The sequence below is a fragment of the Pauljensenia sp. 20925_1_25 genome, from assembly GCF_041433955.1.
Classification (GTDB): Bacteria; Actinomycetota; Actinomycetes; order Actinomycetales; family Actinomycetaceae; genus Pauljensenia.
This window is the reverse complement of sequence record NZ_JAPWCL010000014.1, coordinates 1-57671: the sequence shown is the minus strand read 5'-3', so window position 1 is coordinate 57671 and position 57671 is coordinate 1. Positions and strand designations below refer to the sequence as shown.

At 66.2% G+C, this 57671-nt stretch carries 39 protein-coding genes and 1 rRNA gene (1 of these 40 running past the window's edge); 20 read left to right on the top strand and 20 right to left on the bottom strand.

The window, feature by feature from the left end; all coding sequences use genetic code 11:
- The 6 genes from sucD to O3932_RS07295 form a co-directional block, all read right to left on the bottom strand.
- Positions 1-325, bottom strand: partial view of a succinate--CoA ligase subunit alpha gene (gene sucD, locus O3932_RS07320; RefSeq protein ID WP_291448730.1) — the 5' portion only. 596 nt of this gene lie to the left of the window's left edge; the window shows 325 of its 921 coding nt (coding positions 1-325); its start codon is at positions 323-325; its stop codon lies off the left edge, out of view.
- A 27-nt stretch (positions 326-352) separates the two neighbouring features.
- Positions 353-1540, bottom strand: a complete 1188-nt coding sequence (gene sucC, locus O3932_RS07315) for an ADP-forming succinate--CoA ligase subunit beta (protein ID WP_314568992.1) — start codon at positions 1538-1540, stop codon at positions 353-355.
- A 762-nt stretch (positions 1541-2302) separates the two neighbouring features.
- Entirely contained in the window at positions 2303-5230 is a 2928-nt protein-coding gene (locus O3932_RS07310) for a UvrD-helicase domain-containing protein (RefSeq protein WP_371537373.1), read from the bottom strand.
- 169 nt (positions 5231-5399) lie between these two features.
- Complete coding sequence (locus O3932_RS07305; RefSeq protein WP_371537370.1) at positions 5400-6890, bottom strand: DUF1846 domain-containing protein; 1491 nt, start codon at positions 6888-6890, stop codon at positions 5400-5402.
- A gap of 133 nt (positions 6891-7023) precedes the next feature.
- A complete protein-coding gene (locus O3932_RS07300; RefSeq protein ID WP_009648003.1) occupies positions 7024-7674 on the bottom strand; it encodes a response regulator transcription factor in 651 nt (216 codons plus the stop codon).
- Positions 7671-8861 (bottom strand): PspC domain-containing protein, encoded by a 1191-nt coding sequence (locus O3932_RS07295; protein ID WP_371537392.1) that lies wholly within the window; start codon positions 8859-8861, stop codon positions 7671-7673. The genes O3932_RS07300 and O3932_RS07295 overlap by 4 nt, the downstream gene beginning before the upstream one ends.
- A 260-nt stretch (positions 8862-9121) precedes the next feature.
- Here O3932_RS07295 and O3932_RS07290 point away from each other — a divergent pair, with 260 nt between their 5' ends.
- Together O3932_RS07290 and O3932_RS07285 are read left to right on the top strand one after the other, a co-directional pair.
- Positions 9122-10744, top strand: a complete 1623-nt coding sequence (locus tag O3932_RS07290) for a PspC domain-containing protein (RefSeq protein WP_371537368.1) — start codon at positions 9122-9124, stop codon at positions 10742-10744.
- Positions 10745-10758: 14 nt separating this feature from the next.
- Entirely contained in the window at positions 10759-11388 is a 630-nt protein-coding gene (locus tag O3932_RS07285) for a hypothetical protein (protein WP_371537366.1), read from the top strand.
- A gap of 93 nt (positions 11389-11481) precedes the next feature.
- On the opposite strand, the gene ptsP is transcribed toward O3932_RS07285, so the two are convergent.
- A complete protein-coding gene (gene ptsP / locus O3932_RS07280) occupies positions 11482-13164 on the bottom strand; it encodes a phosphoenolpyruvate--protein phosphotransferase (RefSeq protein WP_371537364.1) in 1683 nt (560 codons plus the stop codon).
- A gap of 4 nt (positions 13165-13168) precedes the next feature.
- Complete coding sequence (locus O3932_RS07275; protein WP_291448706.1) at positions 13169-13435, bottom strand: HPr family phosphocarrier protein; 267 nt, start codon at positions 13433-13435, stop codon at positions 13169-13171.
- A 280-nt stretch (positions 13436-13715) separates the two neighbouring features.
- On the opposite strand from O3932_RS07275, the gene O3932_RS07270 reads away from it, so the two are divergent.
- Positions 13716-14738: a LacI family DNA-binding transcriptional regulator gene (locus O3932_RS07270; protein WP_371537360.1), complete on the top strand. Its 1023-nt coding sequence runs from the start codon at positions 13716-13718 to the stop codon at positions 14736-14738.
- 367 nt (positions 14739-15105) lie between these two features.
- Here O3932_RS07270 and O3932_RS07265 read toward each other — a convergent pair whose 3' ends face one another.
- From O3932_RS07265 to metG, 3 genes are all read right to left on the bottom strand, one after another.
- Positions 15106-17133, bottom strand: coding sequence for a sucrose-specific PTS transporter subunit IIBC (locus O3932_RS07265; RefSeq protein ID WP_371537358.1), 2028 nt, complete (start codon positions 17131-17133; stop codon positions 15106-15108).
- A 209-nt stretch (positions 17134-17342) separates the two neighbouring features.
- The gene (locus O3932_RS07260) at positions 17343-18809 is read right to left on the bottom strand and encodes a glycoside hydrolase family 32 protein (RefSeq protein ID WP_371537355.1); all 1467 of its coding nucleotides are present in this window, start codon (positions 18807-18809) and stop codon (positions 17343-17345) included.
- A gap of 121 nt (positions 18810-18930) precedes the next feature.
- Positions 18931-20772 (bottom strand): methionine--tRNA ligase, encoded by a 1842-nt coding sequence (gene metG, locus O3932_RS07255; RefSeq protein WP_314569571.1) that lies wholly within the window; start codon positions 20770-20772, stop codon positions 18931-18933.
- A gap of 127 nt (positions 20773-20899) precedes the next feature.
- Here metG and O3932_RS07250 point away from each other — a divergent pair, with 127 nt between their 5' ends.
- Positions 20900-21457 carry an isochorismatase family protein gene (locus tag O3932_RS07250; RefSeq protein WP_296503428.1) on the top strand — a complete coding sequence of 186 codons (558 nt, stop codon included), beginning with the start codon at positions 20900-20902 and terminating at the stop codon, positions 21455-21457.
- A gap of 181 nt (positions 21458-21638) precedes the next feature.
- Here the strand turns inward: O3932_RS07250 and rsmI are convergent, their stop codons facing one another.
- A complete protein-coding gene (gene rsmI / locus O3932_RS07245; protein WP_371537352.1) occupies positions 21639-22556 on the bottom strand; it encodes a 16S rRNA (cytidine(1402)-2'-O)-methyltransferase in 918 nt (305 codons plus the stop codon).
- Between the two features lie 160 nt (positions 22557-22716).
- Here rsmI and O3932_RS07240 point away from each other — a divergent pair, with 160 nt between their 5' ends.
- The 15 genes from O3932_RS07240 (at position 22717) to O3932_RS07170 (ending at position 47596) form a co-directional block, all read left to right on the top strand.
- Positions 22717-28752 (top strand): Ig-like domain-containing protein, encoded by a 6036-nt coding sequence (locus O3932_RS07240; RefSeq protein ID WP_371537350.1) that lies wholly within the window; start codon positions 22717-22719, stop codon positions 28750-28752.
- A gap of 45 nt (positions 28753-28797) precedes the next feature.
- The gene (locus tag O3932_RS07235; RefSeq protein ID WP_371537347.1) at positions 28798-29763 is read left to right on the top strand and encodes an AAA family ATPase; all 966 of its coding nucleotides are present in this window, start codon (positions 28798-28800) and stop codon (positions 29761-29763) included.
- 5 nt (positions 29764-29768) lie between these two features.
- A complete protein-coding gene (locus O3932_RS07230; protein WP_371537344.1) occupies positions 29769-31082 on the top strand; it encodes a DUF58 domain-containing protein in 1314 nt (437 codons plus the stop codon).
- On the top strand, positions 31079-33499 hold the full coding sequence (locus tag O3932_RS07225; protein WP_371537342.1) for a transglutaminaseTgpA domain-containing protein: 2421 nt from the start codon (positions 31079-31081) through the stop codon (positions 33497-33499). The genes O3932_RS07230 and O3932_RS07225 overlap by 4 nt, the downstream gene beginning before the upstream one ends.
- Positions 33492-34721, top strand: coding sequence for an FHA domain-containing protein (locus O3932_RS07220; protein ID WP_371537339.1), 1230 nt, complete (start codon positions 33492-33494; stop codon positions 34719-34721). Before O3932_RS07225 ends, O3932_RS07220 begins: the two co-directional genes overlap by 8 nt.
- Positions 34714-35622 (top strand): PP2C family serine/threonine-protein phosphatase, encoded by a 909-nt coding sequence (locus O3932_RS07215; protein ID WP_371537336.1) that lies wholly within the window; start codon positions 34714-34716, stop codon positions 35620-35622. Before O3932_RS07220 ends, O3932_RS07215 begins: the two co-directional genes overlap by 8 nt.
- Positions 35615-37459: an FHA domain-containing protein gene (locus O3932_RS07210; protein WP_371537333.1), complete on the top strand. Its 1845-nt coding sequence runs from the start codon at positions 35615-35617 to the stop codon at positions 37457-37459. The genes O3932_RS07215 and O3932_RS07210 overlap by 8 nt, the downstream gene beginning before the upstream one ends.
- Positions 37459-38991: a serine/threonine-protein kinase gene (locus O3932_RS07205; protein WP_371537330.1), complete on the top strand. Its 1533-nt coding sequence runs from the start codon at positions 37459-37461 to the stop codon at positions 38989-38991. Before O3932_RS07210 ends, O3932_RS07205 begins: the two co-directional genes overlap by 1 nt.
- Positions 38988-39758: a hypothetical protein gene (locus O3932_RS07200; RefSeq protein WP_371537327.1), complete on the top strand. Its 771-nt coding sequence runs from the start codon at positions 38988-38990 to the stop codon at positions 39756-39758. Before O3932_RS07205 ends, O3932_RS07200 begins: the two co-directional genes overlap by 4 nt.
- Positions 39755-44200: an FtsK/SpoIIIE domain-containing protein gene (locus tag O3932_RS07195; protein ID WP_371537325.1), complete on the top strand. Its 4446-nt coding sequence runs from the start codon at positions 39755-39757 to the stop codon at positions 44198-44200. Before O3932_RS07200 ends, O3932_RS07195 begins: the two co-directional genes overlap by 4 nt.
- A 119-nt stretch (positions 44201-44319) precedes the next feature.
- A complete protein-coding gene (locus tag O3932_RS07190) occupies positions 44320-44586 on the top strand; it encodes a WXG100 family type VII secretion target (RefSeq protein WP_347715871.1) in 267 nt (88 codons plus the stop codon).
- Positions 44587-44693: 107 nt separating this feature from the next.
- Positions 44694-45557, top strand: a complete 864-nt coding sequence (locus O3932_RS07185) for a WXG100 family type VII secretion target (protein ID WP_371537322.1) — start codon at positions 44694-44696, stop codon at positions 45555-45557.
- A 1-nt stretch (position 45558) separates the two neighbouring features.
- On the top strand, positions 45559-46152 hold the full coding sequence (locus O3932_RS07180; RefSeq protein WP_371537319.1) for a hypothetical protein: 594 nt from the start codon (positions 45559-45561) through the stop codon (positions 46150-46152).
- An 11-nt stretch (positions 46153-46163) separates the two neighbouring features.
- Positions 46164-46688, top strand: coding sequence for a hypothetical protein (locus tag O3932_RS07175; RefSeq protein WP_371537316.1), 525 nt, complete (start codon positions 46164-46166; stop codon positions 46686-46688).
- Positions 46685-47596, top strand: a complete 912-nt coding sequence (locus tag O3932_RS07170) for a hypothetical protein (protein WP_371537312.1) — start codon at positions 46685-46687, stop codon at positions 47594-47596. The genes O3932_RS07175 and O3932_RS07170 overlap by 4 nt, the downstream gene beginning before the upstream one ends.
- A 63-nt stretch (positions 47597-47659) precedes the next feature.
- Here O3932_RS07170 and O3932_RS07165 read toward each other — a convergent pair whose 3' ends face one another.
- The 6 genes from O3932_RS07165 to O3932_RS07140 form a co-directional block, all read right to left on the bottom strand.
- Complete coding sequence (locus tag O3932_RS07165) at positions 47660-50032, bottom strand: sensor histidine kinase (protein WP_371537309.1); 2373 nt, start codon at positions 50030-50032, stop codon at positions 47660-47662.
- Positions 50032-50670, bottom strand: coding sequence for a DNA-binding response regulator (locus tag O3932_RS07160; RefSeq protein ID WP_371537306.1), 639 nt, complete (start codon positions 50668-50670; stop codon positions 50032-50034). The genes O3932_RS07165 and O3932_RS07160 overlap by 1 nt, the downstream gene beginning before the upstream one ends.
- A 328-nt stretch (positions 50671-50998) precedes the next feature.
- A complete protein-coding gene (locus tag O3932_RS07155) occupies positions 50999-51859 on the bottom strand; it encodes a metal ABC transporter permease (RefSeq protein ID WP_371537303.1) in 861 nt (286 codons plus the stop codon).
- A complete protein-coding gene (locus tag O3932_RS07150; RefSeq protein ID WP_371537301.1) occupies positions 51856-52812 on the bottom strand; it encodes a metal ABC transporter permease in 957 nt (318 codons plus the stop codon). Before O3932_RS07150 ends, O3932_RS07155 begins: the two co-directional genes overlap by 4 nt.
- Positions 52809-53525: a metal ABC transporter ATP-binding protein gene (locus O3932_RS07145; protein WP_371537299.1), complete on the bottom strand. Its 717-nt coding sequence runs from the start codon at positions 53523-53525 to the stop codon at positions 52809-52811. The genes O3932_RS07150 and O3932_RS07145 overlap by 4 nt, the downstream gene beginning before the upstream one ends.
- Complete coding sequence (locus O3932_RS07140; RefSeq protein WP_371537297.1) at positions 53525-54664, bottom strand: metal ABC transporter substrate-binding protein; 1140 nt, start codon at positions 54662-54664, stop codon at positions 53525-53527. The genes O3932_RS07145 and O3932_RS07140 overlap by 1 nt, the downstream gene beginning before the upstream one ends.
- A 151-nt stretch (positions 54665-54815) precedes the next feature.
- Between O3932_RS07140 and O3932_RS07135 the strand changes: the two genes are divergently transcribed.
- Positions 54816-56585, top strand: a complete 1770-nt coding sequence (locus O3932_RS07135; protein ID WP_371537294.1) for a dolichyl-phosphate-mannose--protein mannosyltransferase — start codon at positions 54816-54818, stop codon at positions 56583-56585.
- 174 nt (positions 56586-56759) lie between these two features.
- On the opposite strand, the gene O3932_RS07130 is transcribed toward O3932_RS07135, so the two are convergent.
- Positions 56760-57284 (bottom strand): NADPH-dependent FMN reductase, encoded by a 525-nt coding sequence (locus O3932_RS07130; protein WP_299240109.1) that lies wholly within the window; start codon positions 57282-57284, stop codon positions 56760-56762.
- A 213-nt stretch (positions 57285-57497) separates the two neighbouring features.
- Positions 57498-57614: ribosomal RNA gene (gene rrf, locus O3932_RS07125) — 5S ribosomal RNA — on the bottom strand.
- Positions 57615-57671: the final 57 nt, after the last annotated feature.

Genomic DNA, 57671 nt, shown 5'->3' with positions numbered 1-57671 from the left:
CAATACCCGCCTCGATGGCCTCCAGGGCAGCGCCCTTCGCGAAGGCCGGGGGGACGAAGATGACGGAGGCGTTCGCGCCAGTGGCCTCGCGGGCCTCGGCGACCGTGCCGAAGACGGGGATCTCGACCTGGCCGTCGGTAACCTTGTCCGCGCCCGGGCCGTAGCCCTGCACGTCGAAAGTAACAGTCGTGCCGGCCTTGCGCGGGTTCGTACCGCCCACGATGGCCGTGCCGGCGCTGAGCATACGCTGGGTGTGCTTGCGGCCCTCGGCGCCGGTCATGCCCTGGACGATGACCCGGGTGTCAGAGTTGACGAAAATAGTCATGGGTGTTCTCCTGCGGTTCTCGGGTCGTTACTTCGACGGCTCCTGGGCTGCGAGCTCGGCTGCGCGCCGGGCCGCCCCATCCATCGTTTCTTCCATGTGGACGAGCGGGTGCGCAGCCTGCTCGAGGATCGCGCGGCCCTCCTCGACCTTGTTGCCATCAAGGCGCACGACCAACGGCTTGGAGGCCGCATCCCCCAACGTCTCGAGCGCGCCGATGATGCCGCGAGCGACCTGGTCGCAGGCGGTGATGCCGCCGAAAACGTTGACGAACACGGAACGAACCTGCTCATCGCCGAGGATGATATCCAGGCCCTTAGCCATGACCTCAGCCGAGGCACCGCCGCCGATGTCCAGGAAGTTCGCGGGCTTCATGCCACCAAACTCCTCGCCGGCCATCGCGACCACGTCGAGCGTCGACATGACGAGGCCCGCGCCGTTACCGATCACACCAACTTGGCCTTCCAGGCGCACGTAGTTGAGTCCCGCTGCCTTCGCGGCGGCCTCGCGCGGATCCTGCGTCGCCACGTCCACCAGCTCGGCGTGGCCAGGGTGGCGGAAGCGCGCGTTGTCGTCAAGGGTCACCTTGCCGTCGACAGCCCACACGGAGCCGTCGGGGCTGGAGACCAGCGGGTTGACCTCAACCAGGGTCGCGTCCTCATCGCGGTAGACGGTCCACAGGGTCTCGAGGACCGGGGCGATGGCCTGCGCCGTGGCCTCGTCGAAACCCGCTTCCGTGGCGATACGGCGGGCGACCTCGGCGTCGATGCCGACGACCGGGTCGAGAGGCACGCGAGCCAGGGCCTCGGGGCGTTCCTTCGCGAGGGTCTCGATGTCCATGCCGCCCTCACGCGAGCACATCGCCAGGTGGCGGCGGTTCGAACGGTCCAGCAGGATCGAGAAGTAGTATTCGGCGGCGATGTCCGCGCCAACCGCAATCATGACCTTCTTAACGATGTGGCCCTTAATGTCGAGGCCGAGGATCGCCTCAGCCTTCTCGTAGGCCTCGTCGGCGGTGTGAGCGAGCTTGACGCCACCAGCTTTGCCGCGGCCACCCGTCTTCACCTGAGCCTTGACAACCAGCAGGGAGGCACCCTCCGCCAGCAGCTCGCGCGCACCCTCACGCGCCTCCTCGGGGGTCGACGCCAGGCGGTAGTCAAGCACGGGCACCCCGTGCTCCTTGAACATCTGCCTAGCCTGGTACTCGTAAAGATCCACCTTATTCCCTCCGTTGAACGTGGTGTGGTCAGCGCAATAATTCTAACGTGGGACCGGTGAGAATGCCCTCGTTCCCGCACATTATCAAGGCTTGTTGCAGCCTTGACCCGGGCACTCTCTTCCTTTGACGTTGCTTTGCGTTGCGAGGTGGGCTGTTGGCGTCGTTGGGGCGGACAGTTTGTGGTGCCCCGACCACCTGACATTTCTCAATGCAGCATGACAGCACGCACCGCGAGTCCTTTGGCGGCGGTCAAGCATGGATGTCGTTCCCGTATACACATGGCTCAATTCGTGACGAATCGACACACTTCATTGCACACGTTAACCCGACAAGTGGCGGCCTAGGCTCCTTCATGCGCACGTTAACCCGCTAACCTGCACGTGGGTCCTCTAATCCACACGTTAACCAGCTAATGCGAGCATGGGCAGCCCAGCCCACACTCCAATGAGCGGGTTTACGTGCGATATAGAGGGTTAGCGCTCAGAACAGAGGGCTTGTGTGCGAACAACACACCATGGCCGACACAGTTTTGCCCAAAACGCAGACCACCTCGCCCATAACAGCCCGTTTTCAGCGTTTTTCGCCGAGGTGGTCTGCACTTTGGGCACGACACCACCTCGAACTGCGATCTCACCGTCACCAAACGGGGGATTTTCGCGATACGAGGATCCGACACACCGAGCGAAGCTCGCAGCGCGGACGGCTCACGGGCGGGCCGCCATCCACGGGCACACCAAGCAGCCCAACCCCGAGGGGAAACCCTAGGAAATCTTTTCCATCGGGGCCATGCGCACGAGGAGGCGCTTCTCGCCCACGCCGAAGCGGATGCGAGCCACGGTGCGTGGCCCTTCCCCTTCGACGCCGGTCACGGTGCCGACCCCCAGGGTCGCGTGCTTGATGCGGTCCCCGACCTTGAGCGAGAGCACCGGCTTGTCGTCGGCCGACTTAGCGGCGGAGGCGACGCCCATGCGGGTCACCTTGCGCACGCCGGACGGCTGGGCGGCCGCGCCCCGGCGCCCCGACCCGAAGGCGCCCGTGTCGGTATCGCCCCACGGGTCGCGCCCATCGGATCCGCGCGAGCGCCCGTGGGAACCTGAGCCGTACGACCCGGACCCGTAGGATCCGCCGTAGGAGGCACGCATGCGCTCCCCCGAGGTGGCGGCGCGGCGCACGTCGAGCAGCTCAGCGGGGATATCGTCGAGGAATCGCGACGGCGGCATCTCCTGCGGAGTCCCCCAGGCGCTACGCACGGCCGCGCGCGTCAGGTAGAGGCGTTCGCGCGCACGCGTGATGGCCACGTACGCCAGGCGGCGTTCCTCCTCCAGCTCGCTCTCGTCCCCGAGGCTGCGCTGGTGCGGGAAGGTGCCGTCCTCCATGCCGGTAACGAACACGACCGGAAATTCGAGGCCCTTGGCGGTATGCACGGTCATAAGGGTGACTTGCCCGCCGCGCTCGTCCTCCGCGGGCACCTGGTCCGAGTCGGCGACGAGAGCGACGCGCTCGAGGAAGTCCGCGAGGGTGCCGCCGGGCGCGTCGGCCGCGAAGGCACCCGCGACCGAGTGCAGTTCCGCCAGGTTTTCGACGCGCGAGGCGTCCTGCGGATCGTCGCTGCGGCGCAGCTCCGCGAGGTAGCCCGTGCGGTCGAGGACCTCTTCGAGGATGTCGGCCTGGGAAGCGCCGCGGGATTCAGCAACGCGCAGCGTCTCGATGAGTCCCCAGAAAGCGGCCGCCGACTTCGCAGCGCGCGAGGTGATGCCCACGACCTCGGGCACACTCGCGGGATCGGGCACGCTCGCGGGATCGGGCACGCTCGCGGGATCAGGGGTGCGAGCGGGATCAGGGGTGCGAGCGGGATCAGGGGTGCGAGCAGGATCCGCAGCTCCGGTTGCCTCCGGCGTCGTCCGGGACGAGGCCGGGGCCGCAGCCGCGCTCTCATCCTCAGCGGCGCTTGCCGCTGGGTTCTCCCCCGCCCCCTGAGCGGAGGACGTGGGAGCCGAAGACCCGGCTGAGGCCTCGTCCGGGGACATGGAACGAGCGAGCGCGTCGACGTCGATCCCCTCGCCCTCACCGGCGGGGCACCCGGCGCGCAGCCACAGGTGGCGCAGGGCCGCACCAAACGAGATGCCATAGCGGGCGGCGTGCGCGGCGATGGCTTCTTCGGCCTTGGCGCCGATGCCGCGCTTAGGGACGTTGAGAATGCGGCGGGCGGCGACCGTGTCGTCGGGGTTGGAGATAACCTGCAGGTAGGCCAGCGCGTCCTTGATTTCGCGGCGCTCGTAGAAGCGGGTGCCGCCGACGACGCGATACGGGATACCTTGGCGCACGAGGAGTTCTTCGAGCGCGCGGGACTGGGCGTTCGTGCGGTAGAAGATCGCGATGTCGCCCCAGTCGGTGCCGGCCTCGGCCAGGCGATCAATCTCGCCGACGACGAAGCGGGCCTCGTCGTGCTCGGAGTCCGCGGCGTCCAGGGTGATGAGCGCGCCGTCGCCCGAGGCCGTCCACAGGTTTTTTGCGCGGCGCCCCGTGTTGCGGGCGATGACGGCGTTCGCGGCCGACAGGATGTTCTGCGTCGAGCGGTAGTTCTGCTCGAGCAGGATGGTGCGCGCGCCCGCGAAGTCGCGCTCGAACTCTTCGATGTTGCGGATCGTGGCCCCGCGGAAGGCGTAGATCGATTGGTCCGAGTCACCCACGACCGTCAGCTCCGCAGGCGTCACCCCATCGGATCCGTCGCCCACGAGGGCTCTCACGAGGACGTACTGGGCGTGGTTCGTGTCCTGGTACTCGTCGACCAGGATGTGACGGAAGCGCCGGTGATAGTGCTCGGCGATCAGCGGATTATCGCGCAGCAGCTCAACCGTGCGCATGATGAGGTCGTCGAAATCCAGCGCGTTCGAGGCGCGCATGCGCTTGTCGTACTCGACGTAGGCTGCCGCGACGATACGCGACACCGGGTCCTTGCCCGCCAGGTCCGCGTAGCGCGCCGGGCCGATCAGCTCGTTCTTCGCGTCCGAGATGCGCGCCGCCACCATCTTCGGGGTGAAGCGCTTAATGTCGACGTCCTGTGCCTTGAGGACCATCTGGATGAGGCGCTGAGAGTCCTGCGCGTCGTAGATCGTGAACGACGAGGACAGGCCCGCCGCCTCGTGTTCGTAGCGCAGCAGGCGCACGCACGCCGAGTGGAAGGTCGACACCCACATGCGCCGCGCGTCGTCCCCCACGAGGGAACCCGCCCGTTCGCGCATCTCGGCGGCTGCCTTGTTCGTGAACGTGATCGCGAGGATCTGCCCCGCCCGCGCTCGACCCGTGGCCAGCAGGTAGGCGATGCGGTGCGTGAGGACGCGCGTCTTGCCGGAACCCGCGCCCGCCAGGATCAGCAGCGGCGATCCCGCGTGCGTGACCGCCTCGCGCTGGCGATCATTCAGGCCGCGCGTGAGGGAATCGGGATCCACGCTGGGGTGCTGGGGCTGATTCCACGAGGACTCGAACGAGGCCTGGGCTGGCTCCCACGCGGAAGGCGCCCCCGACTCGCCGCCGGGCATAGCGATCTCGGGCCACCCGTCGTCGTAGTCGGCTCCCAGGGCGTCCTCCACGTCGAAGGCGGGAACCTCCGGCGGCACGTAGTCGTCCTGGAATCCCCCATCGGAGCCGATCAAGAAACCAAGGTCAGGCAAAGAAGTCGCATCACTCATCGCCTCCAAGCCTAAACCGCCCCACCCTCACAAGCATGAAAAGCCTTCCATTCCCTGGACTTCAATTTCAATGTCCAAGAAACGGGAGGCAGTTCAAAGGGCGGTTCGCGACGAGGCCGGGGCCTCCCCGCGCTCATACGCGACAGAAACCCCGGCCTCGTCGATGCGATTACTTCTTGCGGTACAGCGACTTCGTCGCGTACACCGGCTCCGTCGTCACCTGAATGCCCAGGGAACGGAAGATGCCCTCGTCCACGGGACCCAGAATGACCGACTCGTGCACATCGCAGTCGCGCAGCGAACTCAGCTTATCCAGGGCACGTCGCGCGTTGTCGTCGCCGTTCGCGCTGACCGCGAGCGCAATGAGGACCTCGTCCGTGTGCAGGCGCGGGTTGCGAGAACCCAGGTCGTGAGTCTTGAGGCGCTGGATCGGCTCGATCGACTGCGGGGCCAAGAGCTGGACCTCGTCGGGCAGGCCCGCGAGCTTCTTGAGCGCGTTGAGCAGCATCGCCGAGGAACAGCCCAGCAGCGCCGAGGTCTTGCCCGTGACGATCTGACCGTCGGGCAGCTCCATCGCGGCGGCGGGCTGACCCGTGGCCTCAGCGAGTTCCAGGGCGGGGCGCACGACCGGACGGTCCATGCGACCCACGCCGACGCGGCTCATCAGCAGGGAGATGCGGGCCGACTGCACCGGCTCACTCATCTCCTTCTTCTCGGTCACGAGGGCCTTGTAGTAGCGGCGGATGATCTCCTGGCGCGACGCCTCCTTGCAGGCCTCGTCGTCGACGATGCAATTGCCAGCCATGTTCACGCCCATATCCGTGGGGCTCTTGTACGGGGAAGCGCCGAGGATCTTCTCGAACAGGCGGCTCAAGACCGGGAAAATCTCTACATCGCGGTTGTAGTTAACCGTCTTGATCCCGTAGGCCTCCAGGTGGAAGGGGTCAATCATGTTGACGTCGTCCAGGTCGGCCGTAGCGGCCTCATAGGCGATGTTCACCGGGTGATCGAGGGGATTGTTCCAGATCGGGAAGGTCTCCCACTTCGCGTATCCCGACTCAATCCCGCGCTTGTGGTCGTGATACAGCTGCGACAGACAGGTCGCCATCTTGCCGGATCCCGGGCCGGGAGCAGTCACAACCACGAGGTCACGGCTGGTCTGAACGTATTCGTTCGCGCCGTAACCCTCGTCCGAGACGATGCGCTCGACGTCCGAGGGGTAGCCGGGAATCGGGAAGTGACGGTAGACGCGGATGCCGAGCTTCTCAAAGCGCTCCTTGACCTCGGCGGCCGCCTTGTTGTCGTCCGTCCACTGGGTGATGACAACGGAGCCGACGTACAGGCCGCGCTCGCGGAACTCGTCGATCTGACGCAGAACCTCGTCGTCGTAGGTGGTTCCCATGTCGGCGCGGACCTTGCGGCGCGCGAAATCCTTGGCGTTGACGGCGACGATGATCTCGACTTCGTCGGCCAGTTCGCGCAGCATACGCACCTTGTTGTCGGGCGTGAAACCGGGCAGAACACGCGAGGCATGCATGTCGTCGATCAGCTTGCCGCCGAACTCCAAATACAGCTTGCCGCCGAATTCACTGCGTCGCTGGGCAATGTGTCGAGACTGCATCTCGACGTACTGATCACTGTCAAAACCGATGCGGTGCATGCGTCCTCCGAGGTCGCGGAAATAAAAGAGGCCGTCCGTGCGGGGCGGTCAGGCGCTGTCACGCTCTCGGGATTCCATTGTAGGCACGCCGGACCAGCGGGCGATGATCGGCGCGTACAAAAGGGGGCTGACCTCACACGATGTGTCGTTGCATGGCCCAGCGGGTCAGCTCATTGCGGTTGGAGAGCTGGAGCTTGCGCAGGACCGAGCTGACGTGCGTCTCGACGGTTTTGATGGAGATGAACAGGTCGTGGGCGACTTCCTTGTACGTATAGCCGCGAGCGATGAGGCGCATGACCTCCTGCTCGCGCGCGGACAGCAGATCCAGCTCAGAGTCGGTCGTCGAGACCTCCCCAGTCCCGAAGGCATCCAGCACGAAACCGGCCAGGCGCGGGCTGAAGGCGGCGTCGCCGGCGGCGACGCGGTTGATTGCCTCGACCAGCTCGGGTGTGGAGATCGACTTAGTGACGTACCCGCGAGCGCCCGCGCGGATGACCTGGACGACGTCCTCGGCGGAGTCTGAGACGGACAGGGCCAGAAAGTGCAGGCCGTCGATGTCGCGGCAGGAGCTGGCGACCTCGGCCCCGCCGCCGCCGTTGCCCCCGGGCAGGTGCACGTCAAGGAGAGCGACGTCGGGGGTCAGGGCGCGGCACGCTGCGATGGCGCCTTCGACGTCGGCGGCGTCACCGACGATCTCAAGGTCGGCCCCGGAGTGTTCGAGTTCGAAGCGCACCCCGGCGCGAACCATGGGGTGATCGTCGATGACAAGGATGCGGATGGTCACTGTGTCCTCCCGGTGGGGGCTGTTTCTTCCAGAATATCGGAGCGCGGCATGCTCAGAGCAATTTCGGTGCCGTGGGCCAGGGTGCGGATTGTGGCGCTTCCCCCGGCCCTGCGCATGCGCCCGACGATGGAGTCGCGCACGCCGTGGCGGTCGGCCGCGATGGTGGCGGGGTCGAAGCCCTCGCCGTTGTCCTTCACGAATGCCTCGACGACGCGGGCGCGCACCTCGACGTAGACGGAGACGGGCGGGGCACCGTGGCGCACGGCGTTCTGGCAGGCCTCGGCCAGAGCCGCGACGAGGGCAAGCTCGCCCGGGCCGGGCCGCATGTCGCCGACGACAACGACGCTGATCGGCACACCATAGCGGCTCTCGACGCCGACAACGGCCTCGGTGACAGCGGCCTCAAGAGAGTCAGCGGCCTGCGCGTGGCCCGTGTACAGCCAGGCGCGCAGCTCGCGTTCCTCGGTCAGGGCGATGGCGCGCACGCGCGCCGGGTCCTCGGCGGAGGCGCGAATCAGAGTCAGCGTCTGGAGCACGGAGTCGTGCAGGTGTGCGGCAATGTCGGCGCGCTCAGCCTCGCGCACCCGCTGCGCCTGGGCCTCGGACAAATCCTTCGTCGTGCGCAGCCACATGGGGACAAGCGCAAAGAGAACACCGGCAACCAGGGCAGCACCAATGAGGCCGCCACGCAGCAGGATGACGGGCGGGTTGTCACGCGAGGCGGCCATGACGACGCCGAGGCTCAGCAGCGCAATACCGCCCACGACCGCGCCGATAAAGCGCACCGAGCGCCAATTGCGCACCTCGCGGCTCTGGCTCCACACCAGAGTGATGCCCGCGACGATCGACACGATGGAACCCATGTCGCTCCACTCAAGGGCGCTCGTCGCGTTCAGGATCGCGCCAAGCACCGCGGCAACCAGCAGAGCCACGCCCGTGACGATCATACGGTTACGCGCGACCTGGGCGGCCCTCTCCTGACGCACACGCACGAGGCCGGGGCTGAGCGTGCCCGCCGCCGAGGCCTCGGGCGAATCCTCGGGGACCGTCACCCACAGCCACAGGTAGGCGACCGCGCCGACGCCGAGAAAGGTCAGGGCGATGAGGCCGCCGCGGATCACCATGACCGGGACGCCCAGGTGCACGGCCAGGCCCGAGCACACGCCCGCCATCCAGGGGGCAGGCATGTCCGGACTGGAGGCTGTCGCGCGCGCAAGCGGGGGCCTGGCGGGCGGTGCCGGAATCGGCGGCGTCCACCCAGGATGCGGGTTGTTGACCGTGCTGCTCACGTGTCCATTGTGGCACGTCCAGGGACGAGGCCGGGGGTACCCCCGGCACAATCAGGGGCGGTTCAGGGGGTCCCCTACTATCGCGAGGGGACCCCCGTTTGGTTGAGTAGTGGTATCCGATCCGAATGTATGCGGATCCCATCGAGAGGAAGTGCACCATGAGTTGGTCAAATGGTCCGTCGGACCAGGGCGGTGCCTACGGACAGCGTCCGCCCCGCAAGCGTTTCTTTGAGTCCATGCGAGCCTCCGGCTGGTACCGAGCCCACCCCCGCGTCATCGGCGGCGTCTGCTCGGGCATCGCTGCACGCAGCGGATGGGACCTGTCGCTCGTGCGAGTCCTCACCGTCATCGCAGCCCTGTGCCTGCCCTTCGTGACGCTCGCCTACGGCCTGGCGTGGCTCCTCCTGCCCGAGGCTCAGGACGGGCGCATCCACGCGGAGGAAACCGCAGAAGGACGCTTCGACATTGCCTTCCTGGGAGGTCTCCTCCTGTGCCTTGTCAGCGTGTCCTCCGTCCTGCCCTCCGTCGGCGTCCTCGGCGGTATTGGCATCGGTCTCGGTGCTGGCTGGCTCGGTTTCCTCGTAGTTTCCGCCTTCGTCGTCGGCCTCATCGCCTTCGTCATCTCGAGCGCGAACAAGTCCGGACAGAACCAGGCCACCGGCTCGGCACCGCAGTACGGCACCCCGAGCACTCCGGGAGGAGCGGGAACGACCGCCCCTTTTGGGCCGACCACCCCGACCGCTAACGTGGAGGGGGACACCATGGGCGGACAGCAGAGCGCCCACGGCTTCCCCACCTACGGGGAACCTGCCGCCAGCACGCAGGCTCACACGCAGGCCGGGCCTCGCCCGGCAGACGCTCGCCCCTCCCAGCCCCACCCGGGCTGGACGCCTCCACCGAGCGCGCCCAAGCCTCGTCGATGGGCCGCGCCCCCTGTGCCGACCCACCGCCCCCGCACCGTTTCCTCGCGCGTCAACATGGCGATTACCGGCCTGCTGATCCTCGTGGCGGCTGCCGTCTTCGCCGGCATTTACATGGTCGACAAGGGTCCCGTCATCCCCTTCATCACAGCGGAAACCGGGGAGCAGACGGTCGCGCGCATCATCGTCATCGGCGGCGGCGTGTGCCTCCTCATCGTCGGACTGTCCCTGGCGGTTGCCGCCCTTCGTGACCGCAGCGCCGGCTGGCTGACCACGCTGTCGATTCTCGGCATCATCGTCGCGCTGCCGACAGCCGCCATCGGCACCGAAGCGACACAGAAGACGATCTCCACGTTCAGTTCCTCGATCAGCAACTCCACGGGCGACAAAACCGTCGATTGGACGGTCACCTCCGTACAGGGCGCGAGTCCCCTGGGCACCGTCACCCTCGACCTGACCGGGGCGCCCGTCGGCACAACCAAGCAGATCACCGTGAGCTGGCAGGCCTGGGAGCACCTGACGATCCAGACGGCGGAGGGTCAGCCCGTCCAGATCGTGTGCCGGTCGAGTATCGGCTCCCTGGTGACGAACATGACGAACGACGGCTGGGCCGCCCCGTTGAAGAACTGCCCGGGCCAGACCGTGTCCTCCCCCTCGTGGGGCGATACGTCGCTCGGGGGGATCACCGTCCTCATCACGGATGACGTGGTCCTTGAGAACCTGACGATCCTGCAGTCCCCCGACACCTCGGGTACGTGGGGTTCCACCCCGACACAGGCGCCCTCGTCTACCCCGACGCCCACCCCGACGCAGTCAGCGTCCCCCTCGTCCACTCCCGCCTACACCACTCCGGGCAACTGAGGAAGGAAACGACCATGACTACCCCCAACAACGACGCGACCAGCGAGTTCACCGGGATCGATGTCACCTCGCGCTACCCCGAACTGGATGTGACGAGCACGCTGCCCACGACCCCGGAACCGACCCTGGAGATGCCCTCCACTGATCCGCTCGCGATCTTCCACGAGGAGGAGGGGGCCACTGCATCTGGGAGTCGCACAGCCTTCGATCCGGCGTTCACGGGTGAGACGACGGCGCCTGCGGCTGCTACGTCCCCCGGGGCCTCCCAGCCCGAGGCCGGGGCTGGTTCGCGCTCACAGGACCCCTCGGGGGCACACTCCGGGGCGACGGGAACGGGGCCGGGCGCTTCGGGCGCACAGACGTGGAGCGCACCCGCCTGGCCCGTCAACTATCACGACCTGCCCGAGGCACCCAGCAGGGGTGTGCGCGTCGGCGCGTTCGTCTGGGCGCTCCTCGTGTGTATGGTCGGCGCGTTCCTGATCGCCGAAGCCTACATTACGACCTTCAACCTGCCTGTTCTCGGCATCAGTGCCGTCGCGGCCCTCGGCGTCATCCTGATTCTGACCGCGATCTTCTCCGGTCGTTCAAAGAAGTCTCGTGGCAGCCAGTCCACGAGTGCCGCCGACGCGATCCGTACGCAGTAGCTCACGCGCCGCTCAGCGGCGTTGCATAAGGGGTGGGTCCGGGAACCATCGGTTCCCGGACCCACCCCTTATTCTATGGCGTAGCGCCGCAGATCAGAGCAGATCCAGCATGGCCGGAGCGACCAGCTTCAGGACGTTCTCACGGCCTTCCTTCGCGTTGGGAGCGTCCACCGCGAAAGCAGCCATCTGCTGGCAGGTCGCCAGGTCGTGCATGCGCAGGGCCGCACGAACCGCGTTGACCTTGGAGGGTGCCATCGACAGAGAAGCGACACCCAGGCCCGTGAGGACCAGTGCCAGCAGCGGGTCGCCGCCAGCCTCGCCGCACACGCCGATCGGCTTGCCCGTCGCACGACCACCATTGCAGGCGGTACGGATCATCTCCAGGACGGCCGGCTGCCACGGGTTGAGCAGAGTCGCCAGGTTGCCATCCAGGCGGTCCGCCGCCATCGTGTACTGCGTCAGGTCGTTCGTGCCGATGGAGGCGAAGTCCACGATCGACAGGAGCTGCTCGGCGCGCAGGGCTGCCGCGGGCACCTCGATCATGATGCCGACCTTCGGCAGGCCGTAGCCGCGCGCCTTGTCAGCGAACCACTTAGCTTCGCTGGCGGTAGCAACCATGGGGGCCATGACCCACAGCTCTGCACCGGTCGCCTTGTAGGCGGCCGCAAGGGCCTGCAGCTGCGTGTCGATGAGATCCTCACGCCTCTGGCACAGGCGCAGGCCACGCACACCTAGGGCGGGGTTCTCCTCGGCACCCAGATCCGCGAAACTCAGCGGCTTATCCGCACCCGCATCCAGGGTACGCACGACGACGCGACGGTCACCGAAGGCCTGCAGGACCTTCGTGTAGGTGTCCGTCTGCTCCTCCAGGGAGGGAGCGTCCGCGCGTTCCAGGAACAGGAACTCAGTACGGAACAGGCCAGAACCCTCCAGGTCCACCTTGGAAGCCTTGAGCGCGTCATCGACCGTGCCAATGTTGGCCAGGAGCTTCACGGGGTAGCCATCGAACGTCGCACCCTTACCGGTCGAGCCGGCCAGCGCCTGCGCACGACGCAGCGAACGCTCCTTGAGCAGGGAAACCTCGTTCTCGGTAGGAGCAATGATGACCTCGCCGACGCCGCCGTCGAGGGCCAGCATCGTGCCCTCCTCGACATTCATAATTCCCTCGGCCTTGACGATCGCGGGAATACCCAGCTGAGCAGCCAGAATCGCAGTGTGCGACGTAGGGCCACCGACCTCGGTAATGATGCCCAGAACGGTCTCCGGGTTCAGCGTCGCGGTCTCGGCGGGAGCCAGGTCGCGAGCCACCAGGATAACTGTCCCCTCAAACGCGGGAACGCCCGGCTCGGGCAGACCACGCAGCTCGCAGATCGCACGGTCACGCACGTCGTACAGGTCGGTCGCGCGCTCCGCCATGTAGCCGCCCAGGCCGCGCAGCATCTGCGCGTAGTCCTCGACCGCGTCATGGACGGCCTGCGTCAGACCCAGGCCCTTCTTGAGCTTCTTATCGACAGCCTTAGCCAGACCGCGGTCGCCCGCGAGCTGAGCCGTGGCCTTCAGGATTGCCTTCGTCTCTTCCGGCGCCTTTGCCGCGCGCTCACTCAGGCGCGAGGAAACAGCCGCGAGCGCCTCACGGACACGCGCGCCGTCGGCTGCAGCATCAACGCTGCCCGGCTCCGACGTGTCAACGCCGGGCGCAGGCTGGACGATCGCGGCGGGCGCAGCAGCGGTACCGGCGGAAACACCGATACCGTGCAGAACGTCGTGCGTCGCCATCAGCTCACTCCTGATCGAGATCGCGCGAGAGCAGCGCGACGAGCGAGTCGAGCACCTCGCCCGCGCCGTCGTCCTCGGTGGACAGGGTGACAACGTCGCCGTGCTTGGCACCCAGCGTCATGATCTCGAGGAGCGACGCAGCGTCCGCCTCCTCGCCATCAAACGCAATGGTGACCTCGACGCCGGAGTCATCCACGGCCTCGGCGAGGACGGAAGCGGGGCGTGCATGAAGGCCAACAGAGGAACCAATTGCAACGGTGCGGGAAATCATAGTCGTTCCTTTCGAATGCGGGCATGTCCATCGTGAGACACGGGGACCCGTACGGCCCATACTATGACGTAGTGCACTGATTTGAAAACTCGATTTCACCACGCGGCCAGATGGGATGAATCACCCTCATAAATGCCAACAAACCATCCGTCACGCTCCCCCGTACCCCGCACTACCGAGCGCCGCCCACGGAACACGCCACGGCCTCGTCCGTGAAACGTCAGGCCCACGGCGCGCTCACCGACTAGACTGGAGAGGTATCAACGAAAGGAAAGCGAGCATGAGTTCCCGCGAACCTACGCTGGCCGACGTCGCCCAGCTCGCCGGCGTTAGCCCGACGACCGTCTCGCGAGTCCTCAACAACCGGGGTTACCTATCAGAAAAGACCAAGCGCGGAGTCGCCGACGCCATCGCCACCCTGGGCTACCGCCCCAACTCACTGGCGCGCGCCCTCCACGGCAAGAGCACCCAGACCGTGGGCCTCATCGTGCCCGCCGTCTCCCTCCCGTTCTTCGGCGAGCTGGCCGTCGAGGTCGAAAACGCGCTGGCTGAGGCCGGATACCGCATCCTCATCTGTAATTCGATGGGCCGAGCCGAGCGCGAACGCGAATACCTCTCCCTGCTCGTGGGTAACCGCGTCGACGGCATTATCTCCGGCGCACACAACGAGGGACTCAACGAATACGACACGATCCGTATGCCCCTGGTCACCATCGACCGCGAACTCAGCCCATCGATCCCCAACGTGCGCTGCGCGAACCGCGACGCAGGTGCCATGGCCACACGCGCCCTCATCGAGGCAGGCCGACGCCATCCGCTCCTCCTGACCTCCCGCTCAGGACCGCGCAACCTGCGCGAGGCCGGCTACCGCGCCGAGGTCGAGCGCGCCGGACTCGAACCCCGAATCGTCACGGTTCCCTTCGACACCCCGATCCCGCAGCGCTTCGCGCTCGTGCAGGGCAGCCTCGACGAGGCGCGCGCCCAGGCTCCCATTGACGGAGTCTTCGCCACCGACGACCTGGCCGCCGCCGAAGTCCTCGAGTGGGCGCGCTCCCGCAACCTGTCCGTACCCCGCGACCTGTCCGTCATCGGCTTCGACGGCACTGAAACGATGCGCCGCGCCCTGCCTCACCTAGCAACTATCCGTCAACCCATCGAGCAGATTGCCCGCGCGGCTGTCGACATCCTCCTCGGGCAAATGAGGGGTACGCTCCCCCGTCCCATCGACGAGGCCGGGGATAATTCCTCTCCGACGCTCGAGTTTGCGGGCACGCTGGTTCAGGGGCGTTCCCTCAGCCTATAGCTCGCATTCCGGTCTTCGTGCCACGGCAACAGACCCACACCGCCTGTCACCATCTTCCGCGTGTCCATCGCGCCCCAGCTGGGGCGCTCCCTCTCTCCATGAGCCGTTTCGGCCTCGCGGTGACGGAACCTCTCCCGTATCTTCATCGCCTTCCGCGTATGAGGCCATCGACTGGCACGCCCACGTTCCTGCACATGGGTCCCTCTTCCGCACGTGGGCCTGCTATTCCGCACGTGGGCACCCCCGCCCACGTTCAGATCAGCCGGTTAACGTGCGGAAGAGGCGGTTACCAGCGACAACAAACAACGGGTGGGCGGCACCAGCGCGATGCTGGTGCCGCCCACCCGAGGAGTCACTCCGAAGAGGCTCAGGCCTCCTTGGGAGCCACCGTCACAACCGTGTCAGAGATTCCAACCGGGCCGGGAGCGGCGGGGGTGACCTCGCCGAACTTCTTCTTGTTCGTCACGACCATCGGGGTGATGGTGTCGTAGCCGGCCTCGCGGATGACGTCCCAATCGACCTCAGCCAGGACATCGCCACGCTTCACGATGTCGCCCTTCGAGACGCGGGGCGTGAAGCCCTTGCCGTCCAGCTTGACCGTGTCCATACCGATGTGGATAAGGATCTGGACGCCGGAGGCGGACTTGAGGCCGTAGGCGTGGCCGGTCGGGTAGGCGACCGTCACCTTGCCGTCGCAGGGGGCGACGACGACCGCGTGAGCGGCGGGGGAGATCGCGATTCCGGGGCCGAGTGCGCCGGCGGAGAAGGCCTCATCATTGACGTCCGAGAGCGCAACCAGCTCACCTGCCATGGGGGAGGTCAGCGTCAGGTCAGCCTTGGCCTCGTCGCTGAAAGACGGGGCGGGGGCAGCCTCAGTGGCCGGTGCGGCAGCGGCAGCCGGGGCAGCGGCGGCGGGGGCAGCAACCGCAGCGGCGGTCACGGGAGCGGCAGCCTGAGCGGCGGGCGCACGGCCCTCCATGTCAGCCTTGCCGCGCGTCATGGCGTAGGCGAAGGTGAAGCCGAAGGACAGGACGAACACGAGGATCTCGAGGGCGAGGTACGCGGGGATCGACTTGGGCACGATCGACACGAAGCCGACGAAGCCGGCGGCACCCAGGGCCTGGCCGCGCACGTTCAGCAGAGCGACGCCAGCGGAGCCGATGGCGGCTGCGGCCATGGCGCAGAAGAAGGGCCAGCGCAGGCGCAGGTTGACACCGAAGATCGCGGGCTCGGTGATACCGAAGACGGCGGATGCACCACCGGCACCGGCCAGGCCCTTGAGCTTGGCGTCGCGGGTCTTGAAGAAGATGGCCAGAGCGGCCGCGCCCTGTGCAACGTTCGCCATGGAGGCGACGGGGAAGATGAAGTCACCGACGCCGCCGTTAACAGGCAGCAGCGGGATTTCGATGGCGGGGAAGGACTGGTGCAGACCGGTGACCACGATGGGGCTGTAGACGAAACCGAAGAGCAGACCGCCGAACACGCCGAGCGTCGTGTACGTCCAGTTGATGCCCCAGGTCAGGTACTCGGCGACCACGCGGGTGACGGGGCCGATGATCGTGAAGGCCAGGAAGCCGGTGACCAGCATCGTGATGAGCGGGGTGAGCAGGAAGTCTGCGGTACCCTTGAGGACCTTGTGCAGGTTCTTCTCGATGAGGCACATGACGTAAGTGACGGCCAGGGTGGGGATAACCTGCGCCTGGTAGCCGATCTTGGCGACGTCCATGCCGAAGATGTGCCAGTAGCTAACCGTTTGCTCACCGGCCAGCGCCGCGCCCGTGTTCCAGGCGTTGAGCAGGTCGGAGGACACCATGGCCGCACCGATTGCGGCACCCAGGTAGACGTTGCCACCGAAGCGCTTGGCGGCGGAGAAGCCGACGAGCACGGGCAGGGAGGCGAAGGCGGCGGAGGAGACCATGTTGATCAGGGCCGCGTAATCAGAGATCGCCGGGTACATGGCGGTGAGGGACTTCTCGCCGAACAGGCCCTCAGCGGTCATGACGTTGTTGATGGCCATCATCAGACCGCCGGCGACCAGCGCCGGGAGGATCGGTACGAAGATGTCGGCGATCATCTTAATGAAACGCGAGAAGAGGTTGCCGCCCTTTTCGGCTTCCTCCTTGGCCTCATCCTTGGAGACCTCGCGCACGCCATGGTCGGAAACCATGTGAGCGTAAACCTGGTCGACGTCGCCGGGGCCGACGATGATCTGGAACATGCCGCCGGCAGCGAACGTGCCCTTCAGATCTTCGTTGTCGTCGAGAGCCTGCTGATTGATCTTGGACTGATCCGCGATCACCAGACGGAGACGTGTCGCGCAGTGAGCTGCTGCGCTGATGTTGGAGGCACCGCCGACTGCTTCGACGACCTCCCCTGCCACCTTGGCATGATCCATTGCTGACCACATTCCTTTCTGAAAAACCCACGCAGTACGTCATTGTCCGCATCGTACTGGGCAGTGTGTAGCAATCGATTGACATAGTAGAGCGCGGAACCTTACTTAGCAAGGTGATGAGAAAAAATCTCACGCCCGGGCACTGAGACTCCCGACACATAGGACGAGGCCGTGGCCACCACGCAGCCACGGCCTCGTCTTTGGGTCGCTCAGTCGGCGCGCACGGCGCTCACATTCGTCACGGAGGCGGCACCCGAGAGCGTCACTCCGGCACCCTCCCCCTGCAGGAAGGTGCGGGTCGTGAAGACGCGGGAGCCGTCACCCAAGTAGATCTCGGTGATGGAGCGGTCGTGGAGGATCTCCACGCGGCTGGCCTCCCCCGCATCCAGGGTGACGATGCGGCGGCCACCGTGGGGGTAGCGCGTGCCCGACAGGTCGACGGTCAGGCGCCCCTCCTCCAGAGTGATCGACAGGCCAGAATCGGAGCCGATGCGAACGGACAGTGCCCCCTCGTAGGAGGCGTCGAAGGCTAGGCGCCACGAACGCGACCCCACCAGCTCGGCAACGCGAGCACCGGCCTCGTCCGTTGGTGCGCCCTCGAGGGTGGCGGGCGCGAGGGGCAGGCCCGGCAGGTACGGGCGGGCGATGACGCGTCCGCTGCGCAGGGTCAGGGCGCGCGGGGCAGTGAAGCAGTGCACCCAGCCGCCGGTCTCGATGGAGGGCTGGTCGTCCTCGCCGGCGTTGCCCGCCCAGCCGAAGAGGAGCGTCGGTGCGCCCGAGTCAGAAGAAGCGGAGCGGGCCATGATCTGGGGCGCGTAGAACTCGGTGCCACGGTCGAGTTCCTCGAAGGAACCGTCGGCGCCCCGCAGCTCGGTCCCGACGAGCTCGCCGACGATGGCGATGCACGGGAAGACATTCTCGAAGCCCTCGCGCTCCGGCGAAATGCCCTGCGGGCAGATGATGAGGACGTCGCGCGCCTCACCCGTCTCTTCGTCGACGAGGCGCACCAGGTTGGGACACTCCCACATGTAGCCGAAGGCATCGAACGCGCCGCCGGCGTCCGGGAAGGTCATCTCCCCCTCGCACTCCCACGTGCGCAGATCCGAGGAGCGGTAGAGCAGGGCCGCGCCCGTGAGGTTCTCGCGCTGGACGCCGAGCAGCATCCGATAGGATCCGTCCACATCGCGCCACACCTGCGGGTCGCGGAAGTGAGCGGTGTAGCCCTCGGGCTGGCGGGCGATGACCGGGGGCACCAGCTTCTTAAAGTGCTCCATGTCGGTCGAGGTGACGACGCACTGGGTGGCCTCGCGCTCCCCCGTCTCGGGGTCCTTGTAGTTGCCGGTGTACCACAGCTCGACGTGGTCGCCGACCTCAATCGCGGTGCCCGAGTAGGCACCGTTCGCGTCCTGGTGAGTGTCGGGCAGGATCGCGGGAGCGTGGTAGTCCCAGCGGGTCAGGTCACGCGAGGTGGCGTGGCCCCAGTAGACGAGCTTGCGCGGGTGCTCGGGCGTGTACTGGAAGAAGACGTGGTACGTCCCGCCAACCTCAATGAGGCCGTTCGGGTCGTTCAGTCGGCCCACCGGGGGCGCGACGTGGAAGAGCGGGTAGTCGGGATCGTGAGGGGCGCGCGACGAGGCCTCGGCAGCGAGGGCGGACGCGAGAAAATCTTCGGCCATGACCACAAGGTAACATCCTCGCATAGACGAACGCGCGGGCGGGACACATCTGTCCCGCCCGCGCGCTGTCAAACGTACGCCACAATTGTTACAAAGGGCGATATTTCAAGGAAAACCCAGATCAGGCACCCGTCACGTCGTCGGGGTGAGCGTCCGCGTAGCGGGCAAGCTCCTCCTCGACGATCGCTTCGTCGAGCTTGACGAAGACGGGCGTGGGCTTGGCGATCGGAGTGCCCACGGTGATCGCGTGGCGCTCCCAGGTCGGCACGTTCGTGTAGTCGCCCGTGATGATCGGGTAGCCGCTTCGGCCTTCGAAGTCGGCAGGCAGGACCTGCGGGTCGAGCTCGGCGACCTCCTCGATACGAGGCATGGGTGCGATCTCGCCGCTGCCTCCCATGACGCGGTCGATGTCATTGGCCGCGTGAGGCAGGAACGGGGAGAGCATAAGGTTGAGGTCCGCGACGGCCTGAGCGAGGGTCCACAGCACGGTCGCGAGGCGCTCGCGCTCCTCGGGGGCCTTGAGCTTGAAGGGGGCCGTGTCGGTCACGTACTTGTTGGCCTCGCCGACCAGGCGCATGGCCTCGGACAGCGCCGCCTTCTGGCGGTGGTGGCGGATCAGGTTGCCGACGGTCTCGAAACCGGCCTCGATGGCGTCCAGGAGGGCGCGGTCGATGTCCTGCAGCTCACCGGGGGCCGGAATCTCGCCGAACTTCTTGGCGATCATAGAGGCCGTGCGGTTGACCAGGTTGCCCCAGCCGGCGACGAGCTCGCCGTTGGTGCGGCGCACGAACTCGGCCCACGTGAAGTCGGAGTCCGAGGTCTCGGGGCCGGCCGCGCTGATGAAGTAACGCAGGGCGTCGGCCTGGTAGCGCGAGAGGAAGTCACGCACGTAAATGACGATGCCGTGCGAGGAGGAGAACTTCTTGCCCTCCATAGTAAGGAACTCAGACGAGACGACCTCGGTGGGCAGGTTCAGGACGCCCAGGTCACCGGGAGCGCCCCCCTTCGCGCCCTGGCCGTTGTAGCCGAGCAGCTCGGCGGGCCAGATCTGGGAGTGGAAGACGATATTGTCCTTGCCCATAAAGTAGTAGGACAAGGCCTCGGGGTCGTTCCACCACTTGCGCCACGCCTCGGGGTCGCCGGTGCGGCGCGCCCACTCGATGGAGGCGCTCAGGTAGCCGATGACGGCGTCGAACCACACGTACAGACGCTTGGTGGGCTGGTCCTCCCAGCCGGGGACCGGAATGCCCCAGTCGATGTCGCGCGTCATGGCGCGGGGGCGGATGTCTTCCAGGAAGTTCTGGGAGAACTTGATGACGTTGGGACGCCACGTGCCCGACTGCTCGCGTTCATCCAGCCAGGCGGACAGGGCATCAGCCAGGGCGGGCAGGTCGAGGAAGTAGTGGACGGACTCCACGAAGTTAGGGGTCTCACCGTTGATGCGCGAGTGCGGGTTGATGAGCTCGGTCGGATCCATCTGGTTGCCGCAGTTGTCGCACTGGTCGCCGCGCGCCCCCTCGGCACCACAGATCGGGCAGGTGCCCTCGATGTAGCGGTCGGGCAGAGTGCGGCCGGTGGACGGGGAGATGGCGGCTCGCGTGACCTGCTCGATCATGTAGCCGTTGTCGCGCACGGTGGCGAACATGTCCTGGACGACGCGGTAGTGGTTGCCGGCGGTCGTGCGGGTGAACAGGTCGTAGGACAGGCCGAGGGCCACGAGGTCCTCGACGATGAGGCGGTTGTTCTGATCCGCGAGTTCGCGAGCGCTCATGCCCGCGCCGTCGGCGGCCACCAGGATCGGCGTGCCGTGCTCGTCGGTGCCGGACACCATGAGCACGTCGTGCCCGGCCATTCGCATGTACCGGGAGAAAACGTCGGAGGGGACACCGAATCCCGCTACGTGGCCAATATGACGGGGGCCGTTGGCGTAGGGCCATGCGACGGCGGACAGAATACGACTCATAGTCACTAACAATACTGCCTGGCACGCTCGAAGGGGGAATTGGCGGCTTGTTGCGGGATAGCCACGCCCTCCGAAGGAAGTCACCGTGGTGCTATCCTGGCGAAAACGCCACATTCATGGAGGAAACATGACCCGCGCGCTCATTATCGTCGATGTTCAGCCTACGTTCTGCGAGGGCGGTGCCCTCCCGGTGACGGGAGGCAACGCGGTCGCGGAGGCCGTAGCCGCCTACGTGGAGGCCCACCGCGGGGACTACCAGCTGATCGTGACGACGCAGGATTGGCACATCGATCCGGGCGCGCACTTCTCCGAGACGCCGGATTTCGTGGACACGTGGCCCCCGCACGGCGTGGCGGGCACGGACGAGGCCGAGCTGCATCCGGCGCTCGCGAACGTGAACGCGGACGTGACGGTGAAGAAGGGCCAGTACGAGGCCGCTTACTCAGGCTTCGAGGGAACGACCGAGGACGGCAAGACGCTGGAGGAAGCGCTGCGCGCCGCCGGCGTCACCGAGGTGGATGTCGTGGGCCTGGCCGAGTCGCACTGCGTCGCATGCACGGCCGTGGACGCTGTCCGCGCCGGATTCCCCACGCGTGTCCTGCGCGAGCTGACTGCCCCCGTCTCCGAGGAGCTGGGCGCGCAGGCCCGCGAGTGGATGATGACGGAGGGCGTTCTGCTCGTCTGAGGCTCGGGTGCTGCCACATCGCAGCCGGTAGGCGCACGCTTGTGGATAGCTTGCGCACGTGCGGATAGGAAACAGGGCATCCGGATAGGTTATTAACCTATCCACGAGGCGATAACCTATCCAGCTAGTCATTTCCTATCCGCGTGGGCCACGCTGATCGCAGATCCGCGCCCGGGCCTCGTCACTTCGCGGCGAGGGCGGCCTTGTAGAGGTCGTTCTTGCGCGCGCCCGTTGCGGCGGCGACCTCGGCGGCGGCGTCTTTCAGGCGCATGCCCTCAGCCGCGAGCGCAAGGACCGCGCCGACGTGGTCTTCGGCGCGCGCGCTGTGTTCGTATCCGGCGACGACGATGGTCACCTCGCCAAGGATGTTGTCCGCCCCCTCCGCGAGTTCCCCGAGCGTGCCGCGGCGCACCTCCTCGTAGTCTTTCGTGAGCTCGCGGCACAGGGCTGCGCGGCGGTCGCCGCCCAGCACCTCGGCCATGCGAGAGAGCGTGGCGGCTGCGCGCCTGGGGGACTCGAAGAAGATGAGCGTGTGTGGGTCGGTGGCTAGGTCCTGCAGGTAGCGCGTGGCTTCCCCGTCCTTGCGCGGCAGGAAGCCTTCGAAGGCGAAGCGGTCGGAGGGCAGGCCGGACAGCGCGAGGGCGACGAGCGGCGCGGAAGGGCCGGGCAGGACAGAGAGCGGGACGCCCGCGTCGATGGCGGCGCACGCCAGACGGAATCCCGGGTCGGAGACGGTGGGCATGCCCGCGTCGGACACGAAGACGACGCACGCCCCTCCCCTGGCCGCCTCGACGATGCCCGCGGCCTTCTCGGCCTCGTTGTGGTCGTGCAGGGCGATCAGGCGACCGCCCAGCTTGATACCCAGGCGCGAGGCCAGTGCGAGCGCACGGCGCGTGTCCTCAGCAGCGATGATATCTGCTTCCTCGAGCGCCGCGACGACGCGGGGTGAGGCGTCGCGCACGTCACCGATGGGGGTGGCGGCCAGCAGGATGGAACCGGGATCCTGCCGGTAGGGCTGGGGTCCGCGCCCGCCGAGGGTCGTCGGGGACGAGGCCTGGGCGGGTTCGGCGGGATGGGTCTGGTCGGTCGCGGCTTCCATGCCGGTATCGTCTCACTGCTTTCCGGTGCGCGCACGACGCGGGTTCACTCGGGAGCACAGGACTGTACGAGAAGTTGTACAAGGGGAGAGCCAAGCGCTCCCAAGGGTTGACGTAGCATGAGATAGATACCCATTAACGTGTTGCTCTCGGAGTCTCAGCATGCGTATTCGACGCCCCAAGAAATCAGCGCTTACCGGCGCTGTCGCCGCCCTCGGAGTCTGTTCGGTCGTGCTGGCGTTCATCGCCCCCGGCGTTGAGGAAACCAAGGTCGACCTCAACGACGGTGGCGTGTGGGTCACCAACGCGAAGCGCGGCATCGTCGCACACGTGAACGTTCCCGCCCGGCTCATGGACGCGGGACTGCACGCAGCCTCCTCCACCTTCGACGTCTTCCAAAACGGCGAGCAGGTCCAGCTCTCCGATCAGGTGGCCAACACGCTGGCTCCCATTGACGTCACAACGGCCACCTTGACGTCGGCAGTGGACTACCGTGGAATGACCACGGACGTGCGCGGCGGCACGATCGCGGTCACGGACGCGCCCAACGGCAAGGTGTGGGCGCAGCAGGCTGACCACCCCGCGCCCATCAACGCGGACGATGCGGACGCCAGTATTTCTGACGTGCCCGGCGCAGTCACGACCGTGGACTTGGAGGGCAACGTGCACGCGGTGTCCGCCGAGGCCGGGCGCGTGACGTCGTTGCTGAAGCGCGGCGCGCTGACGGACACCAAGACCACACCCCTGACGGGCGTGAGCGCCACCGACTACCTGCAGATCGCGGCCGTCGGAACCGACGTGGTCGTCTGGGACCAGGACACTTCCACGCTCTACCTGCCGGGCGGCAAGACGCAGCGCATTGACGGTGAGCGCGTCGTCCTCCAGGACACCGGGCCGAAGACGAACGAGGTCCTGCTCTCCTCCCCCGACGCCCTCATCAGGGTTCCCATTGGCGGCGGCACGCCCACGACCGTGCCGGCGCCCGCCCCCGGAGGCTCCCCCACCCGCCCGGTAGCGCACAACAAGTGCGCGTACGCGGCCTGGTCGGTGACCGGTGCCTTCGTGAGGGACTGCCCCTCCGAGGCCGACGACCGGGAGATGGTCGTCGACAGCCTGGCCAGCGCCGAAAAGGCCATTTTCCGCACCAATCGTGACGTCATCGTCCTCAACGACATCGAGAAGGACGGCCTGTGGCTGCCCGACTCCGACATGATCCTGGTCGACAACTGGGATCAGCTGGAATCGAAACTCGAGTCTGAGAAAGAAACCGAGGACCAGTCCGTCGACGACATCGACAACACGGTCGCACCCGACCGTAACCAGGACAACACGCCGCCCGAGGCCGTGGACGACGACTTCGGGGTGCGCGCGGGAAAGACCGTGATCCTTCCCGTCCTCATGAACGATTCCGACGCCGACGGCGACTTTATGACGGCCTCAGCGCTCACGCAGCCCTCCCTCGGGCAGGTCAGTGTCGCCCGAGAGGGTGCGGCCCTGCAGATCGCCGTCAACAGGGACGCGTCGGGCACGTCGACCTTCGATTACGAGGTCTCGGATGGGCGGGGTGGAACCGCGCAGGCCCACGTGACGCTGACCGTCCACGGCGACGACGTCAACGAGGCGCCCGTGCAGAAGATCGTGCCTTCCGTGTCCGTGGGCCAGGGCGGTCGGACCACCGTCAACGGGCTGACGAACTGGGTGGACCCCGACGGAGACCCCTTCTTCCTGTCTGGCGCGACCGCCCCCACGGGGATGACGGTGAACTCCCACGAGAACGGCAACGTTGAAATCATCGATGCCGGGCACGCGCCCGGCAAGGACGCGGTTGCGATCAGCGTGTCCGACGGGCGCGACGCGGGCGACGGCTCGATTAACGTCACCGTCAAGGAAAGCGCCAATGAACCGCCGGTCGCAAACGCCGACCACCTCGTCGTGCGCGAAGGCGCATCCGCGTCGATCTCGCCGATGGCTAACGACACCGACCCCAACTCTGACACGCTCAGGCTCGTCTCTGTGGACGACGTGCCCGCCGGCATCACCGCCGTGATGGATTCGACGGCGGGGACAATCACGGTGGACGGCAACACCGTCGGCACCTACTACCTGTCGTACACGATCACGGACGGCCCCACGACGGCGACCGGCATCATCCGCGTGGACGTCGCCCCCACCGGTTCCGACCTGCCGCCCAGCACCGAGGACGACCTCGGGGTCCTGCCCGACGGCGGGCAAGTGCTCGTGGACCTGCTGGCCAACGACTCGGACCCCACCGGCGGCGTCCTCACCGTCCAGCAACTTGACGTGCCCACGGGTTCACCGCTGGCGGTCGCACTCGTCAACCGCCAGATGGTGCGCGTGACCGCACCCTCCGGCCTCTCAAACCCCGCATCGTTCACCTACACGGTGTCCAACGGGGTTGCCACGGCCTCGGCGACGGTGACGATCCTGCCCGCCCCCGCCAACACCGAATCCGCGCCGCCCGAACTGAACGACGATTCCCTGGTCGTGCGCGTCGGGGACGTGGCCTCCGTGTCGGTCCTGGACAACGACCGCTCCCCCGCGGGGCTCAAGCTCACGGTCTCCAGCGAACTCCAGCACGAGATCCCCGCCGACCTGGGCAGTGTCTTCGTCTCGAATAACGTCGTGCGCGTGCGCGGCGGCTCCCGGCCCGGTTCGGGGCGCATCGTCTACACGGTCTCCGACACGGTCGGTAACGTCGCCTCGGCCGTCGTCAACCTGACCGTCGTCGCCATGGACGAGGACACGAACACCGCGCCTCGCCCGAAGGACGTTGTCGCCCGCACCGTCGCCGGGCACAAGGTCACGATCCCCATTCCGTTGGAGGGCATCGACGCCGAGGGCGACTCCGTGACGCTCGTCGGCATGGCCTCGTCGGCGCGCCTCGGGACCGTCACCCAGGTGGGGTCGAACTTCGAGTACACGCCCGGCAACGACGTCCAGGGAACGGATTCCTTCACCTACGTCGTCGAGGACGCCCTGGGGAAGCAGGCCATCGGCGGGATCCGCGTCGGCGTCGCGCCTCGTCCCTCCCTCAACCAGGCGCCCGTCGCGATGCCGGACTCCGTGAGGGTGCGTCCGGGCACCAAGGTGTCAGTCGCCGTTCTGGCCAACGACATTGACCCCGACGGCGATCCCCTGACCCTCGCGCAGGGGTCCGTGTCCGCGCCCTCGGGCATCGACGTGACGGAGCGCTCCGGGCGCATCGTCTTTACGGCGCCCCAGCAGGAGGGCACGCACGTGATCTCCTACGCCATCGAGGACGGGGCTGGCGGCCGCGCCGAGGGCGTGTGCTCCGTCGTGGTCACCCCCACCGCACCGCTCCTTGCTCCCATCGCCCGCGACGACGAGGTGTCCCTGGCCGACGTGCAGGCGGCCTCCGGGTCCGTCTCGGTCGACGTGCTGAGAAACGATGAGGACCCCGACGGCGACATCCAGGACGATACGCTCTCCAGCCCGGATTCGGGCATCGGCACCTCCGGCGAGACCCTGACGATTCCCCTGTCCCCGAAGCCGCAGACCGTCATCTACACGGTGACCGACCACGACGGACTGTCCGCGTCGGCTGTTGTGCGCGTGCCCGGAACCGAGATCACCCGGCCAACGCTGGATACTCGCGCCCTGCCGATCAAGGTCACGGCCGGCGTCACCAAGGAAATCGCGCTCAACGACTACATTCTGACCAGGTCCGGGCGCTCCGTTCAGCTGACCGGCGATTCCAAGGCCAGCGCCGGCCTCGGCTGGGACGGCTCCACACTGGTCAAGGACACACGCACGCTCACCTACACTGCGCTGGAGGACTTCTCGGGCCCAACCTCCATCATCGTGGAGGTCACGGACGGCTCTGACCCCTCCGACGCGACGGGCATCGTGTCCACGCTGGCCCTGCCCGTCCTGGTCGAATCCGCCCACAATCGCCCGCCGCGCATCGTGCCGACCCGCGTCGACGTCGCCGCCGGCGAGGACGCCTCCCAGATCGCGATGGACCAGTGGGTCAGCGACCCCGACGGCGACGACCCGGCGGGCATGACCTACACGATCACAGATAAGCAGGTGGAGGGCGTCAGCGCCTCCGCCTCCGGCTCCACCCTGTCGGTGTCCGCCGACGCCGAGGCGCCCAAGGGCCAGGCCGGGCAGCTGACCATCGAGGTCACCGACCAGCAGGGCGCTTCGGCGAGCGCGAGCGTGCCCGTCAACGTCATCGCGTCCTCCAAGCCGCTCGTGCAGACCAGCCCGGGCCAGATAACCCTCAAGGCCGGGGAATCCAAGACCGTCGACGTCTCCGAGTACGCGACCAACCCGCTGGCCGACCAGGGGCCCCTCACCATCATGGGCGACCCGGTCACCTCCGCGGGCGGCAGCGCCACGGCCTCGGGGTCGACCATGACCATTCAGGCCGACGCTGGCTTCAACGGCTCCTTCACCGTGACCTACCGCGTGCAGGACGCTACCAAGGACGTCGAGCGCGAGGTCCAGGGAACGATTCAGGCGACCGTCCTGGATAAGCCGGGAGCACCCACCGGCGCGACGGCGGTGTCCAACAGCTCGGGCACAGCCCTCGTGTCGTGGAGCGCGGGCGCGACGGGCGGATCCCCCATCACGTCCTTCACCGTCACCGACCACACGCAGGGTGACTCCAAGTCCTGCGGCGCGGTCACCCAGTGTCTCTTTGACGGACGCACGAACGGCACCGAACACACCTTCTCGGTCACTGCAACGAACGAGGTCGGGGAATCCGATGCCTCCAACCAGACGAGCGTCCTCATCGACGGCAAGCCCGAAACACCCGGCGCGCCCACCCTCAAGCCCGGCAACGGATCCATCACCGTGTCGTGGACACCTCCGCTCAACGACGGCTCAGCCCTGGAAGGCTACGACGTGGAACTCTCGCCCGGCGGCGTGCAGCACGTCGGCGCAAACGAGACGTCCCTGACGATCTCTTCCCTGTCAAATGGCTCCGAGTACAGGGTCAGGGTCAAGGCTCGCAACAAGACCCAGGAGTCCGAGTGGTCGCCCTACTCCCAGAGCGCGACGCCCTACGGCGCGCCGGGAGCACCGACAGGCGTCAGCGCCACCTACTCGGACGGCTCCGCACAGGTCACGTGGAACGCACCGAACAACACCAACGGACGCGACATCGAGTACTACGAGGTCAGCGCGGGCGGCGGACAGACGATTCGCGTCAGCGCTCCGCTCACCTCCGCGTCCCTCAACGTTGGGTACTCCGAGCAGCAGGTCTCCATCAGTGTCGCCGCGGTCAACGACTCGAACGAACCCACCGGACACACCTCGACCACTGCTACGACCACCGTGTGGGCTGTCGGAGAAGTCAACGCTCCCTCCATCACCTCCGTTGCAGCCACGGGCAACTCGAGGGAAGTCAAGATCGGCGTCGAGTTCCAGCCCGGAAACGGGTGGAGCAAGGGCGACGTCACCGGCTACGAATGGGCGGTGGCCGGGAGCGGCGTGTGGCAATCTCTGCCCACGGGCGGCGGCACCGTCACCGGCTCGACCCTCACGGACGGAACTGAAACAACTATCAAGGTACGGGTGCACGTCCGCAAGGGCGGCGACGGCGCTGAGTCCTCCGCGGAAGCCAGCGGCGGTAGCGTGACCCCCTTCGGTCCCCCCGCGACACCAAACGTGTCGTGTCAGCCCGGCGGAACCGGATGGGTCAATTGTTCCTGGAGCAATGCAAACGACGGCGGCAGGAGCGCAAGCCTGGTCCTCACCGGAGCTACAAATGAAACCATTGGGAACACCCGTGACGGACACCGCGAGTTCAACGTCGGCGAAGGCAACAGCGCGCAGCTGTGCGTCAAGGCCGTCCAAACCTCAAGTGAGGTGGGAACACGCGAGACCAGTCAACAGTGCGCAAGTGCCACGGCCCCCAGGTACGCCCGTAACGTCGCCGGATACATGGGCGGAGTTGGTCAATGCAAATACGGCTCCTGCGGAGCGGCTCCCCACCATAAGCAGGGCCTCAGACTGACGAATTGGCCTCCTAACTCGTCAGTGACCTGCAGCATCGACTGGGCCGGATCACCCGCAACCGTAACGGTTACAACGAATGGCAACGGCGATTGGGAAGGCGAACCGAATTGGAACTACCGGGGGATGAGTATCTACCTCGTACAGACGTACTCCGCTAACTTCAACGAACACTTCGACTGCCACTAGGCCGACCACAGCATCAAAGAACCCACAGCACAACAAAGGACAACAATGGAAGTCACCGAAGACAACGCTCACTGGTTCGCGGACTCTTTCACGAGGATCACGGACAACGTCGGCAAGGCCCTCCTGGGTAAGGAAGACGTCATCCGCTTGGCGCTGACCTGCATGTTCGCCGAAGGGCACCTGCTCCTCGAGGACGCGCCGGGAACCGGCAAGACGGCGCTGGCGCGCGCCATCGCCGCCACCGTGCACGGCACGCATTCGCGCATCCAGTTCACGCCCGACCTGCTGCCCTCCGACATCACAGGCGTGACCATTTACGACCAGCGCACGGGCTCGTGGGACTTCCACAAGGGCCCCATCTTCGCTTCGATCGTCCTGGCGGATGAGATCAACCGCGCCTCGCCCAAGACCCAGTCGGCTCTGCTGGAGGTCATGGAGGAAGCGCAGGTCACGGTCGACGGCGTGCGCCGCGAGACGGGACGCCCCTTCATGGTTATCGCCACGCAGAACCCCGTCGAGCAGGCTGGCACCTACCGTCTGCCCGAGGCGCAGCTGGACCGCTTCCTCATGAAAACCTCGATCGGCTACCCGGGCCGCGAGGCCGGCATCGACGTCATCCTCGGGTCGGCTGCTCCCGACCGCACGCGCGCCCTGTCACCCGTGATCTCCACGAAGGCAGTCGCTGACATGGCGGATCTGGCGGCCAACAACTACGTCGACCGTTCGATCGCCGCCTACGTGCAGGACCTGTGCGAGGCGACGCGCGCCGACTCCGAGGTCCGCATCGGTGTGTCCACGCGAGGTGCGATCGCGATGATGCGCGCGGCGCGCGTGTGGGCGATCGCCCAGGGACGTAACTTCGTGATCCCCGATGACGTTCAGGCCCTCGCCGCGCGCGTGTGGGCGCACAGGCTCGTCCTGGACCCCGACGCCGAGTTCGGCGGAGCCACGCGCGAGGGCGTTATCGAGCGGGCGCTGGGAGCGGTCACCGCCCCGGTTATGAAGGGCTGAGGACAGTGGCACCGCGTTCCGTCGCCGACAAGCGCCACCTGCGCGACCGCCTCGACGCCGTCACACGCGCACGCGTCGCTCTCGCGCGTGCGTCGGCGGCGGTCGCTTTCTCCTGGAGGCGCGTGATCATCGCGTTGCGCCGGGTCCCCGGCCTGGGCGCGTTCCTGCGACTCCTGTCGTCCTTGACCCCGCTCGGCTGGGGGACGGCACTCGTAGGAGCGGGTGCCACGTTGGCGGGCGTCTTATTCTCGTGGGTCGAGGCCGCAGTCCTGGGCTTCACGTGCCTCACCCTGGTGACGCTGTCCCTCCTGTGGTCCCTGGGCCGGGCCGGACACGCCGTCACGCTGCAGCTCGCCAACACGCGCGTGACGGTCGGTGAGAAGGCGCTCGGTGCCCTGACGATCTCCAACCCCACGTCCCGCCGCCTGCGCGCCGCCATGGTCGAGCTGCGCGTCGGCGCGGGCGCAAACTCTTTCCTGTGCCCGGCCCTGGGCCAGAATGAGAGCCACGAGGAGGTCTTCGCAATCGCGACGACGAGGCGAGGCATCGTGGCCGTCGGCCCCGCCTCCACGATCCGTGGCGACGGCCTGGGCCTGGTCCGCCGCGTCCAGACGTGGTCCCATGCCACCGAGCTCTACATCCACCCGCGAACGGTCGCCATGAATGCCTCGACAGTCGGTTTTATCCGCGATATCGAAGGCGCGACCACGCAGGACCTGTCCTCCGCTGACGTGTCCTTCCACGCCCTGCGCGAATACGTCCCCGGCGACGACCGGCGCGCCATCCACTGGCGTTCCACGGCGCGCGTCGGCAAGCTCATGGTCCGCCAATTTGAGGAAACGCGCCGATCCCACCTGCTCATCGTCCTCGACCTGGACACCGACGCGTGGGCAAGCGACGAGGAGTTCGAGATCGGCGTCTCCGCGGCGGCCTCCATGGCGCGCGCGGCCCTCGTCGATGCGAAGGAGGTGTCGGTGCACACCCAGGTCGGCCACCTCAAGACCCCCACCCCGATGCACGCGATGGACTCCCTGTCCGGCGTGGAGCGCGTCCTGGGCGCCGAACGCATCAACGCACTCACTCAGCGCGCCGGGACTGAGGCCTCCCATGCCTCGACCGCCGTCGTCATCTCAGGATCGCGCACGCGCCTGGCCGACCTGCATGCGGCACTCACGCGGCTCCCCCTCGACATGGTGATCACCGGTGTCCGCATCGACATGGCATCCGCCTTTGAGCTGCGCACCCTCGGCAACACGCCCGTCGTCGTTGCTCCGACCCTGGATGAGTTCGCCATCGGAATGTGGAAGGCCCTCGGATGACGACGTACACCTCCCCCACGATCCCCACTTCCCGGCGCTCCTTCGACACGCTTGCGGTCGTGTCGCTGCTCGTCGCGGCGGCCCTCATTCACGGTCCGGTCTTCGGCGGACACGCAGGCTACGTCGCGGCCCTGGGTGGCCTCGTCGTAGGCCTCCTGGTCGCCGCTCTCACGGCCGCGCTGCGCGTGCGCGCCATCGGGTCCACGCTGGCACTCGCCGCCGCCTACCTGCTGACCGGCGGGGCGCTGGCACTCCCAACGACGACCCTCTACCACGTAGTGCCCACGCAGCGAACAATCCAGATGCTCGTCATCGGCCTCATCACCTCGTGGAAGGACCTGCTGACCGTTCAACCACCCGCCGGGATCTTCGTAGGTCCCGCGATCATGCCGTTCCTGAGCGCCCTGGTCGCCACCTTCGTCGCGGTCACCATCGTGGTGCGCACCAAGCGACCGCTGTGGGCACTGGTGCCCGTCGGCGTCCTGGCGCTCCTCGGCATTATCTGGAGCTCTCAGAAGGCACCGCTTGCCCTGCCGATCGGCCTGTTCAGCGTGGTCGTGGGCGTCGGCTGGTCCGCACACGTGGCGGGTCGCGCACGCCGCGAGGGCGGCCGTGGGATCGTCGAGTTCAACGAACGTACCACCAACCCTGCATTGCGCCGAGGCATTGGCGCGGTCACGCTGATCGCCCTGGCCCTCGCGGTCGCCGTCCCCCTGACGCGCCTCGTCGTCACGGATTCGCACCGCACGGTCGCGCGCGACTACATTGAGCCGCCACTCAACCTCCAGGAGTATCACTCCCCCGCCACGCAATTCCGTTTCCTCAACACCACCGACAAGGACACCGATCTGCTGACGGTGGACGGGCTGCCCGAGGGTGGCAGGCTCCGCCTCGCGACCCTCGATTACTACGACGGAACCGTCATCCAGATCGCAGCGAATGCCAACGGGTCTGGCTTCCGCCACGTCGGTACCACCTTCTTCGAGACTCCAACGCCCGCCGATGCCTCGACCGTGACCGTGCGCATCGACGGTTACTCGGGGAACTGGGTGCCTACAATCGACGGTGTCCGCTCATTGGAGTACACCTCCGAGCGGGCGTCCCAGCTGGCGGACGCGCTCTATTTCCACGACCGCCTGGAAACCGCGCTGTCCACCGTGCGACTCGCGCAGGGAGACTCCTACCGGGTCACCGGCGTGGTGACGCGTCAGTGGAGCGACGAGGAGCTCGAAGGCCGAGCGTTCGCGCGCACGACGTCAGCAGCCGACGAGGGAGTCCCCTCCGAGGTCGCCGACGCCGCCACGGAAATGATCGGCGACGCCGCGCCGGGTATCGCGCAGGTCCGCGCCATTCAGCGCACCCTCCACGACGAGGGGTTCTACTCCGATGGCTCCGACCAGCTTTCCCTGCCGGGCCACCGCACCTCACGCATCGAGGACTTCCTGAGCGCCGATCAGTTCATCGGCGACGACGACCAGTACGCGGTCGCGATGCTGCTCATGCTGCGCTCTCAGCAGATCCCCGCCCGGATCGTCATGGGTTTTCACCCGGAGACCCCGGCCTCGGGACCGGTGACGATGACAGGCAAGGACACGCACCTGTGGGTCGAGGTCCCCTTCGAGGGCGTCGGATGGGTCCCATTTGACCCGACTCCCCCGCGCGACCAGGTGCCTCAGACGGAGGTCCCCAAGCCCAAGCCCGATCCGAAGCCCCAGGTCCTCCAGCCGCCGGACCCACCGCAGGATCCGGCGGAGCTTCCGCCGGACACCTTCGACGACTCGGACGATGACGAAGACGGCTGGCCCGCGTGGATCGGTATCCTCCTGGCGATCCTGGGGTGGGGCGTCATGGGCATCCTGGTGCTCTCTCCGATCTGGGGTCTGCTCCTGTTCAAGGCACTGCGTCGACGCCGCAGACGCACTCAGGGGTCCGACGAGGAACGCGCCGCGGGCGCATGGGAGGACGTCGTCGACTACGCGACGGACACCGGCCTGCGCGTGCCCCTCGGGGCGACCCGACTCACCCAGGCGCGCGCCATCGACGCGCGCCTCGAGGACCGCCGCGCAGACATCCCAGACGACACTGGCTTCCACCGGTGGGACGAGCAATGCACCGACCTGGTGTCCATGGCCCGTTCGCTCGATTCTGTCGTCTTCTCCGACGCGGGCGGTCAGGGGCGCGGTGCCGAGCGTTCCTGGGAGATCAGGAACGAGGTCGTGGCCGCGATTTCGGGGAAGACGCCCTGGTATCGGCGCTACTGGGCGTTCCTGTCGACGCGTTCCCTGCGGATGCGCCGGGTTCCGCTGCGCGTGCGCCTCGACTCCCTCGGCGAACTGCTCGCCCAGTGGCGTGCGCGACAGACAGAGACAGCGGCTGACGGCGAAGCAACACCTCTGAAAGGCACGGACAATGTATGAAATGACGGTTCCGGGCAAGCCCTCGGTCGAGGTTCCCGCACACCTGGCGGGGACGGTCGCGGTCAGCCTCGGGCGCCGACTGGCGTGGCGTATTCTCGCCATCATCATCTACGGCACGCTCGATGTGTTGCTGACCCTCGCCCCCTTCTACTTGCTGGTCATCTACAGGATGTCACGGGATGCGTTCAACACACTGAACATTGTTACTGGCGTGATGGCCTTCGCGTGGCTTGGCTTTGTGGTCATCAGGCTCGTGCGCACAGGTGCGAGTCCTCTCATGGGGCTGACCGGCGTGCGGTGGGTCCGCTACGACACGGGTGTCCCCGCGGGGTGGGCGGGCCTCGGCAAACTCCTCCTGCAGGCCTTCATCGGTACGCTCACCTTCGGTGTCGGTTCCATCATCATTTGCTTCGCCAGCATGGACGAGATGAACCGGACGTGGTTCGACCGCACGCTGGGTATCGTCCCGATTAACACGAGGGCCGGACGCGACCCCTATAGGACAGCCGCGCCCGAGCCGGAGGCGGAGCCTGAGCCGGTGGTCCACCCATGGAACGCGACGGCCTCGGCCGCCGCTTCCCTGCCGCCCGTCCCCACCGTGCCCGCCCAGGAGAAGGAGACGGCAGAGGTGCCGTGGGGAAGTGCGATTCCCGATCCGAATCCGGCGTTCTCCCCTGCTCCCTCGCCTGCGGCGAGCACGCCCGCGCCGTCCTCGGACTACATCGGAACGACGCCGTGGTCGAGTTCTGGCGCGGTTGACGCCTCGCCCACCCCCGAGCTGGACGCGCAGCCGCTGTCTTTCACCCCGCCCTCGTCCTCGTATTCGGGGAGCGGGCCGGCCGCCTCCTACTCCCCCGACGAGGAGGACGACCGCACGCAGCTCGGGGTGCGCTACGACACGGCTCGGGTCACCTTCGACACGGGCGTGGACTATCCATTCGGCGGCTCGATCGTGCTCGGGCGCAACCCGGTCGCCCCGGCCTCGCGCCCCACTGCCTCCCCCGTGCCCGTCAATGACCCGGATCGGACGGTATCGAAGACTCACGTCGTGCTCACGGCGACGCGTGAGGGGGTTCTCGTCGAGGACCTGCACTCCACCGGTGGCACGGTCGTCGTGCGCGCCGACGGCCAGGAGACACCTGTCGTGCCCGGTTCCCCCGTCGTCGCGGCGCCCGGAGACACCGTCCGGTACGGGCAGCGGAGCGTGGTCATCAATGGGTAACGAGTGTGTCGAAGCGGTCGGCCCCGGGGGTTCTCGGGTCGTCGTCGCGCACGCTGCCCGCACGGATGTGGGACGCCGCCGCACGCACAACGAGGACTCGTGGGGGGCTTCCTTCCCCACCTACTTCGTGGCGGACGGAATGGGAGGAAACGACGCGGGCGACGTCGCCTCTCGGGTCGTCGTCGACACCGTGTGTGACTCGTTGGCTCCGGGCGAGTTCACCACCCCCGCCCTACTCTCGGCCGCGGTATCCCGCGCGGCGTTGGCAGTCGCGGCTCTGGGAACGGGCTCGCGGGCACCGGGTTCAACCCTGACGGGCATCGCCTTCCAGGAGTACCGGGGTAAGCCCTGCGCCGCCGTGTTCAACATCGGAGACTCGCGGACGTACCTGCTCTCCGAGGGGAGCTTCGAGCAGATCTCCGTCGATCACTCCGAGGTCCAAGAACTCATTGACGCGGGTTGCGTGACCGACGTCGAGGCCCGCGCGCTGCCCCGCCGAAACATCATCACCCGCGCGCTGGGAGCCGGATCCACCCATGACGTGAGCGCCGACATTTTCATGGTTCCCGTGCACCGCGGCGACCGGTGGGTGATCTGCTCCGATGGGCTGTCGGGAGAGGTGACGGACGCGCTCATCGAGATGATCGTGCGCCACGTGAAGGACCGCGAGCAGGCAGCCGACGAGTTGATCGCCCAGGCGCTGGGCGCCGGCGGCAAGGACAACGTCACCGTCGTCATCGTGGATGTCCTCGAGGCCGAGCCCGAGTGGGGTCAGTCGAGTACCGGCGACGAAACCGTCGATAACGACGTGACCGTCAACTCTGCCGGAGACGCGGACTCGCAGCCGATGGAGACGCATCAACTGGCGGATGCAACGCGAGTGGAGGAACAGCATGCGTAAACGTACGTGGACGCCGGGTGGCTATCCCGCCGCAGTGACCGAGCGCGGGATTGTCGCCCTCGAGCCCGGCAATGAGGCGCTTGCCCAGCGATTCTGGGAGCTCATGCTGGAGGGCGCGGACCTGGCTGTCCTCCTCCAGGAGCTGACCTCCGCCTTCGCCGCCAACCTGGCCGCGCTGCCGAGTTTCGTCGCGCTCATCGACGAGTCGAGCGAAGCACACATCGCTGTCCGCGGAGCTTTCGAGGTCGTCGTCGACGGGCCGGAGGGGCCGACGTCCGTGAGCGGGGGCAGCGTCATCACGTGGTCTGAGCACCGCTTCCGCACGCATTCCGGCTGGCGGATCGCCACGCCGGTGGACGGCCCCGCGTCCGAGGCCTGCCGGTGGCAGGTGATCAGCGCCGTCCTGCCCGTGGCCACGCTCGCGTCGGGCACGGTCGGTGAGGTAGCGTGCGGCACGCCTGCCGATTCCCCCGTCGAGTCCGCAGGCTGGGACGAGGTCTCCCCCGCTTCCTCCGGGCCCACTTCCTCCGCGAGCGCCGACGATGCTTCCTTGTCTGCCGAGGACAACGATTCCCCCGCCGCTGCCTTCTTCGCACAGTTTGCGTCTCCGTCCGACGAGGAGGAGAAATCCCAGCCGGAGGACGCGGCGGCAGAACCTGTGATCGCTGAGCCGACGTCCCTGGACCCCGATCCTGCCGGCGACGAGCCATCTGGCTCAGAGGCCTCGGGAGAAGAAACGCAAGTCCCCTGGTACGAGCGCGAGGACGAGACACCCGAGCCTGACCCCGTGGACGAGGCCGAAGACGCCGCCGACGACACGCCGCCCTTCGAAGCGACCGCTGACGATGCGGCGGACGACCCCCTCGAGCTGGAAGCGGAGGATGGCGTGCGTTCCCGCTTCGAATACCTCTACGGTGCCGAGCGTCCGGAGTATTCCGTCGAGCAAGCGGCCGTCAGGCAGGTTCAAAACTCCGATGTCATCGACGACGACCCTGTCCCCGAGCCCCCGTCGTTCGCCTCCCAGCCTGAGGCAGAGCACCGGGAGGCCCCCGTGCCCGTCATCGATGACCCGGTCCCGCCCGTCCCCGGCCCGGCGGTCTTGGATCCGCCTGTCTCGGCACCAGAACGCGAGGCGCCGCTCGACCTACCACCGGGCGCCTTCTTCATCGATTCGGTTCCTGGACTCTCGCCAAGTACGCCCCCCGGACCGGTGGAAGCGCCGAGCGCCGCCTACCAACGGCTGACGGCAACGCCGACCGAGGGTGACCACGACGGAAGAACTGCACTCCCGGAGCGTGCCCGCGAGCTGCGCGAGTACGCCCGCCGGGTCGCCGCCGACACCGCGCCGGACATGCCCGCGGCGCAGTCGTCCCAGACCGCGGTCGGTCCGCAGGTCCTGGCCGTCCTGTGCGAGAAGGGGCACCCGAACCCGACCCACGCCTCGTCGTGTCGCATCTGTTCGTCTCCGCTGAGCAACAGCTCCGTCACCGTCCCGCGCCCCGACCTGGGACGGATCGTCCTGTCGACGGGGGAAGAGGTCGCGCTCGATCAGGACATCATTATCGGGCGACGTCCCCGCTCGACCCCGAGCGCCGGTCGCGCCCCCGCTCGGCTGGTCATCGTCCCGAGTCCCGGCAAGAAGATTTCTCGCAGCCACTGTGAGCTGCGGATCGACGACTGGGACGTGCGGCTCCACGACCTCGGCTCCCAAAACGGCACTCTGCTGATGCGCCCCGGGCAGGCCCCCGTCCGCCTGGACGGGTCTGCGGCCATGGTCCTCAAGCCGGGGAACGTCGTGGAACTCGGCGAGAACATCTCATTCCGGATGGAGGCGTAATGCGACAACCACTCGATCCCCCGGCAATCCCGGGCGCAACGTTCGTCCGTCACCTCGGCACGGGCGGTTTCGCCGACGTCTACCTGTTCCGCCAGCAGATGCCCCAACGCGACGTGGCGGTCAAGGTCCTGCGTCCGGATTCCAACGCCCAGGCCTCGGCGGCCTTCGACGCCGAGGTAAACCTGATGGCCCAGGTCGCCAATCACCCGTCCATCGTGTCCTTCTACACGGGGGGAATCGCGGACGACGGTCGCCACTACCTGGTCATGGAGTACTGTCCGCCGCCTCACCTGGGCCGACGTTCCAAGGAACACCGCATCCCCGTGGCCCAGGCCCTCGACGTCGGCGTGCGCATCGCTGGCGCGGTGGAGACGCTCCACCAGCGCGGGATCATCCACCGCGATATCAAGCCCACGAACATCCTGTTCACCCAGTTCGGGCACCCCGTCCTCAGCGACTTCGGCGTCGCCGCGCAAACGGGAACGGGCGAGGAATCCCCGGGCGGTTTCTCCGTGCAGTGGGCGCCGCCGGAGCAGCAGGACGGCACGGGCCCCTTCGGTCCCACGATCGACGTCTATTCCCTGGCCGCCACCGTGCACGGTATCCTCACAGGCCACTCCCCCTTTGAGATTCCCGGAGGGGACAACCGCGATCTCTCCGTACTCAACCGCGTGCTGCGCTCCCCGGTGCCCGCTATTGGCCGTACCGACGTGCCCGCGGAGCTCGAGCGCATCCTCGCGATTGCGATGTCCAAGGACCCCAAGCGGCGCTACCAGTCGGCGCGGGAGTTCGCCCTCGCGCTTCAAAACGTGCAGTCTTCGCTGCGCCTGACCCCCACGCCCTTCGAGGCAATGGGGGTGGAAGCGCCAACCGGGACCTTTGAGGATGAGGAGGGGGACGAGACCTGCGCAGCGCCCATCGCCGTGTTCTCCTCCCACGCCCCGGCCTCGGCCACCCCGGAGGAGGAGGACGACCGCACGGTCGCCGTCCTGGCGAAGGTGGACCCGGCCCCGGCTCCGGCAAGCGCGCCGCAGAGCGGTCCCGCGAACGCGGTGTCCACGCGTGAGAACGCGCCTCGGGCCTCTGAGACGGACGAGGCCGAGGAGGCTCCCTCCAGGGGCTTCGGCTCGGTCGTGGCTGGGTTCCTGCTCGTGCTTCTCCTCGTTAGCGGCGTCGCCTTCGGCGTGTGGACGGTACTGCGCGGCGAAGGAAGCACGGTGGCTCCGGCCCAGTCCTCGCCTGATGCGCCTCCACTCGACGGGCTGCCCTCCGCCAACGCGAACGCGTCGATTACCGGCCTGGCGGGCACGGTCACCCCGGAGGGCGTCACCTTCACGTGGGACGCGGCCGTCGCGGGAACCACGTACCTGTACCACGTCGAGGACCCCAAGGAAGACCACCCTGTGCGCCAGACGAAGGAGACGACGGTCACCGTTCCGGTCGTGCCGGGGCGCACCTGCCTGTCGGTCGCCGTGCGCAATTCGGACGGGCGCTCCTCGAACGAGGCCATCGAATGTGTGGAGACGCCATGAGTGCGGCGAATATCCAACCGACGTCCACCGAGGACGTATCCGCGGTCATCGACTACTGCGGCGAAATCTACGAGGTTCGCGCCGACCAGGAGTTCCTGATCGGCCGCGAGGCCGACCTGTGCATCGACGACAACCCCTACCTGCACCGCAGGCTTGTGCGGGTCAGCTGCCACGACGGCCTGTGGTGGCTGGACAACATTGGGTCGCGGATTGCGGTCACCGTCGCCGACGCCTCGGGGTCCATGCAGGCTCGGGTCGGGCCCGGGGCGCGCATCCCCCTGGTCTTCGAGTCGGCCGTCGTCGTGTTCGCGGCCGGGCCAACGACCTACGAGTTCTCCATCACCGTGCGCGGGACGACATTCCGCAGCTACGCTGCCCCCACCGCCGACACCGGCGAGGCCACGGTCGGGGAAGCACGTTTCACGCCGTCGCAGTACCTGCTGATCCTGGCGCTGTGCGAACCCTGGCTGACGCAAGCAGGTTCCGGCGCGACCGATATCCCGCGCAATGCCGAGGCTGCTGCGCGGCTGGGGTGGCCGATCACCCGCTTCAACCGAAAGCTCGACAACGTCGCCGACAAGCTCGATCGGATGGGAGTGCCCGGCATGCGGGGCAGGCCGGGGTCGCTGGCGACGCACCGACGCGTTCGGCTCGTCGAATACGCGGTCGCGGCGCGGCTGGTTTCCAGCAGCGACCTGTATCTGCTTGACGACGAGAAACGACGCAACAGCACACCCGATGCACTCACCGGAAAGGACCGGCGATGAAGATCAAACTGACACTGCGCGGGCGTACCCGCGAGGATATCGACCTGCTGGTCACCACCGATGCAACGGCGACGGTCGGAGATGTTGCTGCTGTCCTCGCTGCCGCTGGTCCGGAGGGTGCCGCTCCGGCGATCGATCCCGAGTCGGTCACCCTGAGAATTCTCGATCCCATCGGTGGACGAGTCGTGTCTGTGTTGCCTTCGACAGCATTCGTGACTGAGACTGTCCTCCACTCAGGTTCCCTCATCGACATCGCTTCCACCGATGGCTCGGTCCCCACGGGCGGAGTCGCTGGTGAACTCCGAATCCTCGCGGGCCCCGACAAGGGGATGCGAGTTCCCTTGCCCTTCGGCGGTACGGTTATTGGGCGTTCTCCATCCTGCGCGATCACCCTCGCTGATCCCCGCGTGTCCAAGAAACACGCGCGCATTACCGTTGGATCGGGAATCGAGATACGAGACCTCAACTCAGCCAACGGCACTATCCTCGGCGACCAGCGCGTGCATAAGGCGAGGGTGAAACCAGACGACATCGTGACCCTGGGTGACACGCAGATCCAGCTCATCCAAACACGGCAACCCGAGTCCGTTGGCGAATCCACCGACATTGCGTTCAACCGTCCCCCTCAAGTGCTCCCTCGAGTTGGAACACGCCGATTCAAGCTGCCAGATCTGCCCGAACACCCCGAACCCACGCGTTTCCCCGTAATCGCGCTGCTGATGCCCCTCGTCATGGGCGCTGTCATGTTCGCTATCACCCGCCAGCTCTACTCGGTGCTCTTCGTCGCCCTCAGCCCGTTGATGATGCTCGGTTCGTCGTGGGATCAAAAACGCCAGGCTAAGAAAGCTCTGGAAGTAGAGCGCCTGCACTTCGATCAGGCGCTGAAGGCAATTCGCGAGGAACTCCAGGCACACCAAGACGCTGATCGGGAGGCCCGCCACTCGCAATTCCCCCCGATCGATCAGGTGATCGCGGGCGCGCTGCGCAGGGATGGTTCCCTGTGGCTGCGCCGACCCGAGCATCCGGAGTTCCTCAAACTCCGGCTGGGAATCGGCACCGATCTGTCGAAATCAGAGTTCGAAGACCACGGGAATCGAAAAGGATTACCCGACTGCCTCGAGCGTGTTCGACAGCTGCGCGCAGAGTTCTCGACGATCTCCGATGTCCCCGTCGTCGCGGACCTACGTGCCGCTGGGAGCCTGGGACTGTGTGGTGCAGGCAGCTGGCTCGAACAGGTCCAGATGGCAATCGGTGCCCAGATCGCCGCTGAATACTCCCCGGCCGAGGTCGTCACAGTGTGCATGACGTCCAACTCACGTGTGGGTGTCTGGGATTGGCTCGAATGGCTCCCTCATGCAGCGTCCCCGCATTCACCGCTCGGCTCATCTATTCACCTCGCGGCAGATTCTCCTTCATGTGCTTTGCTTCTCGAGGCGTTGGAAGGAGTGCTCGAGGCCCGAATCAGCCACGGGCAGAGCGCGTCATCGGATTCCCCGTCACGGTCACCTCGGGAAAGCGGAACGCCACTCGATGCTGGGGTCTCTTATCCGAACATCATCCCCGCCGTTATCGTCTTCGTCGACGACGCTACCACCGACATCGCCCGCCTCAACCGCATCGCCGAACTCGGCCCCGATCACGGGATCTACTTCGTCTGGAGCGCCTCCAATTTTGCCAATCTTCCCGCAGCATGCCGCTCATTCGTCGCTGTTGAGGAACGAACCGCGTCAATCGGCGACGTCTCCGGTTCCCGTGTCCTGTCCGGCATAGTTGTGGACCGCGTCGGCCGACAGGACATCATCCGCCTCGCCCGCTCGCTCGCACCTGTTATCGACGGCGGAGTGCCTGTCGACGACGACTCGGATCTGCCCGGCGCGATCTCATACGTGACCCTCACCGGCAAGGAACTCGCGGATAACCCGGAGGCAGTCATCGAGCACTGGCGTGCCTCCCATTCGATCATCGACCGCACACCCGGGGCCCTCCACACACCAGTCCCGGAGATGTCCATGGCGGCGTTGGTGGGTATGGGAGCCGGGGCCCCACTGCATCTCGACCTGCGTACCCAGGGGCCACACGCCCTAGTTGGCGGTACGACGGGTGCTGGCAAGTCCGAGTTTCTCCAGGCATGGGTTCTGGGCATGGCTCAGACGCTCTCCCCCGACCGTTTGTCTTTTCTCTTCGTCGATTACAAGGGCGGCTCAGCCTTCGGCCAGTGCACCGAACTCCCGCACTTCGTCGGCCTGGTCACGGACCTCTCCCCCTTCCTCGTCCGACGAGCCCTCACATCGCTGCGCGCAGAACTCACCTACCGAGAGAGGCTGCTCAACAGCAAGGGCGCCAAGGACCTCGTCACCCTGGAGAAGTCCGGAGACCCCGACTGTCCGCCGTCCCTGATCATCGTCGTCGACGAATTCGCAGCCCTGGTCAGCGAGGTCCCCGAGTTCGTCGACGGGGTCGTTGACGTCGCCCAGCGTGGACGTTCCCTCGGCCTGCACCTCATCCTCGCGACGCAGCGTCCCTCGGGCGTCATCAAGGACAACCTTCGAGCGAACACGAACCTGCGCGTCGCCCTACGTATGGCAGACACGGACGACTCTCAGGACGTTCTCGGAGACACCATGGCTGCTCACTTCCCCCAGTCTGCGCCCGGCCGCGCCGCCGCAAAGACCGGTCCCGGACGTATTTCCGTGTTCCAGAGCGGTTACCCGGGGGCGAAAACAGTTGAGGACGTCAAGACCGTCTCCGTCGAGGTGGAACAGCTCGGGTTTGGTCTGACTCCTAAGTGGCACACGCCGAAGCTCCCCCGTCCGGGCGACGACGTCGCCACGGATATTCAACGCGTCGTCGCAACCCTTAAGAGCGCCGCCGCGATGGCTGGCATTCCGCAGCCGCGTAAACCTTGGCTGTCCGAGCTTGCGCCCACCTACGACATTTCGGAACTCAAGCAGCGACGTGACTCCGAGCTGGTCCTCGGTGTTCTTGACGCACCCGCCGAGCAGGATCAGATCACCGAGTATTTTTTGCCCGATAAAGAAGGCAATATCGCCTACTACGGAGCATCGGGTTCCGGCAAGACGCAAGCGCTTCGGTCGCTGGCCGTCGCGGCAGCGATCACTCCTAATTCCGGACCTGTTGAGGTGTACGGACTCGACTTCGCGGGCGGCGGCCTCGACATGATCAAGGTGATGCCGCACGTTGGTGACGTCGTTCCCGGGGACGACGAGGAACGCGTTACGCGTCTGCTCACCTTGATCGGCTCCATTGTCGACGACAGGGCAAGCCGATATTCGAAAGTACGCGCTTCCGACTTGACCTTCTACCGAAAGATTTCCGGCAAGAAAGACGAGCCTCGCCTGCTCCTTCTCGTCGACGGGATCGGTGCTTTCAGCGAGGAGTACCAGTCCACCACCGCCAAGGCACGGCTCTGGACCCGCTTCCAGCAGATCCTCCTCGACGGTCGCGCAGTCGGCGTCCACGTCGCTGTCACCGCGGATCGCACGCAGGCGATCCCTACCTCTCTCGCCTCAAACTTCCAGCGCAAGATCGTCCTACGAATGACCGATGAGGAGTCCTACCTCAACCTCGGCCTCCCCAAGGACGTGCTCACCCCCACGAGTCCCCCCGGACGCGCCATGCAGGTCGGCAACCCCAACGTGCTGCAGTTGGCTGTTCTGGGCAGCAACGTCAATCCCCTCGCCCAAGCCCGCATGATGGAAGAAATCGCGTCGATCGGTGTGCTGCGCAACCGGGTTCGACCGACGCCAATCGGTTCCCTTCCCACCCTGGTCACAGCCGATTCGATCCCCGCCTCGCTCAATGGGTACCCGGTCATTGGTATGGAGGCGGAGGCCCTCGCGCCCCTCTCATTCAGGGCTGTCGGCACACTCGCTATCGGTGGAGGCCCACAGACCGGCCGTTCCAACGCGCTAGCGTGGTTGGTCCATACCCTCCATGCAACGTACCCGTACTCGCGGTTCCTGCACGCATCATCCGGGCGCTCCACGCTGGCGGAGGATCCGGTGTGGGAGTCGACTGCTCGCGGCGCTGATGCCGTTGCTGAATTGTTGACCGCGTCGGAACCCTTCTTCCAGGCACCAGCCCCTGAGGATGCCCCGGGAGTGGTTCTCGTTATTGAAGGGCTGGGTGACTTCACCTACGGAAACGCAGATCAACCAATCCAGAACGCTATCGTGGCGGCCAAACAGAACGGGCATCTCGTCATCGCCGAGGCGGATCTGCCCGGGTGGTCACGTTCAGGTTCGCTCGGCCAGTTGATGCGAGGTGGGCGTGCAGGCTTGGTTCTGTGCCCCTCGCTCGGGGATGGCGATGGGGTTGTTGGCACGCCGATTCCTGGTTTGCCCGGACGCGAGATGAGTCCTGGCCGAGGATTCTTTACACAGAACGGAAAGATCTGGAAAGTCCAGCTCCCCCGCATGTGACACGACATGGGGACTAGTCCCCATTGCCAGTAACTATCAGTATTGCCAAAATCAATAACGAGGGGAAACCCACAAAGACTCCGCCGACCACGGCGGGGCACAACACAAAGGAGACTCTGATGGCATTCGTCGGTATGGATGTGGAGCAGGTACAGAACCTGTCTCGTCAGCTGCAGCAGAAGGCGTCGGACATCGACAACATCATCACCACGCTGAACAGCACGATGCAGTCGACGGAGTGGAAGGGACAGGACGCTGACCAGTTCCGTAACGATTGGAATTCTTCCCTGACCCAGAAGCTGCGCCAGGTTTCGCAGTCTCTCAAGGACGCAAGCCAGAAGGCCTCGCAAAACGCACGCGAGCAGCAGGATATCTCGAACAGGTGATTCTCCGGATGGGGCTCCGTCTCCACCGGTGTCGGAGCCCCATCATCTCAGCGTGACGCCCGTTCACCGGACACACAAGAATGATCGACTAAGCAGAAGGAGTCATCATGGCAGCCGTCGGCGCAGATGTTGAACAGCTACGCAAGACAGCGCAAACCTTCCGCCAGAAGGCGGAGTACCTGGAGTCCACCATCACCCAGGGGCTCTCCCGACAGATCACCGAAAGCCCCTGGAAAGGTACCGACGCCGACAGCTTCCGAAACCAGTGGCAATCGGACCTCGCACCGAAAGTCCGTCAGGTTGCTGAAGCACTGCGCAAGAGTGCGGACTCTCTGACCCGCAACGCCAACGAGCAGGAGCAAGCATCATCACCGGGTGGAGGATCCTCGGGAGGGGGCACCTCCGGCGGTGGTGGTGGTTCACACTCAGGCGGGGGCACAAATTCCGGCTCACGTGATTATCTCCAGGATTTGAATAACCTCTTGGAGGAAACAAAGCCTCACGGACTCATGTGGGATTTGTTCAATACAGCCCTTAAACCCAAAGACGCTGCTCTTCTCTCCTCCATTGGAGGCGCAAAAGGACTCAACGCTTTCTTCAAGGGTGCAGGCATTATCGGCTCTGTCAATGACACCAAGAATTTCTGGAATGCCATGTCGAACGGAAACGATTATGACAAATTCTCGTCCGGAGTGGATCTGGCTGGTGGTCTTTTGCAAAACGCGCCATTCGGCAGTGCCCCACACCTAGCTGGAACCGCTTTGAAGGCCGCTAAAACTATCGGAGAAGAAGCTTCAAAAGCAGTGAGCAGTGGCCCCTGGCCCAAAGGCGTCAGCGTATTTGATGCTATGGCTGAATGCACTGGCGAAAAGCCCGCAAAGGACTTCATCGGGCGCGCCTCTCAAGTGGTCCGGGGCGGCGCAATAAACCTGGGCAATTCCGTTTTCACTACAATTAGAAAGCTGTTCTGATATGACGATCCTCCTTACTGACGATGAACTGGTTACCATCGGTCGGATCAAGGACGGGTGGAATTGGCCGCTTATGACCGTTCCCACGGACTCACGCGATGAAGCGGATAACCGTGGGATCCGTTCACTCCTCGTGCGTGGGCTGGCGACGGAGGAAGGCCCCCACCCTGATCTCGAAGTCATCGCGGGCTACGGCAGTGCAACACGCACGATCGCGACCATGTACATCACCACCGACGGCGAGCTGGCGATTCCCGACATCCAGCTGTTCATTCTGACGAACGACAACGAGACGTGGCTCAGCGACCTACGCATGCCGATGGGCATCCACCGCATCGACCACATCACGTCGGATGTGTTGGCCGAGGTCATTGAATCGACGTGCATGAGTTTCATCGACGAGTCGCTTGGAACCGACGCCTCCGGTTTCGTTGTTCTCGATTCCCGGGGAGAGATCTCCCGCGGATTCCAAATCACAGACACTGTCTCAGCTGTGCGCCGCGAGGGAGAAGAACTGGTCGTCGAGAAGAGACTTTTCCCCACCTCAGAATCAACGCGGCTGCCCGCGCTTATTCAGGCACTCATCGCACAGTAGGAGAACACAACATGGAAGTGTTGTTACCTATCCTCATCATCGTCGCGCTCGGTTTCCTCGTGTATGGGTGGATCCGGCTGCGTCAGGAAATCTCCGCGAAGATCACCCAGCTGATTTTCCGGAAGACGCACCGCGAGGGCGAGGGGGCGGTGGGCAGAACACACCTCATTACACCGAAATCAGTGTCTGCTCACGCGCTCCTAGAGGCTGCGTGGGAGGCAATCGATGTCCCGGCCAGCGAAAAGGCCCCGCTGTGGTGGCCCGCCAGCATCTTCAAATGGCGCTCGGACGATCCCACCGGTCTCATTTTCCAATCGAAGGGCCGCCTGACCTTCACGCAGTGGTCTGCAACGCTGCTCACCGACAAAGAAGGCACGCAGCTCCTGTGGAGCGTCGTCCAAGCATTGCAGTTCAACGGTCTGGTGCCCGAGGCCAGGAGCCTAGCCAATCTGGAACGGCGCGTCATCAGGGCGATGAGGGCATGTGACCCGTACTGCGAGATCATCAGTGAACAAGGAAAGGTGAAGTGGAAATGAAACACACTACCCCACACTTCATCGCACTGGCGTTTCTCGCCATCGGCCTGCCATGGCTTTTCCTGCTGTCCGACGAGGATCACAGGCTCCTTCCGTCGCTGTTCATCGTTGGTGGTGCGGTAGCGGTCCTGGCCTTGGATTTCTTCGGCCCTGCGGCTCTGCCCGATCCCCTCGCCGCCGAGGACCCCGAGCCGTGGAAGCGTCCGCCCGCCGCCAACGCTGCGGAGGCGCAGGCCTACCAGGCGTGGGTTGCGCAGGCCACCACCGCCGCTCAAGTGGCGCCGAGCATTCTGACGACGCCTGCGGCACCGGCGTTCTCGCAGCCCCCGGCTATCAACGGTGCTCAGCCTGACAGGTACGAGGCCGTGGCGCAGCAGGTGCACACGCCCGCCGCCGTCTCGCCCTCCGCAGTGGATCCCGCGCCGACAGCGGTTGCGCCGTCGATGCCACCGGCCCCGGAACCCCCGGCACCGCGCCAGAGCGCAGCAGAAGAACTCAACCGCCCGATCTCGATTGGCTCGCTCGCGACCTCTACTGAGGCTGCCCCGGTAAATCAGCCGTTCTCGGTTGGCCCGCTCGTTTCGCCCGCACCTGCCCCGCAGCAAGCCCCGGCACCCCAGCAAGCCCCCGAACTCCAGCAGGTCTCGGCACCCCAACAGGCACCGGACATCGCTCAGCCTCAGCAGGCCCCGGTCACCGCCTACGACGATGATGACCTCGACATGACGCGCGCGGCACCCGCCCGCGCGTCCGAGTTCTCCGTCTCTGATGCACTCGACCCGGCGACGCCGTGGGATGTCCAGGCGACGATCGCCCGCACGAGGCCGGACCTGTGGTCGGCACTCTCCAAGAATCCGTCGATTTACCCGGATCTCAAGGCCTGGCTCGAGCGCCATATCAACAAGTAATCAACGCACGAGGCACGACGCACGTGGGGGTCACTGAACTGGGTGGCCCCCACATTCTATAGGTCACCGACTCGCGCGAGCCGTATTCGACTCCACGACGGCCAGCCCCGCGTCGGTGAGGATCGTCGCGGCCCACCGTCTGCCCGCGGGACAGGCACGCACGACGACGCGCCCGGCTACGGCCTCGTCAAGTGCGGCGGTTGCCCGCGCCACGATGAGGTCACGCAGCCGGGCCTCGTTCTCCTTATCCTCCCCGAGGTCCCCGTTGCCGCGGTCATCAAGCAGGAGGACCTCGATGCCGCGCCCTCGCGCGCGCCGCGCTGCCTCCACGACAGCGGTCCCGGTGAAGAAGGGAGCGCGGATCTCGTCGCGCAGCTCCGCCTCGAGCAGACGCGCCTCCATGACGATCTCAGGTGTCACTTCTTCATCCCGGAGTGCCTCGAGGGTCCCGCGCGCGCGAACGGACACGTCGGCGAGCTTGACCGCCATGGCCGAATTAATGCTCACCTGCAGTTCCCTCTCCAGGCGCGCCTGCTCCTCGGCTTTGAGGGCTCGTTCGATTGCGGAGGTCACGGTGCCCGACCACGACACGAGAGCAAACCAGAACATGAACGTGATGATGTGGCCGATCGTGAAGGTAAAGATGAGGCCGGGCGGCCTACCTGAGAGTGCAACCCAGGCGGCGACTGCGACCACAAAGCCGACGCAACCAACGACGGCCTCAGCCGTGCGCTGACGCAGGAGGAGCAGCGCAGCGAGGAACATCGATGCGCCCGCGCTCCACCCGGACCAGCCCGGCCATGCGGACGCTCCCCGAATCGGGGTGAGCACCAGCAGGTTGGACACACCGATCACAGCAGCACTCCCCCACGTCACGAGTTTCGGGGGCACGCGGTCGGGCCACGGTGCCACCAATAGGGTTCCTGCGACGGCCATGATCACGAGGGAGAGGATGACGGGACCCCTGTGAGAGTAGGCCCCGTGGCTGAATTCGATCGCCACCATATAGCTATGAACAACAACGCCGACGAGAGCAAGTAGCCGCGCGCCGCGCGACTCTGCGGCCGCGCGGACCTGCGAATCCCACGCGGTGCGCGACGGGTCTTTGTCGTTCGTGCCTGCGTGTGGCCGCCAGGCGAAGGCGGAGCGAATCGCCTGCCGCGGCCTGAAGCGTCGACTCTGGGGGTCGTGCCATTCCAGGGTCACGCACGTCCCTCCGCCGGGTTGCGAGACCAGGGTTGCGTGTCCCCTGACCGACTCCATCCGATTGACGATGGAGTCCCGGACGCCGTGACGCCCCTCGGTGGGGTGTTCGAGGTCGAAGCCCTGTCCCGTGTCGGTGATCGTCACGCGTATGGAGTCCGCCCCGGCTGAGACGACGACGCGGCAGCACGCAGGCTGGGTCGGGTCCGAGGTGTCAGATCCTGCGTGGAGACGAACGTTGTTGAGCGCCTCGTGGGTCGCGGAGACGAGAGCGGTGCCCACCTGGGCGGGGATCTGCCAGCCTTGAGTGGGAAGGTGACATGTGACCCTCCAGCGCGACTGCTGAGGGCGTACGAGGGCTTCGAAGGCCCCTCGCATCTGCGCGGCGTCCATGAACCCGTTGGAGGGTGGGTCGGGGACGAGGGCGCACAGCGCGGAGTGGGCTGCCGCGCGTACCTCAATATTGTCGATGCCTCGTTGACACGCGAGAATCAGAGCTGAGAGCACATAGTCGTGGATGAGACCGTTGCTACGCGACCGTGCGCGCCCCTGGGCGCGTTCTCCCGCGAGCGCACGCTCGGCGTCGCGTGCGTTGCTGCGGGTCTGGTCGAGGCCGCGCACGATCATGAGCGTCCATTCGAGCATTCCCGCGTTGGCCATGGCGACGAGCAGGAAGTAGAGGGGGCCAACCGATGTTTCGAGTAGTTTGTTGTCGGGGTTGGCACTCATCATGGCGATGATCTGCAGTGGAGCGATGACGCTGAGGTAAGCGGCGGTGGAGCGTCCGCGCAGGACTGCGATGCTGCTGATCGCAGCGAGTGGGTAGAGCGCCAGGATCGGGTTCGTGTCGGAGGCGATGGCGTGGACATAATACGGAGGCACCGGGGAGCCGAGGTGCATGGCTGGCAGGATCGCGCACGCGAGGATGAGCGCCAGGTAGCACGCGAGGTAGAGGCGCGTGAGGATGAACCAGCCGGTATCGGTCCACATGTGCGTGTGTCTGCGTGCGGTTACCGCTTTGATGATCGCGGCGAGCGCGCACGCTCCGGCGCAGAGCGGAAGAATTAGGTTCGGTGAGTAGAACACCCATTGCGCCAGGTCGGACGGTGAGGCCGAGGCGGGGATCAGCTGGGGTCCGCTGAGGATCGTGGTGCAGACGGCGGCGCAGACGGCGGCGAGGACGATGAGGCGCTGCATGTGCAGCGCGTAGGGGCCGAGGTCGCGCGGGTGCATTAGTCGTAGTAGCTGACGAGGCCGTCTTCAGCCGCGCGTCGGAAGAGGTCGACACGGGATTCGGCGGGGCGTCCCGATTCCCTGTATTTATCGCGGATTCGGGCGATGTAGGTGTTGACGGTGTTTTTAGAGACGCTGAGGGCACGCGCCACGGAGGCGGAACTCGCACCGGAGGCGTAGTGGGCGAGGATGTGCGCCTCGAGGTCTGAGAGGTGTTCGGCGACGAAGTCTTCGTCGGCGTCGAGTGCGGCGGCCCAATCCGGGGTCGGAAAGGTGATGCCTTCGGCGGCGGCGAGGACGGCCTCGACGAGGTCGTCGGGGGGCGCGGTCTTGCGGATGATGGATAGGGCCCCGCCGGCGATCGCGCGTCGCACCAGGTAGGGGTCGTCACCGGAGGTGTAGACGACGACGGGGATCCCGTATCCGTTGATGTACGCGATGTTCTTGTCGGGGGCAGAGCCGTCGGCGAGGCGCAGGTCGAGGATGGCGACCTGCCCGCGCTTCCACCACGCTTCGCGGACGGTTGGTGCCCAGCTAATGGATGCGTCGGCACCACGATCTTCGAATGCGGCCTTCACGCCGAGGCCGACGACGCGGTGGTCGTCAATAACGACGATCTGCGCGCTGGTTTTTGTCATCGTGCCTCCCCCGCGCTTCCGCGTCTCGTTGACCTCGCTCAAACGTAATTTTTTCTCAGTCTAATTGCTCAGGAACGCTTTTTTCAACATCCCTGGTCAGCAGGTATTTCGAGTCACGATCTCTGCGCAGGTTTACTTGTGATCTGCTCGGTGAGGGAAGGGAAGCGTCGACATCCACCGAGCGCCTAGACGCCGCGTTTGTCGGGGTTTTTGAAGGGACAACGGATGACTGCCGCCCACCCTCCACGCTCGGGAACGAGGCCTGGTGGCCTTCGCGCGCATCGCGACGCCGGGCGTTTATGCCGAGAAGGCCCGAGGCCGGATTCCCTCAGTGGGAGGCCACCGCGGCGCGCGGGCGAGCGGTACCTCGCGCGCTCATCCACGCGGGCACGCGGGAGGCGAGGACGCATGCCGCGCACAGGAGCGCGATGGTGCCGCCGGCACTGAGGCGAGCGGGCACGGCGATTCCCAGGCCGGCTAGGCCGAGGGCCGCCCCGAGGAGGGGGCACCCGATGAGGAAGGAACGGGCGCTGCGAGCACTGGGCGCGAGCGCCGCAGCGGGGGCGGCTATGAGCGCAATCGACAAAATAGTGCCGACGGCGGGGATCGCGACGGTGACGGCAGCGAGGATGAGCCCGAGAATAATGCGTTCGTTGCGGGCAGCCCCGCGCGCCGCGCCGGGTTCGACGGGGTCGAAGCAGTGGGCCAGGAGCTGGCGGTGTCCGACGGCGACGAGAACCGCGGCGAGGAGCAGGACGGCTCCAGCCCACCAGACGTCCGCAGGCGAGACGGTCATGACGGATCCGGTCAGGAAGGAACTGACGGCGAGGGGCAGGGGCTTGAACCAGGTCGCCAGGAAGTACCCGGCGGCGAATCCCGCCGTCAGGACGATGCCGGCGGCCCCCTGGCTGGAGATCCCGGGGATCGACGCGAGGTAACGCATGAGTGCGACCAGCGGGATCGTCCCGAGGAAGGCACCGACGTAGAGCGCGGCGGACATGCCCGAATGGCCGAGGCCGAGGCTGGCAGCGACGACGACGCCGAGGACCGCGCCGGGGAAGGTGCCGTGGGTGACGGATTCGGCGAAGAAGATGCGCCGGTCGAGGTATGCGAACGCGCCGACGAGGCCGCTGAGAGCCCCGATGAGCGTGACGTGCAGGGCGGGGACGATGAGGAGGCTCAGGATCACGATGCCTCCCCCAGCACTAGCAGATCCGAGGATCGCGTTTCACGCGCCGTTTCACGCGCATTTACCGGGTCCTTCCCTGTTTCACGAACCGTTTCACGCGCGGTCAGGGTTCCCTGAGAGCCCGCCGAGGCCTCGTCCCGACCCACGCGAACCTCGCGCAGCTGCCGGAGCGCGCATGCGAGCGCGAAACAGGCGAGAACGCCCAGGGCCACGCAGGCCTGCGGGGACAGGGGCCGGGGCGCACGCACCAGCGCGACGCCGAAGCCCGCCCAGCCGCCAAGCAGGGCGCAGGCACCCGACAACACCACCATCGAGCGCGTCCCCGCGGCCAGCACGCGCCCGAAAGCGCCCGGCACAATGAGGTAGCCGACGACGAGGAGGACGCCCACGGCCGTCGAGGCTGCGACGACGATGGCACCGAGCGCGGCGTTGAAGGCGATGTCGATCCGGGTGACGGGGATGCCGGACACACGCGCGGCCTCGCGGTCGAAGGCGACAGCGATCTGGGCGCGCCACGTGAGCGCCAAGACCACGGCGGCCACGACGAGCACTGCGGCGCTCGTCCACATCCGGGAAGGCGTGATGTCGAGGAGGCGACCGAACATGAGGGACTCGAGCTGTCCCGACATGTCACCGATGCGCAGGGATATGACGATGCCCAGGGAGAAGAAGGCGGTCAGCAGCACGGCCGTGGTCGCTTCGGAGGAGCGCGGGCGCCGCGAGGCCGCCGTCAGCGAAGCGGCGATGAGCGCCGCGCAGAGCGCGCCACCCGGGATAATCCCCTCGCGCCCACCGACAGCCATGCCGACGACGATGCCCGGAAAAACGCCGTGCACCATGGTCTCGGCACCAAACTCGGCTCGGCGCAGGTTCACGAGGGTCGAAGCCGGCCCCGCTGCCAGGGCCAGCAATCCCAGGACGATGATGGGACGCAGCAGATAGGGAGCGATCATGACAGCGCCGCTATCGCCTCGTCGGCCCCCGACCCGTAGGCGCGCGCGAGCACGGAGGGGGCCAGGGCCTCGTCGACTGGGCCGAGGGCCACCAGCCGCGAGGCGAGCACGCACGCCCGTGAGCACACGTCGCGCGCGAGCGACAGGTCGTGCGTGGAGACGACGACGCCCACGCCGTCACCTGTCAGAGAGGCGATCAGACCCGTGATGATGTCGCGGCTCGGCGCGTCGAGGCCGTTGAAGGGTTCGTCCATCATGACCAGCTCGGGCCGGGCGACGAGGGCGCGCGCCACGAGGACTCGCTGGCGTTGCCCGCCGCTGAGCGTGCCGAATCGGTGGGAGGCACGGTCGGAGAGGTTGACCCGTTCGAGGGCTTCCCCCACCCGACGCCGCATGTCAGCGGTGATGCGCCGACCCCACCCGGCCTCGGCAATGAGTCCCATGGTGACGACCTCGGATGCACTGACCGGGAAGGTCAGGTCCAGGTCAGCGCTCTGCGGGACCAGACCGATTCGCGAGGCGGCGATGCGCACGCTGCCCGACAGGAGCGAGCAGCCGCCGACAATGCCGCGCATGAGCGTGGTCTTGCCGCCGCCGTTGGGGCCGACGAGCGCCAGGGCCTGGCCCTCATCCACGTCGAGGGTCAGGCCGGACAGCGCCGGGGTATTCCCATACCCCAGCGCCGCGTCCTGAAAAGAAACGAGGTGAGACATCACTGACCCGCCAGACGATCAGGAAGCACCGGGACGGTCCCTCCCCACGCATCGGTCAGCGTGCGCACGTTGTGGATGATCGATCCCACGTAGGTGGCTCCCGCGGACCCCTCCGGTCCCAGCGAGTCGCCGTAGAGCGCGTCGTCGCCCACGATAGGGGTCACACCGGCACCGCGCGCAATCGCCTCGATGGACTTGGAGTTGTTCGAGTTTTCAGCGAACAGAGCGACCGCGCCCGAGTCCTTAACGGCCTGCACGGCGGAGGCGATGTGGTCGGCCGTCGCGTCCTGCTGATCGTTGAAGTCGGTGAGGGCCGCGCCGATGAAGCGGATCCCGTAGTCAGCCGAGAAGTATCCAAAGGCGTCGTGGGAGGTGAACAGGACGCGCTGGCCTTCGGGCACGGTCTCGATCGCCTCCGCCACCCACGCGTCGAGGGCACCCAGGTCCTCCAGGTACGAGGCCGTGGCCGCGTTGATCGACGAGGCGGCGTCGGGCGCGGCGGCAGCGAGGCCTGCGCCGAGGTTACCAACCTGGATGCTGGCACGCACCGGCGAGGTCCACACGTGGGGGTCGAAGCGGAATTCGGGTTCTTCGCCCGCGTTTTCCGGAGGGAAAGGCCAGGGGGCGACCTCAACGCGCTCGTTGCCACGGTCAATCGTGTAGGGAGCCTGCGGGTCGGGGGCACCCGGCTTGTCGACGTCGGCGGCGGTCAGGACGCCGGAGGTGACGACCATGCGTCCGTGGAAGCCGGAGGAGGCGACCGCGTCGTCGAGGAAGTGCTCGAGGTCGACACCGGACACGGCCATGACGTCGGCCTCAGCCAGGGCGGCGGTCTGAGCGGGGGTCATCTCATGCTCGTGCGCCGAGGCATTGGGGGCCAGCAGGCAGGTTAGGCTCATCGTGAGGGCCGCGCTGTCGGGGGCAGGGCCGACGTGGGATTGCTTGCCCGAGGCGTCGGTTTTGTCCAGGGAAAGGTCGGTGGAGGCCGCCGCGATCTGGGTGACGTAGTCGCAGATCTGCGTGGTCGTGGCGACAATCTTAAGGCCGTGGGCCGAGGAGGCGGGGGCGCACGCAGCGAGGGGTACGAGTGCGAGGCCCAGGACGGCCATAGCCGCACGGCGAGCTGTTGAGAGGATCATCATCGCTCCTAGAATATTTTCGGGTACCCGAAATTATAGAGCCATTCGAGAATAATTCTCAAGACTGTCGCGGTGCACATCCGCCCACACCCCTCAAGAGACGTGCAGACAATTGTTCACGCGTTGACACAGACAGCTACACTCGGCACTAATGGACACAACGAACGCACACCACGACACATCCGAGGACGCCGAGGCACCCGATACCCACGTCCAGACAGCCGACAACACGCAGGCGAGGCAGACAGCCCCCGTGCCCGCGGATCCGTCACCAACAGAGGACTCCCCTGCGACCACCGTCCTCGCGGAGCCAACCACGGCCTCGTCAACGAACGAGTCAAGCCCCTGGCATACCCGCCTCCACAGCCCCGCCGCCGACTGGGCGGCGACCGTGATCGCGACGATTGTCGCAGCACTCATCCGCCTGCCCGGCCTGGACAACGTCCGCACACTCGTTTTCGACGAGACCTACTACGTGAAGGACGCATGGTCCCTGCTCACGCTCGGCTACGAGGGCACGTGGCCCAACAACTACGACGCCTCCTTCGTCGCGGGCAACGTATCCGGGCTCTCCGCCGCGGGCGGCTACCCCGTCCACCCGCCCACCGGCAAGTGGATCATTGCGATCGGCATGAAGATATTCGGACAAACAGACCCCGTGGGATGGCGCATCACGACCGCAATCTGCGGCATCATCACCGTGTTCCTCCTCTGCCGGATCACGCAGAACCTGTTCCGCTCCCCCGCCCTCACCCTCCTCGCCGGGCTTTTCCTGGCGACCGACGGCATCGCCATCGTCATGAGCCGCACCTCTATCCTCGACGGTTTCCTCGCAATGTTCGCGCTTGCCGCCTTCTTCTGCTTCGTCAAGGACCAGCAGATGTCCCGACCGATGCTGGCACGCAAGCTCACCGAATGGGACGGCATCGGCGCTCCGCGCGGCGGATGGCACGACCTGAGTGAATTCCTGCACGGACGCGATCGACGCGGCTTCATGGTCGGCCCCAATGCCGGCAGACGCCCCTGGCTGCTCGCCGCCGGCATCCTGTGCGGCCTCGCCTCCTCGGTCAAGTGGTCCGGAATCTACGTCCTGGCGTGCCTCGGCCTTTTCGTCGCAATTCGCGAGGTCACCTACCGCTGGCGACTCGGGCACCCCTCCCCCATCCGGGGCGCTCTCATCGCCGACGTCTGGTGGGCATTCATCCTGATGGTCCCCAGCGCGATCCTGACCTACATCGCCTCCTGGATCGGCTGGTTTATGCACCCCCAGGCCCACGGGCACGGCCGTTCGGGCATTCCAGGATTCGCCGGCACACTCGCCGACCTATGGCTGTACCACAAGGAAATGTGGACGTTCCACACCGGCCTGACAACCCCGCACACCTACCAGTCCAATCCCTACATGTGGCTCACCCAGGTGCGCCCGACCTCCTTCCACTGGGCTAACGACGCGACGATTACCGGCTGTGCCTCCGGCAACTGCGCAACAAACGTCGTTGCCCTGGGCAACCCTCTACTCTGGTGGATCGGCATCGGAGCGCTGCTCGTCGTGATCGTGGCGACCCTGTGGTATCGGAACTGGCGCTCGGGAGTCATTCTGGCAGGCTATCTCGCGCTGTACGCTCCATGGCTTCTCTACGCTCACCGCACGATCTTCACCTTCTACACGGTCGCCTTCGTCCCCTTCGTAGCCCTCGCGGTCGCCTGGATGATCTCGCTGCTCGCCGGGTTCGTCACGGTGGATGGAGTCCCCGAGGCCGTTCTCCCGCCGCGTCACACGGTGATCACCGGACGCGTCATGGCAGGGGTCCTCATCGTCGCGATCCTCGGATGCGCACTCTACTTCATGCCACTGTGGCGCGCCGACGTCGTCGACTACGACTTCTGGCGGGCACACATGTGGTTGCCATCCTGGATCTAATGGCTCACAGCAGATGCCATACAAAAGGGTGGGGTCCGGTAGCTAAACCGGACCCCACCCTTTCACTTTGAGCGATGCCGCATCACGTCCGAACGTTCAACAACTCATGCCAGACTGCGGCCGAATAACACTCCGTCGCACCCAAAGATTGAGAGCACCACTCAGGAAGGCCTCTCACGCCAGAGAGGCAAGGAGCTCGCGGATCTGAGCATTAAGTTCATCGGAGGGCTTGAAAACGCCGTCCTGGAAGTCAGAACCAAGGTTGATACCGACCTGCTGTTCACGAACGTCAGCACCGAACGTCGACACAATCTCGTGCAGGTGCTCAAGAGGCGTTGCAGCACCGTACCAGGAGTATCCGACGAGGCCGACCGCCTTGTCCTTGAGCGTTGCCGGGGGCAGGTAGTCGATTGCATTCTTCAGAACCGCAGAGACGGAGTGGTTGTACTCCGGGGTCACGAAAAGAACAGCATCCTGCGCCTCGATGTTCGTGCGCAGACGAACGGCCTCAGGCAGCTCAGGAGCCTGCATCGACGGGGGCATCTCCTCAGCAAAGAGCGGCAGATTATAGTCGCGCAGATCGAAGAAGACGGTCGCAACGCCGTCGACCTGACGGGCCTGCTCCTCGATCCAACGGACGACCTGCTCACCAGCGCGGCCGGGGCGTACGGAACCAAGAACGATAGCAACGGAAGTCATGATGTTTCCTTTCAAAGTCTTATTGAAACATCAACTACTATAGATCGCGGAAAAGTTAGACACAAGGACAATCGCTATCATTTAGGACACAAGTCCCATGGCGCCGCAGCGCTGCGATTCCTCTGACAAGCGTGCGCGACCCGCGAGGAAGGGCTGCGCTTGATACGCGAAGGGCCTCATCCGTTTGGATGAGGCCCTTCGACTTAAAGTGTGTTGTGGCGGTGTCCTACTCTCCCACAACCTATCGGTTGCAGTACCATCGGCGCTGCCGGGCTTAGCTTCCAGGTTCGGAATGTTGCTGGGCGTTTCCCCGGTGCTGTGACCACCACAAGACTGGTGTTCAACACTGTTCCCCCCTTGTTTTGTTGGTGTCCACATCGTGTGTGG

Coding starts and splice junctions, on each gene's coding strand:
- O3932_RS07310 (WP_371537373.1), bottom strand. CDS start 5,230: ATGAGTGATGCGACTTCTTTGCCTGACCTTGGTTTCTTGATCGGCTCC.
- O3932_RS07305 (WP_371537370.1), bottom strand. CDS start 6,890: ATGCACCGCATCGGTTTTGACAGTGATCAGTACGTCGAGATGCAGTCT.
- O3932_RS07295 (WP_371537392.1), bottom strand. CDS start 8,861: ATGCCTGCCCCCTGGATGGCGGGCGTGTGCTCGGGCCTGGCCGTGCAC.
- O3932_RS07290 (WP_371537368.1), top strand. CDS start 9,122: ATGAGTTGGTCAAATGGTCCGTCGGACCAGGGCGGTGCCTACGGACAG.
- O3932_RS07285 (WP_371537366.1), top strand. CDS start 10,759: ATGACTACCCCCAACAACGACGCGACCAGCGAGTTCACCGGGATCGAT.
- ptsP (WP_371537364.1), bottom strand. CDS start 13,164: ATGGCGACGCACGACGTTCTGCACGGTATCGGTGTTTCCGCCGGTACC.
- O3932_RS07275 (WP_291448706.1), bottom strand. CDS start 13,435: ATGATTTCCCGCACCGTTGCAATTGGTTCCTCTGTTGGCCTTCATGCA.
- O3932_RS07270 (WP_371537360.1), top strand. CDS start 13,716: ATGAGTTCCCGCGAACCTACGCTGGCCGACGTCGCCCAGCTCGCCGGC.
- O3932_RS07265 (WP_371537358.1), bottom strand. CDS start 17,133: ATGGATCATGCCAAGGTGGCAGGGGAGGTCGTCGAAGCAGTCGGCGGT.
- O3932_RS07260 (WP_371537355.1), bottom strand. CDS start 18,809: ATGGCCGAAGATTTTCTCGCGTCCGCCCTCGCTGCCGAGGCCTCGTCG.
- metG (WP_314569571.1), bottom strand. CDS start 20,772: ATGAGTCGTATTCTGTCCGCCGTCGCATGGCCCTACGCCAACGGCCCC.
- O3932_RS07250 (WP_296503428.1), top strand. CDS start 20,900: ATGACCCGCGCGCTCATTATCGTCGATGTTCAGCCTACGTTCTGCGAG.
- rsmI (WP_371537352.1), bottom strand. CDS start 22,556: ATGGAAGCCGCGACCGACCAGACCCATCCCGCCGAACCCGCCCAGGCC.
- O3932_RS07240 (WP_371537350.1), top strand. CDS start 22,717: ATGCGTATTCGACGCCCCAAGAAATCAGCGCTTACCGGCGCTGTCGCC.
- O3932_RS07235 (WP_371537347.1), top strand. CDS start 28,798: ATGGAAGTCACCGAAGACAACGCTCACTGGTTCGCGGACTCTTTCACG.
- O3932_RS07225 (WP_371537342.1), top strand. CDS start 31,079: ATGACGACGTACACCTCCCCCACGATCCCCACTTCCCGGCGCTCCTTC.
- O3932_RS07220 (WP_371537339.1), top strand. CDS start 33,492: ATGTATGAAATGACGGTTCCGGGCAAGCCCTCGGTCGAGGTTCCCGCA.
- O3932_RS07215 (WP_371537336.1), top strand. CDS start 34,714: ATGGGTAACGAGTGTGTCGAAGCGGTCGGCCCCGGGGGTTCTCGGGTC.
- O3932_RS07210 (WP_371537333.1), top strand. CDS start 35,615: ATGCGTAAACGTACGTGGACGCCGGGTGGCTATCCCGCCGCAGTGACC.
- O3932_RS07205 (WP_371537330.1), top strand. CDS start 37,459: ATGCGACAACCACTCGATCCCCCGGCAATCCCGGGCGCAACGTTCGTC.
- O3932_RS07200 (WP_371537327.1), top strand. CDS start 38,988: ATGAGTGCGGCGAATATCCAACCGACGTCCACCGAGGACGTATCCGCG.
- O3932_RS07195 (WP_371537325.1), top strand. CDS start 39,755: ATGAAGATCAAACTGACACTGCGCGGGCGTACCCGCGAGGATATCGAC.
- O3932_RS07190 (WP_347715871.1), top strand. CDS start 44,320: ATGGCATTCGTCGGTATGGATGTGGAGCAGGTACAGAACCTGTCTCGT.
- O3932_RS07185 (WP_371537322.1), top strand. CDS start 44,694: ATGGCAGCCGTCGGCGCAGATGTTGAACAGCTACGCAAGACAGCGCAA.
- O3932_RS07180 (WP_371537319.1), top strand. CDS start 45,559: ATGACGATCCTCCTTACTGACGATGAACTGGTTACCATCGGTCGGATC.
- O3932_RS07175 (WP_371537316.1), top strand. CDS start 46,164: ATGGAAGTGTTGTTACCTATCCTCATCATCGTCGCGCTCGGTTTCCTC.
- O3932_RS07170 (WP_371537312.1), top strand. CDS start 46,685: ATGAAACACACTACCCCACACTTCATCGCACTGGCGTTTCTCGCCATC.
- O3932_RS07165 (WP_371537309.1), bottom strand. CDS start 50,032: ATGCACCCGCGCGACCTCGGCCCCTACGCGCTGCACATGCAGCGCCTC.
- O3932_RS07160 (WP_371537306.1), bottom strand. CDS start 50,670: ATGACAAAAACCAGCGCGCAGATCGTCGTTATTGACGACCACCGCGTC.
- O3932_RS07150 (WP_371537301.1), bottom strand. CDS start 52,812: ATGATCGCTCCCTATCTGCTGCGTCCCATCATCGTCCTGGGATTGCTG.
- O3932_RS07145 (WP_371537299.1), bottom strand. CDS start 53,525: ATGTCTCACCTCGTTTCTTTTCAGGACGCGGCGCTGGGGTATGGGAAT.
- O3932_RS07140 (WP_371537297.1), bottom strand. CDS start 54,664: ATGATCCTCTCAACAGCTCGCCGTGCGGCTATGGCCGTCCTGGGCCTC.
- O3932_RS07135 (WP_371537294.1), top strand. CDS start 54,816: ATGGACACAACGAACGCACACCACGACACATCCGAGGACGCCGAGGCA.
- O3932_RS07130 (WP_299240109.1), bottom strand. CDS start 57,284: ATGACTTCCGTTGCTATCGTTCTTGGTTCCGTACGCCCCGGCCGCGCT.